Here is a 54,707-nt window from a genome sequence, read left to right as displayed (position 1 = left end):
CGGAATGGGTCGAAACCCGATCACTCGAGGGGCGCTTCGCTGCCGCCGGTGGTCGTTTCCTCCTCCATCCGGAGGGCCTCGGCCTCGCGGGCCTGCTCATCGGCGGTGACGAACTCGGGCGCCGATTCCAGGTCGGCCTTGGTGGCGCTGGTCACCAGGCGCGGGGCGCCGGCATCATCGCGCACCACGTCCAGGCTGGCCATTTCCACGGCCACGTCCTTTTCGCCCATCCCCAGGAAGCCGCCGACGCCGATCACGACGCCCTCGACCTCACCGCCGAGGGAGATGATCAGGTCGTTGATGTCGCCGACCTTCTCGTCGGCGCCATTGTAGACGGCGGCGCCCAGCAGGTCATCGGCCAGGATGGTGTCCTGGTCCTGCATGGTGATCTGGCCCTCGACCGGCTTGGCGGGCTCCTCGGCCTCGGCCATGTCGCTGGCCTCGCCCTCCATCGCCTCGCCTTCCATCGGGTCTTCGGCCATCGGATCTGCGGCCATGTCGCCACCCTCGGCGGCCTCGCTTTCGGGCATCAGGGCCGGCTCGCCCTCTTCGGCCGCGGGCATTTGCTCGGGCACTGCCGGGTCTTCGGCGGGTTGCTCGACGCTCTGGTCGCTGGTCTGGGCGATGGCCGTCACCGGCGCCACGACGGGGGCGGCCAGGGCGAGGGCGACAAGGGTTGCACGGCTGGTACTACGCATCAGAGAGGTCATGAGTTCTCCTCCTCAAGCTCATCCACGCAGGGTGCGGGGATCTCTGCCAGTCCAACGTGGCGCTGGCCCCGGCGTTCCCGCGGTGCCTCCCGCCCACTGGCGGGTTTCAGCGCGCTGCAATGCAGCGGCCGGGCGGGTTCCCTCCGATAGCCCCGGAACGGGACGATCGGCGGATCTGCGCGAGCTATGGGCGGATATGCGCGGAGGGCCTGTAAGCCGGATTCTGTTCCCCGGCCGAAGCCGGTTCGATGACCATTCATCTGGGACGCCGGTCACCCGGCGCCTCAAGCTGCCAACCCGAACCTCCGGGCCAAGGCGGCCCTGCGGTGGCGGCGGTTTCGGTTGCCCGACCTGCCCGCCCCGCGCGAGGTTCCTATTCGGCATTGCTCCCGGTGGGGCTTGCCATGCCGGTCCCGTTGCCGGTCCCGCGGTGCGCTCTTACCGCACCGTTTCACCCTTACCCTGCGTGCAGGGCGGTCTGTTCTCTGTGGCGCTGTCCCTGGGGTTGCCCCCGCCGGGCGTTACCCGGCACCGTTGCCTTGTGGAGTCCGGACTTTCCTCGGAGACGCCGTTACCAGCCTGCCCCCGCGGCCATCCGGCCCTCCGCGCGCCCTGCCCTTAGCGGGCGGCCCCGGCGCGGTCAATCACCCCGGCAACAGGCGGCCATTGCCCCCGCCCCCTCCATGCGTCATGATCCGGTCGGAAAAGGGGAAACTCATGCGCAAGTTCCTGGTCATCCTCGACGACAGCCGCGAATGCCTCAACGCCATGCGCTTTGCCGCCATGCGTGCCGCCAACTCGGGCGGCGGTGTCGCGATCCTGTCGATCATCCCCCCGGAGGAATTCAATCACTGGATGGGCGTGGCCGACATCATGCGGGCCGAGGCGCGCGAGCGGATCGAGGCGCATTTCAACGTCTTCGCCAAATGGATGCGCGACCGCCAGAAGATCGAGCCAGACCTGATCGTGCGCGAGGGCGAGGCCTATGAACAGATCCTGGCCCAGATCCGCGAAGACGAGGAGATCGGCGTGCTGGTGCTCGGCGCCTCCGCTGGCAAGGGCGGCCCCGGCCCCCTGGTCACCCAGATGAGCCGCAACGCCGGTTCCCTGCCCGTGCCCATCACCATCGTGCCCGAAGACCTGTCGAAGGACCGGCTGGAGGCCATCACCTGAACCCGGCAGCGCCGCGCGGGGCCCGGCCAAGGGCCCGCACCCCGTGCACAGCCGCACATCGCGGCTCGCCACCTTAGAACGGTTCCAATTCTTGACAGAACGGCCCCGAAGACGCATATCGGGGGCCAACCAGAGAAAGGTCCGCCGATGTTCATCCAGACCGAATCCACGCCGAACCCGGCGACGCTGAAATTCCTGCCCGGCCAGTCCGTCCTGGACGCCGGCACCGCCGACTTCCCCACGGCCGAAACGGCCGAGAAATCGCCGCTGGCGCGGCGCCTGTTCTCGATCGACGGCGTGACGGGCATCTTCTTCGGCACCGACTTCATCACCGTGACCAAACGTGACGGGCTGGAGTGGGACCACCTGAAGCCCGCCCTGCTGGGCGCGATCATGGAACACTACCAGTCGGGCGAGCCCGTGATGGGCGGCGCGGCCCAGGCCACCGCCCATGCCGAGCATGACGGCCCCGATGGCGAGATCGTCGGCCAGATCAAGGAGCTGCTGGACACCCGCGTGCGTCCTGCCGTGGCCCAGGATGGTGGCGACATCACCTTCCACGGCTTTGAACGCGGCGTCGTCTACCTGCACATGCAGGGCGCCTGCGCCGGCTGCCCCTCCTCGACCCTGACCCTGAAGATGGGGATCGAGAACCTGCTGCGGCATTACATCCCCGAGGTGACCGAGGTTCGGCCCGTTGCCGTCTGACGGCCCGCTGATCCTGTCCTTCGACACATCGGCCGCGCATTGCGCGGCCGCTTTGCTGTGCGGTGACCGGATCCTGGTGGAGCGGCGCGAGGAGATGACCCGCGGCCAGGCCGAACGGCTGGTGCCGCTGCTGGAAGAGCTGCTGGCCGAAGCCCGGCACGGCTGGGCCGATCTGTCGGCGCTGGCCGTGGGCGTCGGCCCCGGCAATTTCACCGGCATCCGCATCTCTGTCGCCCTGGCGCGCGGGTTGGCCCTGGGGCTGGACGTGCCGGTGATCGGCGTCACCGGCTTCGAGGTGCTGAGCGAGGGCGCGTCGCGCCCGGTGCTGGCCACCCTGCCCGCGCCTCGCGGACAGGTCTATGCCCAGCTGATCACCGACAGCGAGACCGGCGCACCGCAGCTCTGCCCCGCCGACGCCCTGCCCGATGAGCTGATGCCGCCCGGCACCGGCCTGCTGGGGGCCGCCCCCGGTGCGACCTCCGGGCCGGACAACCCTGCCCCGGCGATTGCCCGGATCGCAGCCGCCCGGCTGGCCGATGCGGCCTCCCGTGCCCTGCCTGCCCCGGCGCCCTTCTACCTGCGCCCTGCCGATGCGGCGCCGCCCCGCGATGCGCCGCCCCGGATCGTGCCGTGACCGACACCGCCACGCTGGCCCGCATCCATGCCGCCTGTTTCACCACCCCCCGTCCCTGGACCGCGCAGGAACTGGACCGGCTGATCGCCGATCCGGCCTGCTTCCTGGTCGCGGAACCGGGCGGCTTCCTGCTGGGCCGCACCACGCTGGACGAGGCGGAGATCCTGACGCTGGCCGTCGATCCCGCGCATCGGCGTCAGGGCCTGGGCCGCACGCTCGTTGCCGCCTTCGAGGAGACCGCCCGCGCCCGCGGCGCCACCATCGCCTTTCTCGAGGTGGCCGCCGACAACGCCCCCGCCATCGCCCTGTACCTCGGCGCGGGCTTCGTCCGCGCCGGACGCCGGCCACGCTATTACCGCGCCCCGGACGGAGAGATGAAAGACGCTGAAATCTTGCGCAAGGACCTAGGGTAAACTCGGGGGTATAGCAGGTTTCTCCTACCAAACGGTCAGAGAATGGTATTGACCAGTCTGACCCGCTCTGTCCTAAATCGGCCAGACCGAAACAATCTGCACAAAGCAGGGCCGCGATGCCGAAGACCGGCTGGACGGCCATAAACCGGGAGACCCCAATGACCCTGATGACCAAGATGTTCGGCGCTGCCGCGACCGGCCTGGCCCTGACCGCAACCGCTGCCGTCGCAGATCCCGCGCTGATCTACGACCTGGGCGGCAAGTTCGACAAATCCTTCAACGAAGCCGCCTTCGTCGGCGCCTCCCGCTGGGCGGCCGAAACCGGCGGCGAGTTCCGCGACATCGAGCTGACCTCGGAAGCACAGCGCGAGCAGGCCCTGCGCCGCTTCGCCGAACAGGGCTTCTCCCCGGTCATCACCACCGGCTTCGCCTTCTCGACCCCGATCGCCAATGTCGCAGCCGACTACCCCGACACCAAGTTCGTCACCATCGACGGCTATGTCGATCCGGAAGCGAACCCCAACGTCCTGTCCATCGGCTTCTCCGAGCATGAAGGCTCCTACCTGGTCGGCATGATCGCCGGCCTGACCACCGAGACGGACACCGTGTCCTTCGTCGGCGGCATGGACATCCCGCTGATCCGCAAGTTCGCCTGCGGCTACGCCCAGGGCGTGAAGGCCGTCAACGAAGGCGCCACGATCATCCCGAACATGGTCGGCACCGATCCCTCCGCCTGGGCCGACCCGGTGAAGGGCTCCGAGCTGGCACAGGCCCAGATCTCGCAGGGCTCCGACGTGGTCTTCGCCGCCGCTGGCGCCTCCGGCCTGGGTGTGCTGCAGACCGCGGCCGACCAGGGCATCTACGGCATCGGCGTGGACAGCAACCAGAACTACCTCTACCCCGGCTCGATCCTGACCTCGATGCTGAAACGCGTGGACAACGCCGTCTATGACGCGATGACCGCAGGGGACGACCTGGAAACCGGCGTCCAGACCAAGGACCTGTCGAACCGCGGCGTGGGCTTCGCGCTGGACGGCTACAACGAGATGCTGATCGACTTCGACACCCTGTCCGAAGTCTATGCCGCCGCCGCCGACATCGTCGCGGGCGAGATCTCGGTCCACGACTACTCCACCGACAACACCTGCCCGGCAGTGGAATTCTGATCGGGTCCGGCGGGGCTTTGCGGCCCCGCTCCACTTTGACAGGGGCCGCCCCCGCGCGGTCCCTGTTTCCTTTCACGGGACGCTGCACATGACAGAACCAGCCAACCGGCCCGCTCCGGACCCGGGCGCCCACCCGGCGATCGAGCTGAAGGGCATTTCCAAGGCCTTCGGCCCGGTCCAGGCCAACAAGGACATCTCCATCCGCGTCATGCCGGGCACGATCCACGGCATCATCGGCGAGAACGGCGCAGGCAAGTCGACGCTGATGTCGATCCTCTACGGCTTCTACAAGGCCGACGCGGGCGAGATCTTCATCAATGGCACGAAGACGACCATCAACGACAGCCAGGACGCCATCGCGGCCGGCATCGGCATGGTCTTCCAGCATTTCAAGCTGGTCGAGAATTTCTCGGTGGTCGAGAACATCATCCTCGGCGCCGAAGAGGGGGCCTCGCTGCAACCCTCGATCCGCAAGGCGCGCAAGTCGCTGCAAAGCCTGGCGGACGAGTACGAGATGCACGTCGACCCCGACGCCCTGATCGAACACCTCTCGGTCGGGCACCAGCAACGGGTGGAGATCCTGAAGGCGCTCTACCGCGAAGCCAACATCCTGATCCTGGACGAACCGACCGGCGTGCTGACTCCGGCCGAGGCCGATCACCTGTTCCGGATCCTCGACAACCTGCGGCGCGAGGGGAAGACGATCATCCTGATCACCCACAAGCTGCGCGAGATCATGGAGATCACCGACACCGTTTCGGTCATGCGCCGGGGCGAGATGACGGCCACGGTGAAGACCTCGGAAACCAACCCCGAGGAGCTGGCCGAGCTGATGGTGGGCCGCAAGGTCCTGCTGCGCGTCGACAAGAAACCGGCAACGCCTGGCGACGTGGTGCTGTCGGTGAAGGACCTGCGCGTGACCGATGCAAAGGGCGTCGAGCGTGTGAAGGGCATTTCCTTCGACATCCGCGCGGGCGAGATCCTCGGCCTGGCAGGCGTCGCGGGCAATGGCCAGTCGGAACTGATGCACGTCCTGGGCGGTATCATGGACGGCACCGGCGAGATCACCATGCTGGGCCAGCCCCTTCCCCTGTCGGGCAAGGGATCCGACGGCGCGGCGCGGCGCAAGGCCTCGATCGGCAACGTGCCCGAGGATCGCCAGCGTGAAGGCCTGATCATGGAATTCACCGCCTGGGAGAACACCGTCTTCGGCTATCACCGCGATCCGCAGTGGCAGTCGGGCGCGCTGATGAACAACGCGGCGATCCAGAGGGAGGCCGCGGGCAAGATGGAACGGTTCGACGTCCGCCCGCCGGATCCCAACCTGAAGGCCAAGAGCTTCTCCGGGGGCAACCAGCAGAAGATCGTGCTGGCCCGCGAGATCGAGAAATACCCGGACCTGCTGCTGGTCGGCCAGCCGACGCGCGGCGTCGACATCGGGGCAATCGAGTTCATCCACCAGGAAATCGTGCGCCTGCGCGACCAGGGCAAGGCGATCCTGCTGGTCTCGGTCGAACTGGACGAGATCATGTCGCTGTCCGACCGGATCGCCGTCATGTTCGACGGCCAGGTCATGGGCTTCCGCGACCCGTCGGAGACCGACGAACGCGAGCTGGGCCTCCTGATGGCCGGTATCTCGGGCGAGCCCGACAAGGATGATTTCAAGGCGGTCGAGGAGAACATCACCGCCGTCGAACAAGGAGAGGCGCCGCAAAATGGATAGGATGCCTGTCTGGGCCGACGTGGTCCTGATCCCGCTGATCTCGCTGCTGCTGGCCGCGGCCCTGTCGGCCGTGGCCATCTGGGCCATCGGCGAAAACCCCTGGGACGCCTTCGCGCTGATGGTGGACGGGGCGCTGATGCGCTCCTCCGGCTGGGGCTACACGCTGTATTACGCCACCAACTTCATCTTCTGCGGCCTGGCCGTGTCGGTGGCCTTCCACGCCAAGCTGTTCAACATCGGTGGCGAAGGCCAGGCGGTGATCGGGTCGTTGGGCGTGGCGCTGTGCTGTCTCTACATTCCCTGGCCGCACTGGACGATCGCCCTGCTGGGCTCGACGGTCTTCGCCGCGCTCTTCGGCGCGCTCTGGGCGCTGATCCCGGCCTACCTTCAGGCGGCGCGCGGCAGCCACATCGTGATCACCACGATCATGTTCAATTTCATCGCCGCCGCCCTCCTGAACTACGTCCTGGTCAACCACCTGCGCCCCGTGGGCGCGATGGAACCGGCCTCGGCCACCTTCCCGGAGGCCACGCATCTGCCCAACTTCCGCGACATCTTCGCGGGTGGCGAGGGCGTGCTGTTCCGCGGCTCGCCCGCCAACGTGACCTTCTTCGTCGCCCTGGCGGCCTGCCTGCTGGTCTGGCTGCTGATCTGGCGCACCAAGCTGGGCTACGAGATCCGCAGCCAGGGCTATTCTGAGTCGGGCGCCAAGTATGCCGGCATCTCGCCGTTCCGCATCATCATCGTGGCGATGCTGATCTCCGGCGGGCTGGCAGGCCTGATGGGTATCAACGTGACCCAGGGTGAGGCCGAACGGCTGATCCTCAACTCCGCCGAGGGCGCGGGCTTCATCGGCATCGCCGTGGCCCTGATGGGCCGCAACCACCCCTTCGGCGTGCTGCTGGCCTCGATCCTCTTCGGCTTCCTCTACCAGGGGGGCGCCGAACTGGCGATGTGGACCTCGATCCCGCGCGAGCTGATCGTGGTGATCCAGGCCCTGGTGATCCTGTTCACCGGCGCGCTGGACAACATGGTGCGCTGGCCGTTGGAGCGGGTCTTCATGGCGATGCGGCAGGAGGGCTGAGCGTGACTTTCCATCCTGCATTTCACGGCCTGGCCAGGCCCCACACCGACGCGGAGAGCTGACCCATGGACCTGATGACGATCCTCCAGATCCTCGATTCCACCGTCCGACTGGGCACGCCGCTGTTGCTGATGTGCTTGGCCGGGCTCTTTTCCGAACGCGCGGGCGTGGTCGACATCGGCCTCGAAGGCAAGGCGCTGGCCGCCGCCTTCTTCTCGGCCGCCTTCGCCTACTACTCCGGCTCCGTCTGGGTGGGCATGCTCGTCGGCATCGTCGCCGCGATCTGCTTCTCGCTGATCCACGGCGTCGCCTCGATCACCTTCCGCGGCAACCAGCTGATCTCCGGCGTGGCGCTGAACTTCCTCGCCTCCGGCCTGACGGTGCTGGTAGCGCAGACATGGTTCGCCCAAGGCGGCCGCACGCCGACGCTGGAGAACGCGAGGTTCAGCGGCATTCCCCTGCCCGGCGCCGAGGCGCTGCGCGACGTGCCGGTGCTGGGTCCGATCTATGCCGAGCTGATCTCGGGCCACTCGATCCTGGTCTACGTGGCCTTCCTGCTGGTGCCGCTGTCCTGGTGGGTCCTCTACCGAACTCGCTTCGGCCTGCGCCTGCGCGCCGTGGGGGAAAACCCGGCCGCCGTGGACACCGCCGGTATCTCGGTGGTGCGCCTGCGCTTTGCCGCGATCCTGATCGCGGGGGTCCTGTGCGGGCTGGCCGGCAGCTACCTGGCGACCGGTCTGCAGGCGGGCTTCACCCGCGAGATGACCGCCGGACGGGGCTATATCGCGCTGGCGGCGCTGATCTTCGCCAAGTGGCGCCCCTGGTACTGCCTGTCGGCGACAATGCTGTTCGGCCTGCTGCAGGCGGTGGCGCTGCGATATCAGAACATCGACCTGGGCGCCTTCGTGATCCCGGTGCAGTTCATGAACGCGCTGCCCTACATCCTGACCATCGTGATCCTGGCGGGCTTCGTCGGCGCGGCCATCCCACCGCGTGCCTCGGGCGATCCCTACGTCAAGGAACGATAGCACGCCCCGAGCGGGGCGCACCTGACCCAGGGTGCGCCCCGGCTCTCGCAGCGCCGCGACGCGCCGCATCCCTATCCCACAAATCAGATCCGCCCCCCGGCACCCCGGCAACACCCGGCCGCTGACACGAGCCGGGTGATTGCCCTCGCCCGCGCTTCGCGGCAAAGTCGAAGATGACCCCGCGCCGGGCCCTCGCCCGCCGCGGCCCTCCATTGCGGCACTGCGGCAATCGCGCTAGGAGACAGCATGCAGATCTACCTCCCCATTGCCGAGGTTTCCGTGAACATGTTCCTGCTTCTGGGGCTTGGGGGCATGGTGGGGGTCCTGTCGGGCATGTTCGGGGTCGGTGGCGGCTTCCTGATCACGCCGCTGCTGTTCTTCATCGGGATCCCGCCCACAGTCGCCGTGGCCACCTCCGCCAACCAGATCATCGCCTCCTCCGTCTCCGGCCTCTTTGCGCATCTGAAAAGGCGCAACGTGGACCTGCGCATGGGGATGCTGTTGCAGGGCGGCGGTGTCGTCGGGGCCGGGCTGGGCATGCTGCTGTTCAACTGGCTGAAACAGCTGGGCCATGTCGATCTGCTGGTGAACCTCTGTTATGTGGTCTTCCTCGGCGCCATCGGCTCTCTGATGTTCGTGGAAAGCCTGTCGGCGCTGCGCCGGGCGCGCGGCGGTGGCGGCGGTCCGGTGAAGAAGCGCAAGCAGCGCGGGCTGGTGCACACCCTGCCGATGAAGATGCGTTTCCGCACCTCGGGCCTCTACATCTCGGTCATCCCGCCCTTCCTGGTGGGGGCGGCCGTGGGCGTGCTGTCGGCAGTGATGGGCGTCGGCGGCGGCTTCATCATGGTGCCGGCGATGATCTACCTGCTGCACATGCCAACGAAGGTCGTGATCGGCACCTCGCTGTTCCAGATCATCCTGGTGGCCGGTGTTACCACCTTCCTGCACGCGGTCACCAACCATTCGGTCGATATCGCCCTGGCCCTGTTCCTGCTGATCGGTGGCGTGGTGGGCGCCCAGTTCGGCACCCGCATCGGGGCGAAGATGAAGGCCGAACAGCTGCGTATCCTGCTGGCCTTGCTGGTGCTGTCGGTCTGCTTCAAGCTGGGCCTCGACCTGGTGCTGCCCCCGGCCGAAGTCTACACGCTGACGGAGGTGCAGTGACCATGCGCCTGCCTCGCCTCTCTGCCCTTCGGGCTCTCCTGGCCGCCGCCCTGCTGGCCGCCCCCGTCGCCCTGCCCGCGCAGCAGGCGGAGGAGGTCCCCGCCCTGCCTGCACCCGAGGAACTGGTCCTGGGCCTGTCGCAGAACCGCGTGGCGATCACCGCCAATTTCGACGGCTCCGAGATCCTGATCTTCGGCGCCGTCAAACGCGACACCGCGCCGCTGGCGGAGCCGGCCGATGTCATCATCACCGTCGCCGGGCCGAACGAGCCGATCGCGGTGCAGCGCAAGGAACGCCGTGCCGGTATCTGGGTGAACGCCGACCAGGTGACGATCCGCCAGGCGCCCAGCTTCTACGCCGTGGCCACCTCCGCGCCCCTGGACGACATCCTGTCAGCCACCGAGGATCTGCGTCACCGCATCTCGATCCCCCGCGCCATCCGCTCGATCACCTCGGGCGACGAGGTGACGGACGAGGACGCCTTCGTCGAGGCACTGGTGCGGATCCGCCAGCGCGCCGGGCTCTACCAGATGCGCGAGGAAACCGTGGGCTTCGACCGGCAGACGCTGTTCCGGACCTCGGTGCCGCTGCCCTCGTCGCTGCCCACGGGCGTCTACAGCGTCGACGTCTACCTGGTGCGCGATGGGTCGGTCGCCTCGACCCATGAAACGGCGATCCGTGTGGGCAAGGTGGGGCTGGAACAATGGCTCTACGCGCTGTCGCGCGAACAGGGTGTGCTCTACGCGCTGCTGGCGATCTTCATCGCCATCTTCGCGGGCTGGGGCGCCTCGGAAATCTTCCGCCTTCTGCGCAACCAGTAACCGGATCGCCCAGGGCCGTTAGTCGGCATACGGGTCATCCGACAGCCGAAAATCTCTGGGGGGAGGCGTGGCCTGCCACGCCGGGGGGCAAAGCCCCCTCTGCCGTCCAACCGGGGCGAGGCGATCAGCCCTTGTTGCCCAGCTTCAGCGTGTGCTCGCGCAGCCAGGCCATGAACCCGCGGGGGTTCTTCTTCAGCTCTTCCATCTGCGCGTCGTCGATCACGTCACCGACGATCGGCGCCTGGGGCTTGTTCAGCGAATGCACGATCTCATGCAGCAGCAGACCCTGGCGCAGGGTGGCCGAGATGCGGTTGGCGACGTGATACCAGCGCGAATTGCCGCCGGTGAAATGGATCGGCACGACCTTGGCGCCGGAGCGGCGGATCATCTGCGCAGTGAAGACGTTCCATTCGGCCTCGATGGCCGGGCCAAACATGCTTTCCGAGGCTGCGACCACACCGGAAGGGAACAGCGCGACCAGCCCGCCTTCCTTCAGGTGCGCCATGGCCTTTGCGCGCATCTCGATCATCTTCTTCTGCGCTTCCGGGTCATGCGGAAAGGGCACCGGGATCATGTAGGACGAGGCGACCTCGTCGATGCCGGTCAGCACGGAGCGGGTCAGGATCTTGTAGTCGAGGCGGCGACGGCCGACCATCTCGGCCAGGATCATGCCGTCGACCATGCCGTGCGGGTGGTTCGCGACCACCACGACGGGGCCGTCGGCCGGGATCTTCGCCAGTTGCTCTTCGGGGGTGGTGACGGGGATGCCCATCACGTCCAGGCAGGCCTTCCAGAAGGCCTGGCCCTGCGGCGCGCCCTGACGCTCGAACTTGCGGATCAGCCGCAGGATCGTCAGCTTGCCGGTGAACCATTCCAGGGTGCGGATCGCATTGCGCTGGAAGGCATTGTCGAAGGTGTTGGAATAGGTCAGGGACCGTCGGTCATACTTGGTATAGTTGACCTGATCGGGCGCGCTCTGGTGCCCGCGAGCGACGTGATTTTCAGTCGAGTCTACCAAGGCAAGTCACCTGTCTTCGTCGTCCGCGTTCTGTCGTGTGGGTTATACGCGGCGGAACGGAATGTCCGTCTCTACATGTCTTCCCCGAAACGGTCCGCCACCAGCTTTTCCAGCGCATCGGCCAGTGCCACGGCATCGGGCCCGGAGGTTTCAACCTCAATAGAGCTTCCCTTGCCTGCTGCCAACATCAAAAGGCCCATGATGCTGTCGCCGCCAGTGGACATCCCGTCGCGGCTGACCTCGGCGGAGGCGTCGAAAGCCTCCACAACCTCGACGAACTTGGCCGAGGCCCGGGCATGCAGACCCTTCTCGTTCACGATCTCAAAATGTCGTGTGACGCTATCGCTCATCCCGGCCCCTCATTCGTCCCAAAACCCGATCGACCCTCAGGCGGACCCGGCGCTCAGATTGCGGCTGTCGATATACTTGCGCCCGGCTTCCGTGGCCACGCGCACCGCCTCCGGCAGCGTTTTATGCCGCGACTTGGCCAGCTTGATCAAGGCCGGAAGATTGACGCCGTAGAGGATCCGCCGATCATCGGGACGGCAGGCCATCAGCGACAGGTTGCTGGGCGATCCGCCGAACATGTCGGTCACCACCACGACGCCCTGCCCCTGGTCCACGGACTCGGCGGCGGAACAGATCTCCCGCTCCTTCGTGCCGCGGTCGCAATTGGCGTCTATGGAGATGGCAGAGATTCCCGGTTGCGGGCCGACCACATGCTCGACCGCAGCCTTGTATTCCCGTGCCAGCCCGCCATGGGCGACGATGACGATTCCGATCAAGGCCGGTCTTCCCTCGGGTATGCGCGCGGGGACCGCGCCGGGGGTCATCCTCCCCCCTCCGCAGTCCGGCGCCGTTCCTGTTCGCGATGCCTAATTGACACTTGCCAACCGGCCTCCGCAAGAGCCCGGCCCAGCCTTTCCGCCAAAGTGACGGAACGGTGCTGACCGCCGGTACAGCCGAAGCCGATGGCCAGGTGGGCCTTGCCCTCCTCTATATAGGCGGGCAGCAGCATCAGCGTAAGATCGGTCACCTTTTCGAGAAAAGGCGCGAAGCGCGGGTCGGAGGCGACGTAGGTCTGCACCGGCTCGCTGGTGCCGTCCAGCGCCCGCAGCGCCGGTTCCCAGTGCGGGTTGGCCAGGAAACGCACGTCGAAGACCATGTCCAGCCCGCGCGGCAGCCCGCGCTTGTAGCTGAAGGAATGCAGCGACACCGCCAGGCCTTGTCCGCCCTGGGGGGCGAAATGGCCGTCGACCTCGCCGCGCAGGTCATGCACCGTCATTTCCGAGGTGTCGATCAGGATGTCGGCCAGGGCGCGGATCGGCCCCAGCAGGTCCAGTTCCCGCGCGATGCCTTCCTCCGGCGTGCCCTCGGGCGCCATCGGATGACGCCGCCGGGTCTCGCTGAAGCGCCGCGACAGCACATCGGCCCGGCAATCCACGTAGAGCAGTTCCAGCGGCAGGCCGCGCAGCTGGCGCAGCCGGTCCAGCGCCTCGATCAGCGCCTCGGTGGAGAAGTCGCGGTTGCGGGTGTCCACGCCAAGCGCCAGCGGGCGCGACAGCGGCGGCCCGTCCAGCAGGCGCGGCAGAAGGGACAGGGGCAGGTTGTCGATCGCCTCGAACACCAGGTCCTCCAGCGCGCGGATCGCCGTCGACCGGCCCGCGCCGGCGGGGCCCGTCACGAGGACGAGGCGCGGGGATTGTCGGGGCTGTTCTTCGGCGGTGGCCATGGCTGCCGTCGGTCTCGGGTGGACGGGAGAACCCGCCTCGCGTGTCTACGCGCGACGTCCCTCCCGCAAATATTGCAGAATCGCCGCGGCGAATGCCGCGGTCCCAGTATTGTGAAGCAAGGTTAAGGAAACCCCCAGCAAATTCGTGCTGCGCTGCGGCGGCAACCGCTCTGTTTCCGGGCGGTCCAGGTCGATGACCAGCGCCAGCGGGCTGGGCCCGGCGGGGCTGGCGTTCAACAGGCCGACGCCGCGTGCCTCGATCATGCCCGACAAAGCCTCCGGCGCACGGGCAATCACGCGGGGGCCGTCGCAGGTCAGGATTACCCGGTCATCGGCCACCAGCCGCGCGCCGCGGGCCATCAACTCCAGCGCCAGGGAGGATTTTCCGGACCCCGACGCGCCCCGGATCAGCGCCGCGCGCCCGCCAACCACGACGCAGCTGGCATGGACGACCTGCGCCCCCTGCCCGCCCACGCTGTCGGTCGCGGACGCCATCTCAGATCGGCAGGCCGACGACGAAACGCGCGCCCAGCGGGTCGGAGGTAATGTCAGCATCGGTGGGGCGGATGTTCTCGGCCCAGATCACCCCGCCATGGGCCTCGACGATCTGCTTGGAGATCGCCAGACCAAGGCCGGAGTTGTTGCCGAAATCCGACGCCGGGCGGTGCGAGTAGAAGCGCTTGAAGATCTTCTGCAGCGACTGGTCGGGAATGCCCGGCCCGGTGTCCTCGACCACCACCAGCACGCGGTTTTCCCGGCGCCGGGCCCAGACCCGGATCGCGTCCCCCTCTTCGCAGAAACTGATCGCATTGGTGATGAGGTTGACGAAGACTTGCGCCAGACGCGCCTCCAGCCCGCTGAGGATCAGGGTCTCGTCCGGCAGGTCGGTGATGAAGTCGATCCCCTTGCCAGCGGCCTGTTCGCCCAGGTAGTCGGTCAGGCTGCCCAGCATGCGCAGCAGGTCGAACTCCTCTTCCTCTTCCTTCACCAGCTCCGAATCCAGCCGCGAGGCGTTGGAGATGTCGCTGACCAGCCGGTCGAGGCGGCGCACGTCATGTTCGATCACGTCCATCAGCTGTTCGCGCTGATCGTCGCGCTTGGCCACACGCAGGGTGCCCACGGCGCTGCGCAAGCTGGCCAGCGGGTTCTTGATCTCATGCGCCACATCGGCGGCGAATTGTTCGTTGGCGTCGATCCGGTCGTAAAGGGCGCTGACCATGCCGCGCAGGGCGCCGGACAGCCGCCCGATCTCGTCGGGACGTGCGGTCAGGTCGGGGATGCGCACGCGGCTGGGTTTCGGCCGGGTATTGCCCCGGTCGCCCCCCAGCTCGGCGGCGGCGGCCAGATCCGACAGCGGATTGGCAATGGTCGAGGCCAGCACGAGGCTGAGGCCCACGGAAACCAGCGTGGCGATGATGAACATCTGCAGCACGCGCTCGCGTTCCTGGCGGACCATGTCGTCGATCTCGCCCACCGATCCGGCCAGCGCCACGGCGCCCACCACCTGCCCCCCCGCCTCGATCGGCGACAGCGCGGTGTGGAACCGCCCCTCCGATCCGCGCGCGGTGGAGGTTTCGGCGGCGCCGATCCCGTGATCGGCCAGCAGGCGCTGCGCCTCCTGCTCGATGGCGACGGTGGGCTGGGGCACCCGACCGGAGGAGAAGACGGCGGTGATGCCGTTCCAGATCGCGGTCAGCGCATCGGTGACATAGGTGGGCCGTTCGGACTGCGACCGGGGGGCGGCGCCCGGTGCGGTGCCGGCCCGGCGCGCAACCAGCTCGCCGTCGTCGTCGAAGACCAGCAGGGTCAGGCCGCTGCGCAGATCCAGGGCGGTCAGCGTGCCCGGCACGTCGACGCCGCGCCGGGTCATCAGGTCGACCTCCGCCCCCGGGGCGATCTGCGCCTCGAAGACACTGGCCACCAGATCCGCCTCGCTGACCAGCGCGGCCTGGCGCTGTGCCAGCAGGCTGTCGCGCGACGAGTTGAGGTAGAGAACCCCCGCCACCAGCACGTTCAGCGCGATCAGGTTGAAGATGATGATCTTGCGCGTCAGCGGCGACGCCTTCAGCGCCAGCACCCCACGCTTCTCGCGGCGGGCGCGGAACTCCTCGTCCACGACCGTTCCCGGGGCCTCGAACTCCTCACCCAGCACAACGTCGCCGCGGCGCTTCTTCGCGCCGCCGCTGCCCCGCCGTGCCCTGGCCGTGTCGTCCTGCACGCTGATCCCTTCGGCAAGCGCCATGGGCCTGGCCCGTTACTCTTCGTTGTAGCGATAGCCGATGCCGTAGAGCGTCTCGATCGCCGAGAACTCGTCATCGGCCGAGCGCAGCTTCTTGCGCAGGCGCTTGATGTGGCTGTCGATGGTGCGGTCGTCGACATAGACCTGGTCGTCGTAGGCGACATCCATCAGCTGATCGCGGCTTTTGACGAAGCCGGGACGCTGTGCAAGGGCCTGCAGCAGCAGGAACTCGGTCACGGTCAGGGTCACGTCATGGCCCTTCCAGGTCACCGAATGGCGCAGCGGGTCCATGCGCAGGTGGCCGCGTTCCATCACCTTGGTGTCGTCGGTTTCGGCCACGACGTCGCCCGACTGGGCCTCCTGCCGGCGCAGCAGGGCGCGGATCCGGGCCACCAGCAGGCGCTGGCTGAAGGGTTTCTTGACGTAGTCGTCGGCACCCATGCGCAGGCCCAGCACCTCGTCGATCTCGTCATCCTTCGAGGTCAGGAAGATCACCGGCATGGTGGTCTTCTGACGCAGCCGCTGCAGCAGGTCCATGCCGTCCATGCGGGGCATCTTGATGTCCAGCACCGCCATGTCCGGCAGCGCCTTGTTGAAGGCCTCCAGCGCGGCCTGGCCGTCGGAATAGGTCTCTACCTCGAACCCCTCGGCCTCCAGCGTGATCGCCACGGAGGTCAGGATGTTCCGGTCGTCGTCCACGAGTGCGATCTTGGACATTCTGCTTCCCTTCTAAACTGCTCGCTCCGGTCCCGGCTGTCTGTCGCCCTATGCCGTCCCGTGATCGGGGCAACCGGGGCCCGCACCCTTCGGACCAGTCTGGGAGTCTCATTGACATGATTTTGCCGCAATACTCGCCCCTCCGGACCGATCAGGCAATCCTGAAACGCGAATCGTGCTTCGCACCAGGATTGGATTGTGGCGAAAATGTCTTATGCACGTCGGAATTTTCCGTTGCACGACAGAGACCTGCCACCCCGGTGGCCGGTTCCCGCGCTTGGTTGCGCTAAACGCGGTATGGTTGCGCTAACCTCCCGGAAGCGCCCTGTTCACATCCGAAGACGACATGCTAAGAGGCCGGTTATCGAGGCGTCCCGCCCCGGTTCCGCCGCCAGCCGCCCCATCGGGCGCGCGAACGGACGGCGACGGATGAGAGGACCGCCGCACCGACGCGGCTACAGGAGTGTTAAGATATGGCATTTGGACGGGTGAACCCGCACTTCCGGCTCGAAGATCAGGGGATCGAAGGGCTCGGCAATGTCTATTACAACCTTATGGAGCCCGCGCTGATCGAAGCCGCCCTGAAGAAGGGTGAAGGCACCCTTGGCAAGGGCGGCACCTTCCTCGTCACCACCGGCAAGTTCACCGGCCGGTCCCCCAAGGACAAGCACGTCGTGAAGACCCCCGACGTGGCCGACAAGATCTGGTGGGACAACAACGCCGAGATGTCGCCGGAGGCCTTTGATGTCCTCTACGCCGACATGGTCGAGCACATGAAGGGCAAGGATTACTACGTGCAGGACCTCGTCGGCGGCGCCGACCCGGCCTATGCGATCAACGTCCGCGTCGTTTCGGAACTGGCCTGGCACAACCTGTTCATCCGCCACCTGCTGCGTCGTCCCGACCGCGAGGCGCTGAACGACTACGTGTCCGATTTCACCATCATCAACTGCCCCAGCTTCTCGGCCGATCCCGAAAAGCACGGCTGCCGCAGCGAAACCGTCATCGCGCTGAACTTCGCCAAGAAGGTCATCCTGATCGGCGGCACCGAATATGCCGGCGAGAACAAGAAGTCGGTCTTCACCCTGCTGAACTACCTGCTACCCGAGAAGGGCGTCATGCCGATGCACTGCTCGGCCAACCACGCAAAGGGCAACCCCGTCGACACCGCCATCTTCTTCGGCCTGTCGGGCACCGGCAAGACCACCCTGTCCGCCGACCCGGCGCGCACCCTGATCGGGGATGACGAACACGGCTGGTCCGACCGTGGCACCTTCAACTTCGAGGGTGGCTGCTACGCCAAGACGATCAACCTGTCGAAAGAGGCGGAGCCAGAGATTTACGCCACCTGCTCGATGTTCGGCACGGTGATCGAGAACATGGTCTTCGATGAGGAGACCTTCGAGCTCGACTTCGAGGATTCCAGCCTCACCGAGAACATGCGCTGCGCCTACCCGCTGGAGGCGATCTCCAACGCGTCGGATACGGCCCTGGGCGGCCATCCGAAGAACATCATCCTGCTGACCTGCGACGCCTACGGCGTGCTGCCGCCGATCGCCCGGCTGACGCCGGCGCAGGCAATGTATCACTTCCTGTCGGGCTTCACCTCCAAGACCCCGGGCACCGAGCGCGGCGTCGTGGAACCGATCCCGACCTTCTCCACCTGCTTCGGCGCGCCCTTCATGCCCCGTCGCCCTGAGGAATACGGCAACCTGCTGCGCGAGAAGATCGCCAAGCACGGCGCCACCTGCTGGCTGGTCAACACCGGCTGGACCGGCGGCGGCTTCGGCACCGGCTCGCGCATGCCGATCCGCGCCACCCGTGCCCTGCTGACCGCCGCCCTGGACGGCTCGCTGAACGAGGCGGAGTTCCGCAAGGACGCCAACTTCGGCTTCGAGGTGCCGGTCTCGGTCTCCGGTGTGGCCGACGCCCTGCTGGACCCGCGCCAGACCTGGGACGACAAGGCCGCCTATGACGCCCAGGCCGCCAAGCTGGTCGGCATGTTCTCGGAAAACTTCGAGCAATACCTGCCCTATATCGACGACGACGTGAAAGCCGCCGCGATCGGCTGAGGCGGATGCAGATCCTCTCGCACATATCTTCGCAGCGCCCCGCCCGGTTGTCCGGCGGGGCGTCTGCACGTCGGGGATGGGCCGCGCTGCTGGCGGCCCTGCTGCTGGCCGGCCCCGCCGCCGCGCAGACCGATCCCGACATGATCGCGGACCCGCTGGAGATGGACGAGGCCGGGATCTACTGCCCCGCCGACCATGTCAGCAAGGAACCGGCGCCCAACACGGAATCGGGCTACATCCTGCTGACCGAGGGCAACCCCGAGCTGGCCCTGACCAGCCGCGTTGTGCCGGCCTACATCGGCATCTCCTTCGGCATCCGCATCCGGCTGGCGCCGGGAACGGAGCCCGGCCCCTACCTTTTCACCGTGCGCCACCCGCCCATTGGTCCCCGCCAGGTCACCGTCGAAAGCTGGGACCCGGCGCTGTCGGCCAACTGGGGCGTGCGCAGTTTCAACTTCGAGTTCGATCGCGAAATGGTGCCCGGCACCTGGACCTTCGAGGTCAGCCGCGGCGAGGACACCCTGCTGCGCCAGAGTTTCGAGGTGGTGCCCGCCATGCAGGCCCCTGCCGCCATCGACATCTGTTTCGGCAACAGCTTCGTCTCCTGACGGAGGCAGAGGCGGCGATGCCGCCTGCGGGGATATTTCAGGCAGGACGACGACGCGCGCGCCCTCACGGCACCGCTGTCATACAGCCATTGCACCCGGCGGGTGTGATTGGCTAGTGGCCCTGTTAGGGTCGCAACCAGACCCGACGATTCCGCCCGCATCCAGCCCGCATTCCAGAAGGACCCGACATGGCGCAATTCACACTCGGCTGGGAGGAATGGCTCTCTCTGCCCGGCCTCGGCCTGCCCGCGATCCGCGCCAAGGTGGACACCGGCGCCCGGACATCTGCCCTGCACGCCTTCGCCATCGAACCCTTCGGCCCGGCCGAGAAACCCATGGTGCGCTTCGCCATCCACCCCGACCCGTCCGACGAGTCATTGGAGATCATCTGCTCCGCGCCGCTGAAGGACCGCCGCGAGGTAACCTCGTCCAACGGCGAGACCGAGCTGCGCTTCGTCATCGAGACCGAGGTGACCATGGGCGATCGCAGCTGGCCGCTGGAGGTGACGCTGACCGATCGCGGCTCCATGGCCTACCGCATGCTGCTGGGACGGTCGGCCATCGCCGAGGACATGATCGTCTCGCCCGCACAGAGCTTCTGCCAGCCGGAGCTGTCCTTCGACAGCTACCGTGACACGCCCCGGCTGAAGAAGCACCGTCGCGCCCTGCGCCTGGCGATCCTGACGCGGGAACCGGGCAACTATTCCACGGGCCGCTTCATCGAGGCGGCAGAAGCCCGCGGCCATACGCTGGAGGTGATCGACACCTCGCGCTGCTACATGAACATCCGCGCCGTGGGGGGCGAAGTGCACTACGATGGCCGCCGCCTGCCTCACTACGACGCGGTGATCCCCCGCATCGGCGCCTCGATCACCAACTACGGCACCGCCGTCGTGCGCCAGTTTGAAAGCATGGGCACCTATTCCCTGGCGGGCTCCGAAGGCATCGCCATGTCCCGGGACAAGCTCTATGCCCACCAGGTCCTGGCCCGGCACCGCATCGGCATGCCCACCACGGCCTTCGCCCGCAGCCCCAAGGACTCGGGCAACCTGATCCAGCTCGTGGGCGGCGCGCCTCTGGTGCTGAAGCTGCTGGAATCGACGCAAGGCAAGGGCGTGGTTCTGGCTGAGACCAAGAAGGCCGCCGAGTCGGTGATCTCGGCCTTCCGCGGCCTGAAAGCCGACTTCCTGGTGCAGAGCTTCGTCAAGGAAGCCGCCGGAGAGGACATCCGTTGCCTGGTGGTCGGCGGCAAGGTGGTGGCCGCGATGCGCCGCCGGGGGGCGCCTGATGATTTCCGCTCGAACCTGCATCAGGGCGGCACGGCCGAGCCGGTGCGCATCACCCGCACCGAACGCGACACCGCCGTGCGCGCCGCCCGCGCGATGAAGCTGGACCTGGCGGGCGTGGACCTGTTGCGCGGCGAGGACGGCCCGAAGGTGTTGGAGGTGAACTCCTCCCCGGGCCTCGAAGGGATCGAGAAGGTTTCGCACAAGGACATCGCCTCGCTGGTCCTGCAGCACATCGAGGCCAAGGTCGCGCCCCGCAGCCCGCGCAGCAAACGCAAGACCTGAGGCCGCGCGCCGCCCCGGCCTGTCGACCTCCGCCGGGTCGGACACCTCAGGCCGGAGTATTTCCAGCTTCCGGACAGAGAAAGGGCGGCGTCACGCGCGGCGCCCCCTTTCACCTATACGATGGCTGGAAATACTCTGGGGGAGTCTCCGGCACGGAGACGGGGGCAAGGCCCCCTCTCCCCGTCACTTGCCGCAGCCGCGGCGGGGGAAAAGCCCCCTCCGCCGTCCATTTGCCGCGACGGCGGCGGGGCAACGCCCCCGGCGTCAGACCATCAGCGCGCGCCGCAACAGGTTCAGCCCCGCCACCAGCAACACCACCAGGGTCGCACGGCGGAAGGTGGCCTGGTCAATCCGATCATGCAGGCGCAGCCCGACCCACATGCCTGCCAGGGCCAGCGGCACTATCATCAACGAAAACGGCAGCGTCTCGGCGCGCAGCACGCCGGAGCCAAGGTGGGCAAAGAGCAGCGAGACCGCGCCCAGCCCGTAGATCACCCCCTGCACCTGGATCTGTTCGCGCTTGGGCGTCTCCAACGCCGTCAGGTAGGCCACCGTCGGCGGCCCCCAGACGCCCGAGAACCCGCCGATGAACCCCGCCACCAGCGCCACCGCCAGTTCCACCGCCCGTTTCGGCGGATGCGCCAGGCGCAGCTGGCGACCCATCAGCTGGGTCAGGGCAAAGAGGACGATGGGCCCGCCTATCATCAGCAGCATCACCCGCTCCGGCAGGACCGAGACCAACTGCGCCGAGATCAGCAGCGCCACCAGCGCCACGCCCAGAAAGACGCGGAACCGTTTCACCACCGCCCAGGCCGCCGCCGGCCCCAGGCGCAGGGCCTGCCAGCCGTTGGTGGCCAGCGTCGGCAGGATCAACCCGGCCAGCGCCCAGTCGGGGCCGACGATGCTGCCCAGGCCCGAGACCATGATCATCGGCATGGCGAACCCCACCATGCCCTTCACCAGCCCCGCCAACAGCGCCACCGCCACGATCGCCCCCCAGGCCCAGGGGCCGAGGGCGCCGGGCCCCATCATGCTCAAATCCATCATGCCGATTGCCTACACCCGCCGGGAACCCGGCGCGATGCAAAATCCGTGACGTAATTATAGATCCAAAAGAAGATGCTGTACGCAAACATATTGCGCTGCACCTGCAAAGGGATTAGGACGGGCAGCGAGACCAGTGACCTGGAGGAGGAGCTGCCCCCATGCCCCATGACGGACAGGACCCGAAGATGACCAAGACCGCCCTTCTGCCCGACCTGCTGCGCCTGACCGGCGCCGCCATCCCCCCGGCCGACTCCCTGCTGGCCGCCGCCCGCGACGCGGTGCGCGCCCGGGTGGTCGAGGGCGACCGTGTGTCCGCGCGCGCGGTGGAGGCCGAACAGACCGCCACGCACGGGCTGGCCTGGCTGGCCACCTATGTCGAGGCGCTGCGCCAGATGCAGACCTGGGCGGAAAAGCTGGACGCCAGGGGCGAGTTCGGAGAGCTGGAGGCGCTGATCCACCAGATCGCCTTCGGCGAATACCTCGGCCAGATCGCCGGCGGCATCCAGATGTCCCAGCAGGAGATCCTGCGCCTGCATGACATGGGTCTGCCGGCCAATGCCGCGACCGAGTTCACCGCCGGCGAGGTCGCCACGCTTATCGCCACCGGCAACACCCAGGCCGCCCGCACGCGCCTGGCGGAGCTGATCGTCGAGCGCCAGGGCGCCGGGATCTTCGGCGCCACCGGCCTCGACGAAGAGCTGGAGATGATCCGCGACCAGTTCCGCCGCTATGCCGCCGAAAAGGTCGCCCCCTTCGCCCATGAATGGCACCTGAAGGATGAGCTGATCCCGATGTCGGTGATCGAGGAACTGGCCGAGATGGGCGTCTTCGGCCTGACCATCCCGGAAAACCTTGGTGGCTTCGGGCTCAGCAAGGCCTCCATGGTGGTCGTCTCGGAAGAGCTGTCGCGCGGCTATATCGGTGTCGGCTCTCTCGGCACCCGGTCCGAGATCGCGGCGGAGCTGATCCTGTGTGGCGGCACGGATGAGCAGAAGAGCCACTGGCTGCCGAAGCTCGCCTCGGGGGAGATCCTGCCGACGGCGGTCTTCACCGAACCCAACACCGGATCCGACCTGGCCGCCCTGCGCACCCGCGCGGTGAAGGGCGCGGATGGCGACTACACGATCACCGGCAACAAGACCTGGATCACCCATGCCGCGCGCACCCATGTCATGACCGTGCTGGCGCGCACCGATCCCGACAGCACCGACCACCGCGGGCTGTCGATGTTCCTGGCGGAGAAGACCCCGGGCACCGACGACGCCCCCTTCCCCGATGCCGGCATCACCGGCGGCGAAATCGAGGTCCTGGGATATCGCGGCATGAAGGAATACGAGCTGGGCTTCGACGGCTTCCCGGTGAAGGGCGAGAACCTGCTGGGCGGCGAAGAAGGCAAGGGCTTCAAGCAGCTGATGCAGACCTTCGAATCCGCGCGCATCCAGACCGCGGCGCGGGCCATCGGCGTGGCGCAGGCGGCGCTGGACGAGGGCCTGCAATATGCCCTCGACCGCAAGGCCTTCGGCGGACCGCTGATCCAGTTCCCCCGCGTCTCGGGCAAGCTGGCCATGATGGCGGTGGAGATCATGGTGGCGCGTCAGCTGACCTATTTCGCCGCCTTCGAGAAGGACAACGACCGCCGCTGCGATCTGGAGGCGGGCATGGCCAAGCTTCTGGGCGCGCGGATTGCCTGGGGCTGTGCCGACAACGCGCTGCAGATCCACGGCGGCAACGGGTTCGCTCTGGAATACACCGCCTCGCGGCTTCTGTGTGACGCGCGGATCCTGTCGATCTTCGAAGGCGCGGCGGAGATCCAGGCCCAGGTCATCGCGCGGCGCCTGCTGGCCTGACGGTTTTCCTCCGGCCCGACCTCCCTCGGGGTCGGGCGGGACCCGCCTGGGGCGTCCGCCCAGTCGCCCCAGGCGGTTCTTTTTCGGGGGTATTTACCTCGAATCCCGCAGGCAATTCCCGTGACCGGGTGGGGGCTGGCCCGCTATGGCCGTCGGGCGGATCCGCCGCCCGGAGAAGGCCATGCCCGTCGAACCGCCCAACTTGCTGCCGCGTCTCCTGCTGGCCGGCTCCCTTCTCTGCCTCGCGGCCGGGGGGGCCTTGCTGCTGCTGGCGCGGGGCGTCCTGCCGCCTCTGTCGCTGGGGCAGGCCAATCCGGCGGATGCGGCGATCTATGAGTATCCCCGGGACAGCGCGCGCAACTGCGACCCGGCCGTTTTCATCGCCAGTCGCGACCCGGCGACGGAGGTGCTGACCGTGCGCAGCGGCCCGGGGCCGGACTATCGCACCCGCAACGCCCTGACCCATGGCGACACCTTCCTGGTCTTCGAGTATCGCGGCGACTGGGCCGGCATTGCCTATGGCCACAACCGCGAGGTCTGTGGCGCCCTGGAAAAGCGTGAGGTGCGCGCGACCCACCGCGGCTGGGTCCACGTGAGCGGAATCAGCTTTCTTCCCGGCCTGCCCGACTGACGCGAGCGAACGCCTGACGGTGCGGCAAACAGAACGGGCCGCCCCGAACGGAGCGGCCCGCGCCGGCCCGGGCCAGACGGCCCGGCGAGACGGAGGAGATCAGCCCGCCTGGCCGGCCGGCAGGATCACCCGGTCGATGACGTGGACGACGCCGTTCGACTGGTCGACGTCGGCGGTGGTCACGGTGGCGACGCGACCGTTCTCGTCCTTCAGCTTCACCATGCCGTCTTCGATGTAGGCCTCCAGGGTGCAGCCGCCGACGGTGGTCACGCTGTGCATGCCGCCGTCATCCTCGATCATGCCGACGATGTCGGTGGAGAAGGCCTCGGCGGCGACCACGTGGCAGGTCAGGATCTGCGTCAGCTGGTCCTTCGCCTCGGGCTGCAGCAACGCGTTCAGGCTGTCTTCCTTGATCATGCCGAAGGCATCATCAGTGGGCGCGAAGACGGTGAAGGGGCCCTCGCTCATCAGCGTGTCGACAAGGCCCGCGGCCTGCACGGCGGCGACCAGCGTGGTCAGGTTCGGCGCGGCCGAGGCGTTCTCGGCGATGGTCTTGTCGGCGAACATCTCGGCGCCGCCGACCATCGGGTTTTCGCCCGCCATGTGGTCATCGGCGAAGGCCGGAAGGGTCGCGGCACAGATCAGGGCGGTGCTGAGGGTCAGAATGCGTTTCATGGAATTTCCTCCGTTTGAGTGGCGCGCCGCCCCTCTCCTCCGGGGCAGCGTCACAGGAGTTACGGGGCGGATCGCAGGGTGGTTCTTTTTCCGATCCCCCGGATCCATCACCTGTGCGTGACCTGGGCGTGAGCGCGGCCCCGCCGGCGCCGTTGACAGCTTCGCGGCGAGGCGCCTAACTGCCCGCATGGATCCCAAACCCTGCATCATCTGCGTGGCCATCACCGGCTCGCTGCCCCGCAAGAGCGACAACCCCGCGGTGCCCGTCACCGTCGCGGAACAGATCGAATCCACCCATGAGGCCTTCGAGGCAGGCGCCACCATCGTCCACGCCCATGTGCGCAACGATGATGAAACGCCCTCCTCTGACCCGGAGAAATTCGCGGCGCTGAAGGAAGGGGTGGAAAAGCACTGCCCCGGCATGATCGTGCAGTTCTCCACCGGCGGACGGTCCGGCGCGGGCCAGACGCGGGGCGGGATGCTGCCGCTGAAACCCGACATGGCCTCGCTGTCCGTGGGATCCAACAACTTCCCCACCCGCGTCTACGAGAACCCACCGGATCTGGTCGACTGGCTGGCCGCGGAGATGAAGACCTACGGCATCCGCCCGGAGATCGAGGCCTTCGACCTCTCGCACATCCACCAGGCAGCGAAGATGTATGCCGACGGTCGACTGGAGAAATCGCCCTACGTGCAGTTCGTCATGGGGGTGAAGAACGCCATGCCGATCGACCGCGATGTCTTCGACTACTACCGCGCGACGATGAAGCGCCTTCTGCCCGACAGCGAATGGTGCGCCGCCGGGATCGGCGCCGGCCAGATCACGCTGAACGAATGGGTGGTGGAAACCGGCGGCCATGCCCGCTGCGGGCTGGAGGACAATATCCGCCTCGACAAGACCACCCTGGCCCCTTCGAACGCGGCCCTGGTGCAGCGGGTGACGGCGCTCTGCGAGAAATACGAGCGCCCCGTGGCGACCTGGCAGCAGGCACGCGAGATGCTGGACCTGCCCCTGCGGGCCTGAGCCTCGGGCACCGTCGGACAGGGCTGGCCCCTGTCACGGCGATGTCGCCACGCCCCCGGGGCACTTTCGGCAAATCGAATGTGAGGGGCGCCCCAACGGGACGCTCCACCGACCATGCGGCACCCCTGGCCTCCCACGGCCCAGGCCCGCAGCTACGCGCTTTGTGTCAGATCAGTCGGGCCGGCCCAGAAGAGCCACCGGCGCCTCTTCGTCCTGCTGGAAATCGACCGGCGCGGTGTCGCGGGCCGGGGTCGCGCGCTTGAACTCGTAGCGCATTTCACCCGCCGCCTCGGCAGAGGCCACGATCAGGCAGGTCGCCAGGAAACGGCTGCCCTCGAACAGGTCCACGTGGCCGCGCAGTTGCGGCACAAGTTCCCTTTCGACGGAGAATCCATCCTCCCAGCGCCGCAGCACGGGATAGCTCTGGCCGTCGGCCTCGATCCGCAGCCGAGACGCCTTGCGCGCCTTCAGCTTGCGCGCCTCTTCCAGCCCATCGGCCAGATCCTTGGGAAGAAATGTCGTCATGGTCAGCCCCGGCGTTCCTGTGCCCTACGCGCCATGACTTGGCACGGCGGGCATTGAGATCAAGTTAACCACGATGAAGATTGGGTGACAGAAAAAAGTCGCGCCGCCCGAAACTGGTCCGGCGACCGAGGCCGCAAGGTCGCAGTGTGCCGCGCAAGGCGCCGACCGCGTGTCAGGCGTCCTGAAGCTCTTCGGTGCCGTCCGCCTCTGCCGCCTCGTCCTCTGCGTCCTTCGACGCCTCGGCGCGCCCGCGCAGGCCTTTCCACAGCCCGATGGCCAAGGCAGCCCCCAGGGCGGCAGCGCCCAACCAGTGCCCGTGGCCCGCCACCTCGGCCAGGTGGCCCGGGTGGGCCGCCGCCGGCAGGGGCAGGATCATCAGCAGGGCGGCCTTGACCGCGCCGGGACGCACAGGGGGGAAACGGGACATGATCGGCTCCTTCTCGACGCCCGCAACGGGCGGGCTCGGCACCCCACGCCCGGGCGGGGCTGCCTTCTCTCTAGCCAAACGGTCCCCGGGGAGGCAATCCCCGCCCCTCGCCCGAGCGCGCCGAGCCGGCCATCTTCGACCCGCGTTGTGCAGGTCTGCACGATTTCTGCGCGACCATCGGGCTATACGGAACCCGCGCACCATCCTAGCTCTTGAACAAAGGAACCGGGCGTCCCTCGTCCGGCGAAACGGAAAGGAGCGCGGCCATGGGTTTGCTCATCGACGGCGAGTGGCAAGACAAGTGGTATGACACCGAAAGCACCGGCGGCAAGTTCGTCCGGTCCGAGGCGCAGTTCCGCAGCTGGGTCACCTCCGACGGCAGCGCCGGCCCCTCCGGCGAGGGCGGCTTCGAGGCTGAAAGCGGGCGCTACCACCTCTACGTCTCCTATGCCTGCCCCTGGGCGCACCGCACTCTGATCTTCCGTGCCCTGAAGGGTCTGGAGGATCATATCGGCGTTTCGGTCGTCCATCCAGAGATGCTGTCCGAAGGCTGGGAATTCCGTAGCGATTTCGACGGCGCGACCGGCGACGACCTGTTCGGGTTCGACTACCTGCGCGAAGTCTACCTGAAGGCGCAGCCCGGCCTGACCACGCGGGTCACCGTGCCGGTCCTGTGGGACAAGAAAACAGGCACCATCGTGTCGAACGAAAGTGCCGAGATCATCCGCATGCTGAACTCCGCCTTCGACGGCATCACCGGCGACACCCAGGACTTCTGGCCCGAAGAACTGCGCGAGCCGATCGAGGACATCAACGCCCGGATCTACGACACGGTGAACAACGGCGTCTACAAGGCCGGTTTCGCCACCTCGCAGGAAGCCTACGACGAGGCCGTGCGCCCGCTGTTCGACAGTCTGGAGTGGATCGAAAGCATCCTGACCGAGAACCGTTACCTGTTGGGAGATCGCGTGACCGAGGCCGACTGGCGCCTGTTCACCACGCTGATCCGCTTCGACAAGGTCTACCACACGCATTTCAAGTGCAACCTCAAGCGCATCGTCGACTACCCCGCGACCTGGGGCTACGTGAAGGAACTGTATCAGATGCCCGGTGTGGCGGAGACGGTGCATTTCGACCACATCACGCGGCACTACTACTACAGCCACGACAACATCAATCCGAACCGGATCGTGCCGATCACGCCGGACCTGGATCTGATGTCGCCCCACGGCCGCGAAGCACTGCCCGCCGCCTGATCTCCCAAGGCAGCATTCGCTGAGCGTCGCGGAGGGCGCGGCGCCTGCCCGCGCCGCGTCCCTTTCGTTACCGGGGGGCGCTGCCGTAGTGTTCGACCAGGGCCGCCAGGTCCGAAGGCGGCGCAGCCGAGTTGACCAGCGCGCAGGCATTAGTCGCATGCTGGAAGATCGACCCATCCGAGAAGAAGCTGGTGTTGGTGACGAAGATCACCTTGGCGTCAGGCTGGCGGTAGTTGGCCAGATCGGCAATCGCCAGGGCGGAGCCGCGCTCCAGCACCAGGTCCAGCACGATCACATCGAAAGGCACCCGTTGCAGGAAAGCAGCGGCCGCATCCTGCCCATGGGCAAGGCAGGTAGCCACCCCCAGGCGATCGAGATGGCGTTTCCACATCCAGCCCAGGTTCGGCTCGCTCTCGACGATGAGTGCGTGCACCTTGCCCTCCGGCCAATGTTCCAGTTCCTCCCGGGGATGCGGGCATTTGCCCATGATGTCGGTCACGCTGCCCACGCAGGCCCCTTCCTCGATGTCAGGCCGATCCCGGGCGGCGGCTGGGGTGCGGCAGTTTGTTGATCTACAAACGAGATATCCGCCTCAATCTTTAACAAAACCCTAACGACTAAAGCGCACCGCCTCATCTGCGCGAGGACCCGCGCAGCAGCCTCTGCCCCCTGCGCATGGCTCCGCCGACCCGGCGGAGGCGGAGAGCATTTGCATTTCCCGGACACTGTGATGAAAGGGGTTCAATCCGCCCAACCACAGGTGCACCATGCCCCGTCCCATCCTGCCCCACCACGCCCGCCCCGCGGACACCGACCGATGAGCGCCGCTCGTGACCACGGCGGTGATCTGGACGCCGCGCGCGCGGAGTTCGGCGGCAACCGCGACGACTGGCTTGACCTGTCGACCGGGATCAACCCCGAGCCCTACCCTCTGCCCGCCTTTACCGCCGCGGACTGGGCCGCGCTGCCCGACGCAGAGGCGCAGGCTGCGCTCATCGCCGCGGCCCGACAGTTCTGGTCCGTGCCCGACGAGGCCGCCGTTCTGGCGGTGCCCGGCGCCTCTGCCGCCATCGCGCAGATCCCCCGGCTGGCGCCCCCGGGCCGGGTGGAGATCCCGGGACCGACCTACAACGAACATGCCGCCGCCTTCGCCCGCCATCGCTGGCAGGTGACGCCGGGCGGGCCCGCGCGGGGGCTGGTTCTGGTCCATCCCAACAACCCGACGGGGCGGCTGCATCCGGCCCCGACCCCGCACGGGCTGACGGTGATCGATGAGAGCTTCTGCGATGTCACACCGGAGGACAGCCACGTCTCCCTCTGCCCCCGCACCGACCTGCTGGTGCTCAAAAGCTTCGGCAAGTTCTGGGGGCTGGCAGGCCTGCGCCTGGGCTTCGTCATCGGCGCGACCGGCCCCGTCGGGCGGCTGGCGGAAATGTTGGGGCCCTGGCCGGTCTCCGGCCCGGCGCTGCGCGCAGGCACCGTGGCCCTGTCCGATGCCACCTGGGCCGAGGCGACCCGCCTGCGCCTGGCCGGCGATGCGGCAAGGCTGGACAGCCTGATGCAGGCGGCAGGGGCAGAGCCCGCCGGAGGCACCGCCCTGTTCCGGCTCTACGAGGTGGAGAACGCCACCGCGATGCAAAGCCACCTGGCCCGGCATCGCATCTGGTCCCGGATCTTCCCCTATTCGACGCGCTGGATCCGCCTCGGCCTGCCGCCGCGGGACCGCTGGGGCCAGTTGGAGGCCGCCCTGGCATGAGCACCGCGCTGATGCTGACCCTCGCCCTGCTGCTGGACGCCCTGCTGGGTGAACCACGCTGGATCTGGTCGCGCCTGCCCCACCCGGCGGTGCTGGCCGGGCGGCTGATCGGCTGGGCCGACGCGCGGTTCAACCAAGGTGAGGGTCGACGGGTCAAAGGGACAACCCTGGTACTTGGGCTTGTCCTGCTGGGCTGGGCCCTCGGCGCCTCGATCGCCGCCTTCGGCTGGTTGCCCGAGGTGCTGGTGGCGGCAGTCCTGCTGGCGCAACGCTCGCTGGTGGACCACGTCCGCGCCGTCGCCACCGGGCTGCGGCAGGGCCTGCCGGAGGGGCGGCGCGCCGTGGCAATGATCGTCAGCCGCGACACGGCAGAGATGGCACCCGACGCCGTGGCCCGCTCGGCCATCGAAAGCGGCGCCGAAAACGCCTCGGACGGGGTGGTGGCGCCGGCCTTCTGGTTCATTGTCGCCGGCCTGCCCGGCCTGCTGATCTACAAGCTGATCAACACCGCCGATTCGATGATCGGCTACCGCACCCCGCGTCACGCGGCCTTCGGCTGGGCCGCGGCACGGGCCGACGACCTGCTGAACCTGATCCCGGCCCGGCTGACGGCCCTGGCCCTGGCCGCGCTGTCGGGCCAGCTGCGCGCCTGGCCCGCGATCCGCGCCGAGGCACGGCGCCACCGCTCGCCCAATGCCGGCTGGCCCGAAGCGACCATGGCCCGCGCCCTGGACGTCGCCCTGTCCGGCCCGCGTCGCTACGACGGCATGCTGCGGGACTATCCCTTCGTCCACCCTGAGGGGCGCCGCCATCCCGGCCCGGCAGAGATCAAGGCCACCTGCGCCTGGCTCTGGCGTCTCTGGGCCGCGCTGCTGGCCACAACAGCCCTGCTGGCGCTGCTCGCCGGCTGACGCGACGCGGCGACATAGGTCCTTCTGCCCATTGCCCGGGGGCGCTGCCCTGCTACCTTCCCGGACACCGATCACGAAAGGACCGCCCATGTTCCGCGCCGCCCCCCGCGCCCTGGCCCTCGCCCTGGCCGTTGCCACCGCCCCCCTGCCCGCCCTGGCGCAAAGCTGCGGCGGCAGTTTCGCCGGCTTCGTCGACGGGTTGCGCGAGGAGGCCGTGGCCCGCGGCCATGACCCGGCACTGGTGCAACGGTTCTTCGCCCCCGTCCGGCACGACCCCAACGTCATCGCCGCCGACCGCCGTCAGGGGGTGTTCCAGCTCGACTTCACCAGCTTCGCCCGCCGCCTGATCTCGCAGAACCGGATCCAGACCGGCCAGGCGAAGGAGGCGCAATGGGCCAGCGTCTTCGACCGGATTGAGCGCGAGATGGGCGTGCCGCGCGGCATCCTGCTGGCCTTCTGGGCCTTCGAGACCGACTTCGGCGGCTTCCAGGGGGATTTCAACACCGCCAACGCGCTGGTCACCCTGGCCCATGATTGCCGCCGGCCCGAGCTGTTCCGGCCCCAGGTCTTTGCCGCGCTGGAGCTCTACGCGCACGGCGACTTCGACCCGGCCACCACGACAGGCGCCTGGGCCGGCGAGATCGGCCAGGTGCAGATGCTGCCCCGCGACATTATCGAGAACGGCGTCGATGGCGACGGCGACGGCCATGTCCGGCTGAAGACCTCCGCCCCCGATGCCCTGATGTCGGGCGCGCAGATGCTGCGGTCGCTCGGCTGGGCGCCGAACCAGCCCTGGCTGCAGGAGGTGACGGTGCCCGACCGGATGGACTGGAGCCGTGCGGGGCTCGACACGACGCTGGCTCCGTCGGACTGGCAGGCCATGGGCGTGGCGCCGCGCGGGGGCCGCTGGCAGGCCGACCTGCCCGCCTCGCTGATCCTGCCGCAGGGCAAGGACGGGCCCGCCTTCCTCGCCTATCCGAACTTCTCGGTTCTCTTCGAGTGGAACCAGAGCTTCACCTACGTCCTGACGGCGGCCTATTTCGCCACCCGGCTGGAAGGCGCGCCGGTCTTCGACGCGGGCAACCCGGCGCCGGGGCTGGAAGGGCCGCAAATGGTCCGCCTGCAGGAGAAGCTGGCCGCGCGAGGCCATGACGTGGGCGAGATCGACGGGATTCTGGGCGCCGGCACCCGTGCCGCCGTGCGGGCCGTACAGGCGGAGATGGGCCTGCCGGTGGACGGCTGGCCGACGGCGGATCTGCTGAACCGGCTGTAAGGGGCCCGGCGCCTCGCCTTGGCGGCATCTGAAAGGGGAAGGGGGCTCTGCCCCCGTCTCCGTACCGGAGACTCCCCCGGAGTATTTCTGACGAAGTGAAGAAGAAGGACGGCGCCCCCGTGGCAGCCGGCCCCTGCAAACGGACGGTCGCGCCTGCAGGCAGGCTGACGTCCGGCACCCGGCAGGGCGCTGTCCCGCTTCTTCACCTTGTTGCAAATACTCCCGCCGGAGGCATCGCCCGACAGGGGATCCCCCAACTCCAGAGATCAGGCGACCAGTTGTTCGGCTTTCTTCAGGTCCACCGACACCAGCTGGCTGACGCCCTGTTCTTGCATGGTTACACCAAACAGGCGATCCATGCGCGCCATGGTCACCGCGTGGTGGGTGATGATCAGGAAGCGCGTCTCGGTCCGGCGGCACATCTCGTCCAGCAGGTCGCAGAAGCGGGTGACGTTGGCATCGTCCAGCGGTGCGTCGACCTCATCCAGCACGCAGATCGGTGCCGGGTTGGCGATGAAGACGGCGAAGATCAGCGCCATGGCAGTCAGGGTCTGTTCGCCCCCGGACAACAGCGACAGGGTCGACAGCTTCTTGCCCGGCGGCTGGCACATGATCTCCAGCCCGGCATCCAGCGGGTCGTCGCTTTCCACCAGTTCCAGGTTGGCTTCGCCGCCGTTGAACAGGTGACGGAAGAGGTTGGAGAAGTTGGCGTTCACCTGCTCAAAGGCGGTCAGCAGGCGTTCGCGCCCCTCGCGGTTCAGGCCCGCGATGCCGTTCCTGAGCTGGCGGATGGCCTCTTCGAGGTCGGCCTTCTCGCCCACCAGCGTGTCGTGTTCCTCGCGCACCTCCTTGGCGTCCTCCTCGGCACGCAGGTTTACCGCACCCAGCCCGTCGCGCTGGCGCTTCAGGCGGTTCACATCCGCCTCGATCCGGTCGGAGGGCGGCATGTCCTCGACGGCCATGTCGAGGCTTTCCAGGAGCTGCTTCGGCGTCACCTCCATCGCCTCGGCGATACGTTCGGCCGCCTGGGTCACCGCCTGGGCGGCGCTTTCGGCGTGGCCCTCGGCGCGGGCGCGGGCCTCGCGCGCCTCCGACGCGGTGCGTTCGGCGTCACGTTCGCCGGCCACGGCCTCGCGCAGGGCGCTTTCGGCCTCGGCCAGGACATCGGCGGCGGTGGCCCGGCGAGCCTCTGCCTCCTCGATGGCCTCGGTCAGCTCCTCGCGCTGCGCTTCCAGTTCCTCGGGTTCGGCGCGCGCCTCTTCCAGCTGCTCCTCGGCCTCGGCGCGGCGCTCATCCAGTTCGGCGATGCGGCGGTCGGCGCTTTCCAGGCGGTGACGCCAGCCCGAGACCTCCTTCTGCACCTCCTGCCGGCGTTTCGTGCGCGCCTCGCCCTCGCGGCGGATCTCGTCATGGGCGGCGCGGCGCGACATCATCGCCATGCGTGCCGCCTCCACCGCCATGCGGATCTGCTCGATCCCGGCGCGGGCCTCGTCGATATCGTCGAGGTCGGCCACCGCCGCCTCGGCTTCCTTCACCTGGGCGCGGGCCTCCAGCGCCTCTTCCTCGTGGCGGGTTACGGCCATGCGCAGGTTTTCCACCCGGCTGGCAGCCAGGCTGCGGTCGCTTTCGGCGCGCGACAGGGCCCGGCTGGCCTCGGCCAGCTGGCGGTCGGCCTCGGCGCGGGCTTGGCGCGCGGCCTTGTCGGCGGCCGTCAGCTGCGACAGCTGCTCGGCCAGGTCGGCGTGGGCCTCCCGCGCGGCCTCGGCGCGCTCTTCGGCCTCGGCCAGGTCACCGCGCAGCTCTTCCAGGCGGTTCATCTGTTCGAGGCGCAGGGCGGCGGCCGAGGGCGCATCCTCGGCGCCCGCCCGGTAGCCGTCCCACCGCCACAGGTCGCCTTCGGGGCTGACCAGGCGCTGGCCTGGTTTCAGCTGAGCCTGCAGGGCGGCGCCCTGCCCGGCGTCTACCACGCCGATCTGCGCCATGCGCCGATCCAGAACGCCGGGCATCAGCGCGTGGGCGGCCAGCGGCGCGGCGCCTTCGGGCAGCGGCTGTGGCGCGTCATACCCCGGCAGCTCGACCCAGCCCGACAGGTCCCCCGCGCCCACCACCGGCGCCCGCAGGTCATCGGCCAGGGCCGCGCCGAGCGCCTTCTCATAGCCCGGATCGACGCGCACGGCGTCCAGCAACTGCTTGCCTTCACCGGACTCGCGTTCGACCAGCCGCGCCAAGGCGCCGACCTCGGCCTGAAGGGCCTTGGCCTCGCCCTCGGCCGAGGACAGGGCCGCGCGGGCGTCGGACTCGCCTGACTGCGCCTCGGCGCGGGCGGCCTCGGCCTCGGCCAGGGTCTCCTCGGCGGTCTCGACCTGGGCGCGGGCCATCTCCTCGCGCTCCTCGGCGGCCTCGAAGGCCTCTTCGGCTGCCTCGGTCTTGCCGCGCGCCTCGGCCACGGCCTCGCGGGCGCGAGCCGCCTCGGTTTCGCTACGCTCGGCGCCCTTGCGGCTGTCGGCTAGCATGCGCTGCGCGGACTGGTGACGCGCGGCCAGGCGGGCCACGTCCTCGGTCAGGGTCGACAGGTCCGCCTCGCGGTCGGACAGCACGCTGGCGGCCTCGGTCGCCAGTTCCGCGGCCTCTGCCAGGCGCTCCTCATGGCCCTCATGCGCGCGGGCGATCTCGCGCGCCTCCCAGTCCAGCCGCTCGATCGTCTCGCCGGCGTCCTTGTTCAGCCCAGCCTCGCGCTCGCGGTCCCGGGACAGCTGTTCGATCCGGTTCTGCAGGGTCAGGATCGCCTGCATCGCGCGTTCCTTCTCGGCCCCCAGGCTGTCGCGCTGCACGGTCAGCCGTTGCAGCACCGCCGCCGCGATCGCCTCTTCCTCGCGTTTGGGGGGCAGCGCGTCTTCCAGCTCCTGCCGCTTCGCCGCCAGGTCGCGCGCGATGCGTTCCGCCTGCGACGCCCCGGTGGAGCGTTCGCGCAGCTCCGCCAGCGCGGCGTTGCGCGCCTCCTCGGCCTCCAGCCAGCGGCGGTAGAGCAGCATGCCTTCGGCCTGGCGCAGTTCCGCGCCGATGGCGCGATAGCGGGCCGCCTGGCGGGCCTGGCGTTCGAGCGAGCCAAGCTGCGTGGCCAGCTGTTCGATCACGTCATCGACGCGGGTCAGATTCTGTTCGGCGCCCTTCAGCTTCAGCTCGGCCTCATGCCGGCGCTGGTAGAGGCCGGAGATGCCCGCCGCCTCTTCCAGGATCCGCCGCCGCGCCTTGGGCTTGGCGTTGATCAGCTCGGAAATCTGCCCCTGCCGAACCAGCGCGGGCGAATGCGCGCCCGTCGAGGCATCGGCAAACAGCATCTGCACGTCCCGCGCCCGCACATCCTTGGAATTCGCCTTGTAGGCCGACCCCACGTCGCGGGTGATCCGGCGGATGATCTCGATCTGATCCTCCTCGTTGAAGCCCGCGGGCGCCAGACGGTCGGAGTTGTCGATATGCAGGCTGACCTCGGCGTAGTTCCGCGCCGGGCGCGTGGCGGCCCCGGCGAAGATCACGTCTTCCATCCCCCCGCCGCGCATGGCGGTCGGGCGGTTCTCGCCCATGACCCAGCGAAGCGCCTCCAGCAGGTTCGACTTGCCGCAGCCATTGGGCCCCACGACGCCGGTCAGGCCCTGATTGATGATCAGGTCCGTCGGGTCCACGAAGCTCTTGAAGCCGGTCAGTCTCAGTCTGGAGAAATGCAATGCGGCGCTCCCGCGCTTGGGCCTGGGGTGTCTGCTCTGGTGGCTGTCGGACCCTGCCGGGCCATACCGGGGTGATTCCGACCTGAAAGGGAATGGTGCGGAGCCACGGCACACGAGTCAACGGGAGGGCCGCAGCATCTGGGAGGGGATGGGCGGTTTTCCACAAGATATTGCGCAAATCCGCCCAATCAGCGCCGTCTGCCCCCCGCAGCGCGGCCCGGCGACGGCCCGGGCCGCGCGGGTGACGCTTGACCTCGGCTCCGGCGACGCCAGAATGCCCCTGCCGCCCGCCACAGAGGGCGCAGGCGACCGGCCCGTTCCCCCGGGCCTTCGGCCTTTTGCCCGGACGGGCTTCGGCAGGCAACCGGAGGGCGCGTGCTGACGTTCGGACGGGGCATGGCGCCCACGACCATGTCCACCCCACGCCGCGGCGGCGCAAGTTTCGACGGAGTGACCAGATGACGACCCTTCATATCGCCCCCGCCTCGCCCCTGGCGCCCGAGGCCTCGGCCCTGCTCGACGCCTCCCAGGCGCTGATGCAGCAGCTCTACACGCCGGAGGAAAACAACTTCCTCAGCCATGAGGCGCTTTGCGATCCATCGGTGCGCTTTTTCACCGCCGCCGACGGCGCGGAAACGCTGGGCTGCGCGGCCCTTCAGATCAAGGAAGGCTATGGGGAGGTCAAAAGCTTCTACGTCACCGAGGCGGCCCGGGGGCGGGGCGTGGGCACGGCCCTTCTGCGCCGGATCGAGGAGACGGCGCTGGCGGAGGGGCTGACCGAACTGAAGTTGGAGACCGGCGACGCCCTGGCCGCCGCCTGTCGCCTCTACGAGGCCAATGGCTTCACCCGCTGCGGGGTCTTCGGCGACTATGAGGACAACGGCGTCTCGGTCTTCATGACCAAGACCCTTGTCCCGGTCGTGGCCTGAACCATGACCCCGCTGCGCCTCAGCCCCTCGGACAACCTGGCGCCGGTGCTGGCGCTGTTGCGCGACAGCTTTGCCACCATGGACGGGCGGATCGACCCGCCGTCGTCGCTGACCCGCATGGGGGTGGCAGAGCTGACGGCGGAGGCCACCCGGGCCGAACTGTGGATCCTGCCGCCCGACAGCGCCCCCGCCGCCTGCATGCTGGTGACGCCACGGGGCGATCATCTCTACCTCGGCAAGCTGGCCGTGGCGCCCGCGCGGCGCGGTGAAGGGCTGGCCCGGCAGATGATCGGCCAGGCGGAAACCCGGGCGCTGGCCCATGGGTTGCGTGAGATCCGCCTGCAGACCCGGGTGGAGCTGGTAGAGAACCACGCGACCTTCACCCGGCTGGGCTTCGTCGAGGTTGGTCGCACCGCCCACCCGGGCTTTGACCGCCCGACCAGCGTGACTTTCGCCCGGCGCCTCTAGATCCGCGTACAGTCGAGCACCAGGGCAAGCTCCTGCCCCCCCAACTGGCGCCAGCTTTCCACGATCTCGCAGTCTTCGGGCGGCAGCTTGTTGCGGTCGACGGCGGCTGCCTGGCCCGCCTCCCCGCCGCAGTCGAGGATCCCGAGGATGATCACCGCGTCGCCGCGGATCTCGGTCACGCGACAGCCGGTGACCAGCGCCATGGCCTGCGCCGCGCGGGGCCCGACCGGTCCGAGGCGGGGCGCATAGCGCGGGTTGCGGCGCACGGCCTCAGCCAGGCGCCCGCGCCGGCGCACGTCGAAGGTATCCGGGCCGATCAGCACGCGCACCCTTGGGCTGTGGCGAAAATGCGGATCGGGCATGCCGCAGCCCGACAGCAGCAGCAGACAGGAAAGGGACAGCAGAACCACACGCATGGGGCGCAGCCTCCCTCGGCCCTGGTTAACGCCTACTTAAGGTCCGCGAACACCGCGTGAGGGTTGCGCGGCCGCGCCGCTGGTCATAATTTCTGACCAATCCAAGCGAGGCCGCCCCATGCCCTTCCAGCCCATCCCGCCCGAGAAACGCGCCGACGCGGTGACCCGGCAGATCGAACTGCTGATCCTGCGCGGCATCCTGCGCCCGGGCGAACGCCTGCCGGCGGAGCGCGAGCTGGCCGAACGGCTGGAGGTGTCGCGCCCCTCGCTGCGCGAGGCGCTGGCAGACCTGCAAGCGCGCGGTCTGCTGGAAGCCCGCGCCGGCTCCGGCGTCTACGTGGCCGACGTCCTCGGCGCGGCCTTCTCCCCCGCTCTCGTGGCTCTGTTCCAGCGCCATGGCGAAGCCGTGCTGGACTACATCTCCTTCCGCCGTGACCTCGAAGGCCAGGCCGCCGAACGCGCCGCCCGCGCGGGTCTGCCCGCCGAACTGGCCCTGGTCGAGGCGACCTTTGCCAAGATGGAGGCGGCGCATGGCAAGGTGGACGCCGCAGAGGAGGCACGGCTGGATGCGGCCTTTCACATGGCGATCCTGGAGGCCTCGCACAACATCGTTCTGCTGCACATGATGCGGTCGATGCTGGACCTGCTGCGCTCGGGCGTCTTCTACAACCGGGACATCATGTTCGACGGCATGGCGGCGGCGGAGCGGCTGCTTGACCAGCACCGGGCGATCAACGACGCGATCCAGGCGCGGGATCCGGCCGCGGCCCGCGCCGCTGTCGAGGCGCACCTGGATTTCGTCCGGGCCGCCTACCAGGCGCGACTGGATGCCGCCCGGCGCGAGGAGATCGCGCAGATGCGGCTGGACCGGGAAACCTCCCGCAGCTGACCGGTCTGTGGGCCGGGCCGCCAAGGGGGCTCTGCCCCCGCCGCGCGCCGGGCGCGCGCCTCCCCCGGAGTATTTCCAGCCAGTGTATGAGGACGGTGTCACCGCGAGGTGGCCGGCCTTTGCGCAACCGATTGCTGTACAAAGCAAAACCCCCGGCACGTTGCCGGGGGTCTGCAAACTGTCAGCGAAGAGAGGCGGCTCAGTTGAGGCGCGCCTTGGCCTCTTCGATGGACTTTTCGGTCAGCTCGGCGGCCTTGGCGTCGGTCATCTGCTTGGCGATGACCTCCCGCGCGGCGGAAACCGCTGCGGCGATCGCCGTGTCGCGGACATCCTTCACGGCCGAGGCCTCTGCCGAGGCGATCTGCTCTTCGGCGGCGGCCAAGCGGCGGGTGATCGAGGCCTGCAGGTCCACCTTCGCCTGTTCGGCGGCGGCGGCGGCTTCGGACTTGGCGCTTTCGACGATGCGATCCGCCTGGGCCTGCACTTCCTTCTGCTTGCGCTCGTAGGAAGCCAGCAGCGCCTGGGCGTCTTCGCGCAGGGCCTTGGCCTCTTCCAGCTCCGACTTGATGCCATCGGCCCGCTTGTCCAGCAGACCGACGATCAGGCCGGGAACCTTGAAGTAGACCAGCACCGCAACGAAGACGATGAAGGCGATCAACACGATGAAATCGGTGTTGCCGAGCGAGAAGAACGGGCCGGTGGCCGCGAAGGCCGGGGTGGCCGCAAAACTCAGAGCGGCGGGAAGGGCGAGTTTCTTCATCGGGCTCATCCTTTCAGACGCTCGGAAACGGCGCCCTCGATCTCGTCGTCCTTGGGCGTGAAGCCCAAGGCGGCGACCAGCTCGGCGGCGGTATCCTTGGCGACGGTCTCCGCGGCCTCGGCAGCGCCGGCGCGGATCTCGTCGATGGCCTTGGCGCTTTCGGCGGCCTTGGCGGCGATCTCTTCATCGGCCTTAGCGGTAGCGGCCTTCAGCTCCTCGTTGATCTCGGCCTTGGTGGCCTCGACGATACGAGAGGCTTCGGCGCGGGCATCGGCGAGGGCCTTGTCGTAGGCGGCTTCCGCCTCCTTGGCCTTCTGCTTCAGCTCTTCCGCGGCGGCGATGTCATTGGCGATCGTTCCCGCCCGGTCCGCCAGAACCGCCCCGACGCGCGGCAGCGCGATCTTGGTGAGGATCAGGTAGATCACGACGAGCGTGACGATCAGCCAGAAAATCTGGTTGCCCCAGGTCGAGAAATCGAGCTGCGGCATGCCTGCGGATTCGGCTGCGTGGGCAGCGCCTTCCACGGCGTCGTGCGTTTCGGTCGCCATCTCTGCGAACTCCCGGGAACTGGATCTGTAGTCAAGTTACCACGGGTGAGCCCGAGGGGCCCACCCGCGCGTAAGGATCTGTTCCGGCAGTCTTAGACGGCGAACATCAGCAGCAGAGCGACGAGGAACGAGAAGATCCCCAGGGCTTCTGCGAAGGCCATGCCGATGAACAGCGTGGCGGTCTGCGAGGCAGCGGCGGAGGGGTTGCGGAGCGCGCCGGACAGGAAGTTGCCTGCCACGTTGCCCACACCCATGGCTGCGCCGCCCATGCCGATGGCGGTCAGACCAACACCGATGTACTTGCCCAGTTCTGCGATATCGCCTTCCATCTCGTTTTCTCCTTACGTTGGAATTGGCTGGATTGGATCGCACGGCAGGCGGACCTGCCCTGCGGATGTTCTAAACTCAGTGAGCCGGATGCAGCGCGTCCTTGAGGTACACGCAGGTCAGGATCGTGAAGACATAGGCCTGGATGAAGCCCACCAGGATCTCCAGCCCGTACATGCCGACGATGGCAATGATGGCAACGGGCGAGACCGCGGCGATGGCTGCGAAGCCGGCGAAGACCTTGATGACGGCGTGGCCGGCCATCATGTTGCCCGCCAGACGAATGGAGTGGCTGACCGGGCGGACGAAGTAGGAAATCACCTCGATCAGGGCCAGCAGCGGGCGGACGGCGGCGGGCGCCGAGGAGACCCAGAAGAGGCCCAGGAACTGCGCGCCGTGCAGGACGAAGCCCACGATGGTCACGGTCAGGAAGACGGCCAGCGCCAGCACGATCGTCACCGCAAAGTGCGACGTCGGCGTGAAGGACATCGGCAGCAGACCCAGCAGGTTCGAGAAGACGATGAACATGAACAGCGTGAAGACATAGGGGAAGAACTTCACCGCGTCCTTGCCGGTCACGTCCTCGATCATCTTGTAGACGAAGCCGTAGGCCATTTCCGCGATCGACTGGCCGCGCGACGGGATACGCTTGGCGCCCGAGGTCGCGAGGACCATCAGCGCCAGGATCGCCAGGACGGAGATGCCCATCCACAGGGTCACGTTGGTGATCGTGTACCAATGCACCTCAGAGCCGCCGAACAGCGGCTTCACGATGAACTGGTCCATCGGGTGGAAGACCAGGCTGGAACCTTCTTCTGCACCGTGCGCTGCTTCAGTCGCCATGCTTATCCCTCGTCATCGTCACCGGACGTCTTGCCGGTCGGTTGTTCCTGCAGCTCCTGCGCGGAGCGGAGCATTGTCTTGACCCCGGCTATGAAGCCCAGGAGAGTGAAGGTGATCATCAAAAGGGGCGCCGTGCCGATCAGCCAGTCGAGCCCGTATCCGATGCCGAAGCCAAGCAAGAGCCCGGCCACGAGTTCCGTCACCATCCTCCAGCCCACCTGGGCTGCGGAGTAATGATCCTGTCCGTGCGAGGCCTTTTGCTTGCCGCCCTTGGCCGCAGCGATCCGGGCTTCGAGATCCGAAAGGCGCGTCCGGTGATCCGGGTCAGACATGGCAGAGAAATCCCCGCTTTGGTTGCTGGTTTGCTAAGCGGCGGAGGGGTCCGAGTCAACGCCTCGTGATCAGGCGGCGCACCAAGCGTTAAGCCGTTGAATTCTAGTATTTTTGACGAGATGAATAGAGGAAGATTCAAGGAACTGGCCGGCATTGGCGGCCAAAAGGGGCTGAAAGGGCATTCTCAACCCTTCGGTTGAACATGGATTTTGGAGGCTTTTGCGGGTGTTTTGCCGGGTCAGGCGGGCGCCTGACGCTCAACTTGCAGGTTGAGCTTTGGCGTTGACCGGCGCCCGGGCGCGGCGTACCCCGAGGCCATGGCCCCTTCCCTCGACACCATCTTTGCGGCGCTTTCGGATCCGACCCGTCGGGCGATCCTGACCATGTTGCTGGAAGACGACATGGCCGTCACCGACGTGGCCGAGCCTTTCGAGATGTCCCTGGCGGCGATTTCGAAGCACCTGGTGATCCTGGCCAATGCCGGGCTGATCGCCCAGGAGAAACGCGGGCGGGTGAAGTGGTGCAAGCTGCAACCCGATGCCCTGCGCGAGGCCTCGGTCTGGATGCAGGGCTTCGGCCAGTTCGAGGCGATCAACCTCGATGCCTTCGAGCGCTTCCTGGAAACGGAACTGGCGCCCGCCGCCCTGCCAGGCCCCGATGAGGATGCGGGCGAGGAGGCCCCGGGCCGCTAGTCCTTCAGCAGGATCAGCAGCGCCACCACCGTCAGGCCGACGCCGCCCAGGATCATCACCGGCGGCAGGCCGCGGCCCAGCATCGCCTCCCACAGGATCACCCAGCTGGGCGTCAGGTAGGTATAGGCCATGACCTTTGCCGAGGGCAGGCGGAAGGAGGCGAATTGCAGCAGCACCCCGGTCACGGCGGAGGCGAAGACGCCCACGTAGAGCAGCGTGATCCAGACGATCGGCGGCAGTGACAGCCAGTCGGTCGCCAGGATCGACGGGTAGGCCCAGATCGCCAGAAGCCCCGCCCCTGCCAGCAGCGTGCCGAAGGTGAAGGCCACCGCCGGCTCGCCCCGGTTCAGCCTGGCCACCAGCGGCGTGTAGAGCCCATGGGCCACGCAGCCCAGGAAATAGATCTGTTCGCCCCGTCCTAGGTGGAAGCCCAGCAGGGCCCCGGGATCGCCGCGGAAGATCACCCAGACCGCCCCCAGGGCGCCGATGGTCAGCGCCAGCGCCATGCGCCCGGTCATCACCTGCCGCAGCAGCAGCCAGCCGAAGCCCGCCGACAGCAGCGGCACCAGGGTAAAGACCGCCGAGGTGGAGACCGGCTCGGCCGTCTTCAGCCCCTCGAACATCAGAGCAAAGTAAGCGCCGAAGAGGCCGCCGAGCAGGAGGTAGCGCCAGGGCGCCCGGAACTGCGCCAGATGCAGGCCCGGCCCCGCCAGGGCCACGCCACCCACGACCCCGGCCGCCAGCAGCAGCCGCACCGCGGTCAGCGCGGCGGGATTCACATGGGGGGCGGCCATGCCGGCCAGGGGAAAGCTGCCCGCGACAATGGCCGAGAAGGCCAGCATCGCCAGGTGCCCCTTCCGCCGTTCGGCGGCCGAGCCCCGCAAATCTGCGTGGGTCATTCGACCTCGTCCCGCAGGTGCTCCGTATGGTCCTTGAGGTATTTCAGGAAGGCCTGGACCTTGGTCGTGCGGTGCAGGTCCATGTGGGTGACCAGCCACAGCCGGCTTTCCCATTCCTCCAGCGGCGGGTGCACCTCCACAAGGTCGCCGCCGTCGGTGCTTTCATAGGTGCCGAGGAAGCCCAGGCCAACGCCCGACAGGACCGCCTGGCGCACCGCGCGGGTGTCGCCGGAGCGGAAGACCACCTGGTGCGCGGGCACGGTTTCGCGCATCCACTGCGCGAAGGGCGCGCGGCTGGCCTGATCGTCGAGACCGACGAAGCGATGCCCCGCCATCCGGTTGGGGATGTCCGGCATGCCGTAGCGGTCGATATACTCGCGGCTGCCGTAGATCGCGGATTTCAGTGTCAGGAAGGGCTGCACGACGTTGTCGGGCTGCTGCGGCGGACTGCCCGCGCGGATCGCCACATGGGCCTCGCCGTATTCCAGCCGGAACAGACGCATCGAGGTCAGGTAGCGCAGCTGCACGTCGGGGTATTCCGCCTGGAAGCCCGCCAGGATCGGCACCAGCAACTGGCTGAGCCCGCCGATGGTGGTTACCACCAGCTCGCCCGAGACCTCGTTGCCGCGCCCCTTGATCCGGGCCGACAGCTGGCTGAACTGATCGTCGGTGGCCTGGGCCACGCGCAACAGATCCTGCCCCGCCTCGGTCGCGGTGTAGCCCCGGGTGTGGCGCTGGAACAGCTTCACCCCCAGGCGCTTCTCCAGCGCGTCGATATGGCGGATCACCGTGGCGTGGTGCACCCCCAGAACCTCGGCGGCGCCGGACACGGTGCCCAGGCGGGCAACCTGGTACGCGGTGCGGATTTCATCCCAATTGTCCATGCGGCCACCTCGAAAACTCATGTGCGCAAGAAAACTATGCCGCCAGACAGATCGGTTTCCGTGCGGAAATGCAATGGCAAAACGTCATGCCGCCGCGGTTTGACCTACCGCAAGGTAAATCGCCGCGACTCTGTTATAGTGCAGTCTTCCCCGCAGGCGCCTTCCCTGTCTCTGCGGGAACGAAGGGAGGAATGAACCATGTTTGCCTTTTACCCGGCCTTCACCCCCGCCCAGGCTGCCGCCTACAGCTGGATGGCAGGTGTCACCTTCTGGATGACCGCGATGGAAATGAACGCGGCGCTGCTGAAGGGGATCCATGCCTCCGACCTGGGCAAGCCCGGCAAGCACCCCTATCACAGCACGCCGGTGTGACCTTCGCCGGGCGGCCCCCGCCGCCCGGCCCGCGTCTTGCCCTGCGGGGCCGTCACAGGCCGCTCCTGTTGACTCCCCCCACCCTGCGGCGTAAACCGCGCGACAATATCCCGGAGTCTAAGTTGATTCCGGTCCCATCGCCTTATGCGGGGATCGCCACCAGTCAGCGCGTTGCGCCCACTGGTGCGCTCGGACTTTGTGCCGACCTCGCCGGGCCGCATGGTTGAGCTTGTCACCTCCCCCACCCATCTGGGGGGTAATTCAGTCAGAGGCCATTGGAGGGCCGGGGCATGTTTGAAAATCTATCCGAACGCCTCTCCGGCGTCTTCGATCGTCTGACCAAGGCCGGCAGCCTGTCGGAGGACGACGTCAAGACCGCCCTGCGGGAAGTGCGCGTCGCCCTGCTGGAGGCGGACGTGTCGCTGCCTGTCGCGCGGCAGTTCATCAAGGCGGTGGAGAAGAAGGCCACCGGCGCCGCGGTCACCAAGTCGGTGACCCCCGGCCAGCAGGTCGTGAAGATCGTCCATGACGAACTGATCGCCGTGCTGGCGGGCGAGAACGGCGAGCCCGGCAAGCTGAAGATCGACAACCCGCCCGCGCCGATCCTGATGGTCGGCCTGCAGGGCGGCGGCAAGACCACCACCACCGCCAAGCTCGCGAAGCGCCTGAAGGAGCGTGAGCACAAGAAGGTGCTGATGGCCTCGCTCGACGTGAACCGCCCGGCGGCCATGGAACAGCTGGCGATCCTCGGCACCCAGATCGGTGTCGACACCCTGCCCATCGTCAAGGGCGAGGACCCGGTGGCGATCGCCAAGCGCGCCAAGACCCAGGCGGGCCTGGGTGGCTATGACGTCTACATGCTGGACACCGCCGGCCGCCTGTCCATCGACGAAGAACTGATGGCCCAGGTCGAGGCCGTCCGTGACGTGGCCAACCCGCGCGAGACGCTGCTGGTGGTCGACGGCCTGACCGGCCAGGACGCCGTGCACACCGCCGAGAACTTCGACGAACGCATCGGTATCACCGGCGTCGTGCTGACCCGGATGGACGGCGACGGCCGCGGCGGTGCCGCCCTTTCGATGCGCGCCATCACCGGCAAGCCCATCAAGTTCGTCGGCCTCGGCGAGAAGATGGAGGCGCTGGAAACCTTCGAGCCCGAGCGTATCGCGGGCCGCATCCTGGGCATGGGCGACATCGTCGCCCTGGTGGAGAAGGCGCAGGAAACGCTGGAGGCCGAGCAGGCCGAACGCATGATGAAGCGTTTCTCCAAGGGTCAGTTCAACATGAACGACCTGAAGATGCAGCTTGAGCAGATGATCAAGATGGGCGGCATGGACGGCCTGATGGGCATGATGCCGGGCATGAAGAAGATGGCCAAGCAGGTCGAGGCCTCGGGCATGGACGACAAGGTCCTGACCCGGCAGATCGCCCTGATCCAGTCGATGACCAAGAAGGAACGCGCCAACCCGCAGATCCTTCAGGCCAGCCGCAAGAAACGCATCGCCGCCGGTGCGGGCATGGAAGTGTCCGACCTGAACAAGCTTCTGAAGATGCACCGCCAGATGGCGGACATGATGAAGAAGATGGGCAAGATGGGCAAAGGCGGCATGATGAAACAGGCCATGAAGCAGATGATGGGCAAGGGCGGCGGCATGCCCGAGGGCATGGATCCCTCGCAGATGGACCCCAAGCAGCTGGAAGAGGCCGCAAAGGCCATGGGCGGCGGCAAGGGCCTCGGCGGCATGGGCGGTCTCGGTGGCATGGGCGGCATGGGCGGCGGTATGCCCGGCGGCCTCTCCGGCTTCGGCAAGAAGAAGTGAGGTGAGCGGCGCGCTCCTCATATCCGGCGACATCTTCGCGTCGCTTTTCGTCGCCCCGCACCGGGCGGCCCGGCAGGCGCGTCTGCGCCCCGCCACCCATGACCCGCGCGCCACCGCCACCCGCAAGCATCCGCAACTGGACGCAATACCAGCGGATCAGGCGGCCGCCTACGACAAGACCCCCCGGACCCCGGACCACGACCGGGAGGACGCCGCATGATCGCCGTCGCCCCCGCCCGCTGGCCCGAACTGCAGACCGAGCGCCTGCGCCTGGTCTGCCCGGCCTCGCCCGAATTCGATGCCACCGCCGCCTACCTGATGCCCGGCGCCCGGCGCTTCGTCGATCAGCATCCCGACGAGGAAGCCGCCTGGTGGTCGATCGCCACGATCATCGGCCACTGGCACCTGCGCGGCTACGGCCATTTCGCCGTCTGCGAACGCGACACCGGCCTGCAGGTCGGCCTGGTCGGCCCCTGGTATCCGCGCGGCTGGCCGGAGCCGGAACTGTCCTGGCAGCTGCTGGATGGCGCCGAGGGCAAGGGCTATGCCACCGAGGCGGCGCGCGCCGTGCTCAACTGGCTGTTCCAGGATAAGGGCTGGGCATCCTGCATCAGCCTGGTGGACCCGGAAAACGACCGCTCGGTCGCCATGGTCGAACGGCTGGGCGCCCGCGCCGAGGGCATGTTCCATCACCGCATGGCCGGCGAGATGCGCATCTGGCGCCACCTGCCGCGCACCGTCGCGGGCCGCAAGCTGCTGGAGGGGATCTGACATGACGACGCACCTGGCCCCGATCCCCACGCTTCACACCCCCCGGCTGACCTTGCGCGCCCCCGGTGCCCGGGACGCCGAGGCGCTGATGGCTTTCTACGCCTCCGACCGCGCGCGTTTCGTCGGTGGGCCGAAGGATCGCGCCCAGGCCTGGCGCCAGCTGGGCACCGAAATCGGCCATTGGGTCATGCACGGCTACGGCCGCTGGATGGTCGACGTGACCGAAACCGGTGAAACCGTCGGCATGGTCGGCCTTTGGAACCCCGAAGGCTGGCCCGAGCCGGAAATCGGCTGGGACCTGTTCGAGGGGGCCGAGGGCCGCGGCTATGCCACCGAGGCCGCCGAGGCGGCCCGCGCGCATGCCTATGACGTGCTGGGCTGGACCACCGCGATCTCGCTGGTGGACCCGGAAAACCACGGCTCTGCCGCCGTGGCCCGCCGCCTGGGCGCCGCCCCCGATGGCACCTTCACCATGGGCGACCACGAGGTGGTGATCTACCGCCATCCCGGCCCCGACGCGCTGTCGGAAGGCGGGGCGGAGGCTTACGCATGACCGCGCTTGCCACCTGTGCCACCCAACTGCCGATCCCCGTGATCGAGACCGAGCGGCTGGTCCTGCGCGGACCCGAGCCGCAGGATTTCGACGTGATCGAGACCTTCCTGGCCGATGCCGACCGCTCGCAGTACATCGGCGGCCCCGTGACCGACCGCGACCAGGTCTGGCGCGGCTTCCTGTCCACGATCGGCCACTGGATGTGGCGCGGCTACGGCATGTGGACCCTGGCCGAGAAGGCCAGCGGCGCAACCGTGGGCCGCGTCGGCCTCATCAACCACCTGCAGTGGGACGAGCCGGAAATCGGCTGGCATGTCTTCGCGGGCTTCGAGGGCAAGGGCTACGCCCATGAAGCCGCCCTGGCCGCCCGCCAGCACGCCGCCGATCATTTCGGGCTGGATCGCCTGATCTCCTACATCGACCCGGCAAATGCCCGGTCGCGCGCCCTGGCCGAACGGCTGGGCGCCGTGGTCGAACGCGAACGCCACGAGTTCTATGGCACCACCGTGCTGGTCTACCGCCACCCCGCCGTGGCGAAGGAGGCCGCATGAGTTTCCAGATCCCCGTCATCGAAACCGAACGGCTGGTGCTGCGCGGGCCCGAACCGCAGGACTACCCGAATTTCAAGCATGCCTTCAGCTCCTACCGCTCGCGCTTCATCGGCGGGCCGCTGAATGCCTATGACACCTGGATGCTCTACGCCGCCGAGATCGGCCATTGGCAGATCCGCGGCTATGGCATGTGGATGATCCACGACCGTGCCACCGACAAGACCCTGGGCATGGCCGGCGGCTGGAAACCCGCCTCCTGGCCGGAGCCGGAGCTGGCCTGGATCATCTGGCCCGAGACCGCCGGCAAGGGCTATGCGCTGGAAGCGACCCATGCGGCGCGGCGCCACTTCTACGACCAGCTGGGGTGGGAGGGCGCGGTGTCCTACGTGGACCCCAAGAACCTCGCCTCGATCCGGCTCTGCGAACGGCTTGGCGCCAAGCGCGACACGGAGGCGGCCACGGTGGACGGCAACGAACACTGCTATCGCCACCCTTCGCCCGCCGCGCTGAACAACAGCCAGATCTCCGACGGGATCGAGCTGGAAATCCGGTCCTACATGGACCCGCTTTTCAAACCGAAAGGATACGCCCTTGACTGATGATGTCACGGCCCGCGCGGCCGAGGTGCTCAAAGGCCACCGGGCCTCGATCGACCGCCTGGATGCGATCCTCGTCTACACCCTGGGGGAGCGGTTCAAGCACACCCAGGCCGTGGGGAAACTGAAGGCCGAACATGACCTTCCCCCCTCGGACCCCAATCGCGAGGCCGTACAGATCGCACGCCTCGAAGAGCTCGCGAAGGAAGCGGACCTCGATCCCGAATTCGCGAAGAAATTCCTGAATTTCATCATTCAGGAGGTGATCCGGCATCACCGGCAGCACCAGGGCTGAACGGCCCAGACCGGACCGGCAGGCCCCGCGCCCGCGGCCCGGAAAGACCCGGCGGAAAACCCGCCATCCGAACCCGGCGGCCCCGGCCGCCCCTCTCATCCGGCGCCTCGCGCCGCCAACCCCTCCGGCGCCCCGCGCCGAACCGCCATTTGAAGGAGAAAACCAATGGCCATGAAGATCCGTCTCGCCCGTGGTGGCTCGAAGAAGCGCCCCCACTATTCCGTCGTCGCCGCCGACTCGCGCATGCCGCGTGACGGCCGCTTCATCGAGAAGCTGGGTACCTACAACCCGCTCCTGCCCAAGGACAGCGAAGACCGCGTCAAGCTGAACATGGAGCGCGTGCAGTACTGGCTGGACCACGGCGCCCAGCCGACCGACCGCGTGTCCCGCTTCCTGGAAGCCGCCGGCGTCCTGGAGAAGAAAGAGCGTGCCAACCCCAAGAAGGGCACCCCGGGCAAGGCCGCGCAGGAACGCGCCGCCGCCAAGGCAGAGAAAGAAGCCGCCGCTTCCGAGGAAGCCGCAGCCGAGTGATCGGTCTGTGCGCGGGTCACGGACCCGCGCAACAGCTTCGGGGCCGGTGCCATCATGGCGCCGGCCCTTTTCTTTTCCGCCTTGTCACGGGCCGGCGAGGCCCCGCCCAGGGCAGGTCTTTTTCCGCCGCTGCCATTTTTCCGTCGTGATTGCGCCCTAGCTCTGCGGGCAGACGCGGCCCCCCGGGGGCCCGCCATTGCCGCTGCGGACCCTGGAATGATCTTTCGTCTCTTTCGCCTGCCCATCCTTCTCGGCCTCGCCTTCCTGGCCGGCATCGTCTACGAACGCGACCGAGTGGCGCAGGAGTGCCAGGCCAATCCGGATCTTCTCGCGGAGCGCCTGTGCTAGTATCCTGCCCGGCACCACGCGCCGCGGCCTCGTGCCACGGCCCCTGCCAAGGTAAGACACGCGCATGACGACAGACCAAGAGCCCCAGAGCAACGCCGCCCCCGACCTGATCTGCCTCGGTGCCATCGCCGGCGCCTACGGCGTGCGCGGCGAGGTGCGGCTGAAAAGCTTCTGCGCCGAGCCGGAGGCGATCGCCGACTACACCCCGCTGACCTCCGAGGATGGCCGCCAGAGCTATGCCGTCACCCTGACCCGGCCGATCAAGAACGGCTTCGCCGCCCGCCTGCCGGGGGTGGAGACGAAGGAGGAGGCGGATGCGCTGAAGGGGCTGCGCCTGTTCGCGCCGCGCGACCGCCTGCCGGCCCTGCCCGATGACGAGTTCTACCACGCCGACCTGATCGGCCTGACCGTGGTCGACACCGGCGGCACCGAGCTGGGCAAGGTGCGCGCGGTGATGGACCACGGCGCCGGCGACCTGCTGGAGATCGCGGCCCCGGGCGCCTCGGCCACCGTGCTGCTGCCCTTCACCCGAGAGGCGGTGCCGACCGTCGATCTGGACGCGCGCCGCATCGTCGCGGATCCGCCCGAGGGGCTTTTCTGACCCGCGCTTGCGCCCGGCTCCGCTGTCGCGCCGTGAGTATTTCCGGCCATCGTATGGGAGGGGCGCGGCGCGGGTGCGGCGCCCGCCCGCTTGATCCCCGCCGCCCCGCCGCCTAGAGACGGGCGGAACTGGAGAGAGTGCCGATGACCCTGAAATCCCATGGCCGCAAGAGCATCAGCGCGACCCTGAAGCCGCGCAGCCTGATGGACGAACCCGAAACCCTGGCGGGTGTCTGGACGGCGCAGGTCATCACCCTGCTGCCCCAGGCCTTTCCGGGTCTTCTGGGCGAAAGCCTGACCGGCAAGGCCCTGAAGGACGGGCTGTGGCAGTTGCAGACGGTGAACCTGCGCGAACACGGGCTGGGCAAGCATCGCAACGTCGATGACACGCCGGCCGGCGGCGGCGCGGGCATGGTCCTGCGCGCCGACGTGATGGAAAGCGCCATCGCCGAGGCCCGGCCCCGCGCGCGCGGCCACCATCCGCTGGTCTACCTCTCCCCCCGCGGACGCCGTTTCGATCAGCAGATGGCCCGCGACTGGGCGCGCGGCGACGGGGTGACCCTGATCTGCGGCCGCTTCGAGGGGCTGGACGAGCGCGTGATCGAACATTTCGGCATCCAGGAGGTCTCGCTGGGCGATTTCGTCATGACCGGGGGCGAGCCCGCGGCCCTGGCCATGCTGGACGCCACCGTGCGCCTGCTGCCGGGCGTGCTGGGCAATGCCGCCTCCACCGAGGAGGAGAGTTTCTCCGAGGGGCTGCTGGAGCATCCGCAGTACACCCGCCCGCCGGAATGGCAGGGCCGCGAGATCCCCGAGGTCATCATGTCCGGCCACCACGGCGAGATCGCCAAGTGGCGCCGCCGCATGGCGGAGGAGATCACCCGCGCCCGCCGCCCCGATCTCTGGGCTGCCACGCGCGAGGCACTGCTGGACGATGCGGTGCGCCAGGTGCGCGACGCCGAGAGCCTGGCCGCCTTCCTCGACGCCGAGGCGCCGGAGTTGCAGGGGCTGGCCGAGGCCCTGCGCAACCGTGGCACCGAGGCGCCCCTGCCCGCCGATCCCTACCGCGCCCTGGCGCAGCTGGTGCGGCAAAGCCGCGGCTGACACCGCCGCGCGCGGCGAGGTGTTTGGCACTTCCTTCCGCCCCTGCTAGCTTTCGCGGCAACAGGAAAGGAAGCCCCATGATCAACGTCCTCTTCGCCGCGACCCAAGCCCGCTGGAGCGAATACGAGGCCCCCCTCACCGCCGCCTTTGCCGACCGCGCCCTGGCCGTCGACCTGCGTACCGATTTCGCCCCCGACGCCTTCGCGCCGGAGGAGGTCGATTACATCATCTACGCGCCCAATTCCGACGTGCAGGACTTCACCCCCTACACCCGCTGCAAGGCCGTGCTGAACCTCTGGGCCGGGGTGGAGGCCATCGTCGGCAACCAGACCCTGACCCAGCCGCTGTGCCGCATGGTCGACCACGGGCTGACCCGGGGCATGGTGGAATGGGTGACGGGCCACGCCCTGCGCCACCACCTGCACATCGACCATTTCCTGGCCCACCAGGACGGCGACTGGGAGGGGGCGAAACTGATCCCGCCGCTGGCCGAGGAACGCCCCGTCACCGTGCTCGGCCTGGGCGAGCTGGGCACCGCCTGCGCGCAGTCGCTGGCACAGATGGGGTTCCCGGTGACCGGCTGGTCGCGCACGCAGAAGGACATCGAGGGGCTGACCTGCCTGTCAGGCATCGACGGTCTGGCAAAGGCGCTCTCCACCGCGCAGATCCTGGTGCTGCTGCTGCCGCTGACGGAGGAAACGACGGATCTTCTGGACGCCACCCGCCTGGAACAGCTGCCCGAGGGCGCGGTGATCCTGAATCCCGGGCGCGGGCCGCTGATCGTCGATGACGCGCTGCTGGCCGCGCTGGACAGAGGGCATCTGCGCCATGCCACGCTGGATGTCTTCCGCGAGGAGCCGCTGCCCGCCGCGCATCCCTTCTGGTCGCACCCGAAGGTCACGGTCTGCCCGCATATCGCCTCGGAAACCCGGCCCCTGACCGCCTCGCGCATCATCGCCGACAACGTGGCCCGCGGCGAGGCCGGGCAGGACTTCCTCTTCGAGGTCGACCGCAGCCAGGGCTACTGAGGCCGGTTCCGGGACCGGCGGCGACCGTCACGTCCGTCCTCAAGCACGAAGGGGCGGCCCCTTACGGCGCCGCCCCTCCCATCCGATAGCCGGAAATACTCCGGCGCCAGGCCAGCCCTACAGCCCGGCGTAGATTCCGGCGATCTTCTCGATGGCCGCCTCGGGCGCCATTTCCTCGCTTTCGCCGGTGCGGCGCGAGGTGACCTCGACCACACCGTTCTTCAGCCCGCGCGGGCCGACGGTGATCCGCCAGGGCAGGCCGATCAGGTCCATGGTGGCGAACTTGCCGCCGGCGCGTTCGTCGCGGTCATCGTAGAGCGGCTCCAGCCCCTTGGCTTCAAGGGCCTTGTAGAGGCTATCGCAGGCCGCGTCGGCCTCCGCATCGCCGGTCTTCAGGTTGACGATGCCAACGTGGAAGGGCGTGACGCCCTCGGGCCAGATGATGCCCTTGTCGTCGTGGTTGGCCTCGATGATCGCACCGATCAGGCGGCTGACGCCGATCCCGTGGGAGCCCATGTGCACCGGCACCTGCTTGCCATCGGGACCCTGCACCGTGGCGCCCATGGCCTCGGAATACTTGGTGCCGAAGTAGAAGATCTGGCCGACCTCGATGCCGCGCGCCACGCGGCGGCGATCCTCGGGGACCTCGGCGAAGACCGCCTCGTCATGGGTCTCGTCGGTGCGGGCATAGCGGGAGGTGAATTCCTGCATCACCGCCTCGCACTGTTCATGCGAATCGTAGTCGATCTGGCGGTCGCCGAAAGTCAGCTCGGTGATCTCGCTGTCGTAGAAGACCTCCGACTCGCCCGTTTCCGCCAGTACCAGGAACTCGTGCGTGTTCTCGCCGCCGATCGGGCCACTATCGGCGCGCATCGGGATCGCCTGCAGGCCCATGCGTTCATAGGTGCGCAGGTAGCTGACCAGGTGGCGGTTGTAGGCGTGCAGCGCATCTTCCTTGGTCAGGTCGAAGTTGTAGCCATCCTTCATGTAGAATTCGCGGCCCCGCATCACGCCGAAGCGCGGGCGGATCTCGTCGCGGAACTTCCACTGGATCTGGTACAGCGTCAGCGGCAGATCCTTGTAGGAGCGGACGTAGCTGCGGAAGATGTCGGTGATCGCTTCCTCGTTGGTCGGACCATAGAGCATGTCGCGGTCCTGACGGTCGCGGATGCGCAGCATCTCGGGGCCGTAGGCATCGTAACGCCCCGATTCCTTCCACAGGTCGGCCGATTGCAGCGTCGGCATCTGCAGCGGGATGTGCCCGGCCTTCTGCTGTTCCTCGTGGACGATATTCTCCAGCTTGCGCAGGATCTTGAAGCCCATGGGGAGCCAGTAGTAGATGCCCGCGCTGGCCTGCTTGATCATGCCGGCCCGCAGCATCAGGCGGTGGCTGGCGATCTGCGCCTCGGCGGGAGTCTCCTTCAGAACGGGCAGGAAATAGCGGGACAGACGCATTGTGGCCTCTCTGGTTGGGTCGCGCCATGGTGTATTGAATGCCGTCCGCCCGGGCAATGCCCTATCCCGCCGATCGGCGGTCGATCGGGCCGATCAGTGCTTGAAAAATACCCCCTGCAGGGTGAGATAAGGGCGTGACCCACCCGGAGGAAGACCTTGGCCCTGCCCGTGCGCAAACAGATGAAGTACTGGGGCGTCGCCGCAGCGGTGTTCCTCCTGGCCATGTGGTGGCTGGGGGATGTCATCATGCCCTTCCTGCTGGGCATGGCCATTGCCTATTTCCTTGATCCTGTCGCCGACCGGCTGGAAAGCTGGGGCACCTCGCGCGCGGCGGCCACCGCGATCATCACCCTGGGCGCATTGCTGATCTTCATCCTGGGCGCCCTGCTGGTGCTGCCGGTGGCGATCAACCAGGCGCTGGACCTGTTCGACACGGCGCCGCAGCTGTTCCAGAACCTGCAACGGTTCCTGACCGAACGCTTTCCCGACCTGACCGAGGAAGGCTCCGTCCTGCGCCAGTCGCTGTCGGCCGTGGGCGAGACGATCCAGTCGAAGGGCGGCGAGCTGCTGAACACCGCGCTCAGCTCCGTGGGCTCGCTGATCTCCATCGTGACGCTCTTCGTGATCGTGCCGGTGGTGGCCTTCTACCTGCTCTACGACTGGGACAACATGGTGGCCGAGGTCGACAGCCTGCTGCCGCGTGAACATGCCGACACGATCCGCGGCCTGGCCCGCGACATCGACCGGTCGATGGCCGGGTTCATCCGCGGCATGGGGTCGGTCTGCCTGATCCTGGGCACCTACTACGCCGGGGCGCTGATGCTCGCGGGGCTGAACTTCGGCCTGGTGATCGGGGTCGTGGCGGGGCTGCTGACCTTCATCCCCTACGTGGGTGCGCTAACCGGCGGTGTCCTGGCCATCGGGCTGGCTCTGTTCCAGTTCTGGGGCGACTGGCTGTCCATCGGGCTGGTCACCGGCATCTTCGTGCTGGGCCAGGTGATCGAGGGCAATTTCCTGACG

The 54,707-nt window shown here is 68.0% G+C and carries 60 protein-coding genes, 1 other RNA gene and 1 pseudogene (1 of these 62 only partly in view); 38 read left to right on the top strand and 24 right to left on the bottom strand.

Annotated features, from left to right (window positions below; translation table 11 throughout):
- Positions 1-20: 20 nt before the first annotated feature.
- Complete coding sequence (locus LC066_RS16310) at positions 21-698, bottom strand: PRC-barrel domain-containing protein (protein WP_224901166.1); 678 nt, start codon at positions 696-698, stop codon at positions 21-23.
- Between the two features lie 208 nt (positions 699-906).
- Positions 907-1,317: RNase P RNA component class A (gene rnpB / locus LC066_RS16305), an RNA gene on the bottom strand.
- A 110-nt stretch (positions 1,318-1,427) separates the two neighbouring features.
- Between rnpB and LC066_RS16300 the strand changes: the two genes are divergently transcribed.
- The 10 genes from LC066_RS16300 (at position 1,428) to LC066_RS16255 (ending at position 10,624) form a co-directional block, all read left to right on the top strand.
- Entirely contained in the window at positions 1,428-1,883 is a 456-nt protein-coding gene (locus LC066_RS16300; RefSeq protein WP_157792176.1) for a universal stress protein, read from the top strand.
- Between the two features lie 147 nt (positions 1,884-2,030).
- Positions 2,031-2,591, top strand: coding sequence for a NifU family protein (locus LC066_RS16295; protein WP_222480057.1), 561 nt, complete (start codon positions 2,031-2,033; stop codon positions 2,589-2,591).
- Positions 2,581-3,225 carry a tRNA (adenosine(37)-N6)-threonylcarbamoyltransferase complex dimerization subunit type 1 TsaB gene (tsaB, locus tag LC066_RS16290; protein ID WP_224901162.1) on the top strand — a complete coding sequence of 215 codons (645 nt, stop codon included), beginning with the start codon at positions 2,581-2,583 and terminating at the stop codon, positions 3,223-3,225. Before LC066_RS16295 ends, tsaB begins: the two co-directional genes overlap by 11 nt.
- A complete protein-coding gene (gene rimI / locus LC066_RS16285) occupies positions 3,222-3,638 on the top strand; it encodes a ribosomal protein S18-alanine N-acetyltransferase (RefSeq protein ID WP_224901159.1) in 417 nt (138 codons plus the stop codon). Before tsaB ends, rimI begins: the two co-directional genes overlap by 4 nt.
- Before the next feature lie 158 nt (positions 3,639-3,796).
- On the top strand, positions 3,797-4,804 hold the full coding sequence (locus LC066_RS16280) for a BMP family lipoprotein (RefSeq protein ID WP_224901156.1): 1,008 nt from the start codon (positions 3,797-3,799) through the stop codon (positions 4,802-4,804).
- Positions 4,805-4,892: 88 nt separating this feature from the next.
- On the top strand, positions 4,893-6,527 hold the full coding sequence (locus LC066_RS16275; RefSeq protein ID WP_224901153.1) for an ABC transporter ATP-binding protein: 1,635 nt from the start codon (positions 4,893-4,895) through the stop codon (positions 6,525-6,527).
- On the top strand, positions 6,520-7,611 hold the full coding sequence (locus tag LC066_RS16270; RefSeq protein WP_224901150.1) for an ABC transporter permease: 1,092 nt from the start codon (positions 6,520-6,522) through the stop codon (positions 7,609-7,611). The genes LC066_RS16275 and LC066_RS16270 overlap by 8 nt, the downstream gene beginning before the upstream one ends.
- Before the next feature lie 65 nt (positions 7,612-7,676).
- On the top strand, positions 7,677-8,639 hold the full coding sequence (locus LC066_RS16265) for an ABC transporter permease (RefSeq protein ID WP_224901146.1): 963 nt from the start codon (positions 7,677-7,679) through the stop codon (positions 8,637-8,639).
- A 246-nt stretch (positions 8,640-8,885) separates the two neighbouring features.
- On the top strand, positions 8,886-9,803 hold the full coding sequence (locus LC066_RS16260) for a sulfite exporter TauE/SafE family protein (protein ID WP_224901143.1): 918 nt from the start codon (positions 8,886-8,888) through the stop codon (positions 9,801-9,803).
- Positions 9,804-9,805: 2 nt separating this feature from the next.
- Positions 9,806-10,624 (top strand): TIGR02186 family protein, encoded by an 819-nt coding sequence (locus LC066_RS16255; protein WP_224901140.1) that lies wholly within the window; start codon positions 9,806-9,808, stop codon positions 10,622-10,624.
- Between the two features lie 124 nt (positions 10,625-10,748).
- Here LC066_RS16255 and LC066_RS16250 read toward each other — a convergent pair whose 3' ends face one another.
- The 7 genes from LC066_RS16250 to LC066_RS16220 all read right to left on the bottom strand — a co-directional run bounded on the left by LC066_RS16250 (position 10,749) and on the right by LC066_RS16220 (position 16,330).
- Positions 10,749-11,642: a lysophospholipid acyltransferase family protein gene (locus LC066_RS16250; protein ID WP_222480043.1), complete on the bottom strand. Its 894-nt coding sequence runs from the start codon at positions 11,640-11,642 to the stop codon at positions 10,749-10,751.
- Positions 11,643-11,713: 71 nt separating this feature from the next.
- On the bottom strand, positions 11,714-11,992 hold the full coding sequence (locus LC066_RS16245) for an HPr family phosphocarrier protein (RefSeq protein ID WP_222480041.1): 279 nt from the start codon (positions 11,990-11,992) through the stop codon (positions 11,714-11,716).
- A 36-nt stretch (positions 11,993-12,028) separates the two neighbouring features.
- Complete coding sequence (locus LC066_RS16240; RefSeq protein WP_085889441.1) at positions 12,029-12,427, bottom strand: PTS sugar transporter subunit IIA; 399 nt, start codon at positions 12,425-12,427, stop codon at positions 12,029-12,031.
- A 44-nt stretch (positions 12,428-12,471) separates the two neighbouring features.
- Positions 12,472-13,374, bottom strand: coding sequence for an RNase adapter RapZ (gene rapZ / locus LC066_RS16235; protein ID WP_224901137.1), 903 nt, complete (start codon positions 13,372-13,374; stop codon positions 12,472-12,474).
- A gap of 45 nt (positions 13,375-13,419) precedes the next feature.
- Positions 13,420-13,869, bottom strand: a complete 450-nt coding sequence (locus LC066_RS16230; protein WP_224901134.1) for an HPr kinase/phosphorylase — start codon at positions 13,867-13,869, stop codon at positions 13,420-13,422.
- 1 nt (position 13,870) lies between these two features.
- Positions 13,871-15,616, bottom strand: coding sequence for a sensor histidine kinase (locus LC066_RS16225; protein WP_224901131.1), 1,746 nt, complete (start codon positions 15,614-15,616; stop codon positions 13,871-13,873).
- Between the two features lie 12 nt (positions 15,617-15,628).
- On the bottom strand, positions 15,629-16,330 hold the full coding sequence (locus LC066_RS16220) for a response regulator transcription factor (protein ID WP_222480033.1): 702 nt from the start codon (positions 16,328-16,330) through the stop codon (positions 15,629-15,631).
- A gap of 473 nt (positions 16,331-16,803) precedes the next feature.
- Here LC066_RS16220 and LC066_RS16215 point away from each other — a divergent pair, with 473 nt between their 5' ends.
- From LC066_RS16215 to rimK, 3 genes are all read left to right on the top strand, one after another.
- Positions 16,804-18,402, top strand: a complete 1,599-nt coding sequence (locus LC066_RS16215; protein ID WP_224901128.1) for a phosphoenolpyruvate carboxykinase — start codon at positions 16,804-16,806, stop codon at positions 18,400-18,402.
- A gap of 5 nt (positions 18,403-18,407) precedes the next feature.
- Positions 18,408-19,010: a DUF3859 domain-containing protein gene (locus LC066_RS16210; RefSeq protein WP_224901126.1), complete on the top strand. Its 603-nt coding sequence runs from the start codon at positions 18,408-18,410 to the stop codon at positions 19,008-19,010.
- Between the two features lie 188 nt (positions 19,011-19,198).
- Positions 19,199-20,581 (top strand): 30S ribosomal protein S6--L-glutamate ligase, encoded by a 1,383-nt coding sequence (rimK, locus tag LC066_RS16205; RefSeq protein ID WP_224901124.1) that lies wholly within the window; start codon positions 19,199-19,201, stop codon positions 20,579-20,581.
- 264 nt (positions 20,582-20,845) lie between these two features.
- Here rimK and LC066_RS16200 read toward each other — a convergent pair whose 3' ends face one another.
- Positions 20,846-21,625, bottom strand: coding sequence for a sulfite exporter TauE/SafE family protein (locus LC066_RS16200; protein ID WP_412103254.1), 780 nt, complete (start codon positions 21,623-21,625; stop codon positions 20,846-20,848).
- A gap of 161 nt (positions 21,626-21,786) precedes the next feature.
- On the opposite strand from LC066_RS16200, the gene LC066_RS16195 reads away from it, so the two are divergent.
- Both LC066_RS16195 and LC066_RS16190 read left to right on the top strand, forming a co-directional pair.
- Positions 21,787-23,475 (top strand): acyl-CoA dehydrogenase family protein, encoded by a 1,689-nt coding sequence (locus LC066_RS16195; RefSeq protein ID WP_224901122.1) that lies wholly within the window; start codon positions 21,787-21,789, stop codon positions 23,473-23,475.
- Between the two features lie 181 nt (positions 23,476-23,656).
- Complete coding sequence (locus tag LC066_RS16190) at positions 23,657-24,106, top strand: hypothetical protein (protein WP_224901120.1); 450 nt, start codon at positions 23,657-23,659, stop codon at positions 24,104-24,106.
- 99 nt (positions 24,107-24,205) lie between these two features.
- Here the strand turns inward: LC066_RS16190 and LC066_RS16185 are convergent, their stop codons facing one another.
- Positions 24,206-24,781, bottom strand: a complete 576-nt coding sequence (locus tag LC066_RS16185; protein ID WP_224901118.1) for a fasciclin domain-containing protein — start codon at positions 24,779-24,781, stop codon at positions 24,206-24,208.
- Between the two features lie 187 nt (positions 24,782-24,968).
- Here LC066_RS16185 and LC066_RS16180 point away from each other — a divergent pair, with 187 nt between their 5' ends.
- Complete coding sequence (locus tag LC066_RS16180) at positions 24,969-25,805, top strand: 3-keto-5-aminohexanoate cleavage protein (RefSeq protein WP_224901116.1); 837 nt, start codon at positions 24,969-24,971, stop codon at positions 25,803-25,805.
- A gap of 171 nt (positions 25,806-25,976) precedes the next feature.
- On the opposite strand, the gene LC066_RS16175 is transcribed toward LC066_RS16180, so the two are convergent.
- Both LC066_RS16175 and LC066_RS16170 read right to left on the bottom strand, forming a co-directional pair.
- Positions 25,977-26,330: a hypothetical protein gene (locus LC066_RS16175; RefSeq protein WP_222480016.1), complete on the bottom strand. Its 354-nt coding sequence runs from the start codon at positions 26,328-26,330 to the stop codon at positions 25,977-25,979.
- A 172-nt stretch (positions 26,331-26,502) separates the two neighbouring features.
- On the bottom strand, positions 26,503-26,757 hold the full coding sequence (locus LC066_RS16170; protein ID WP_412103250.1) for a DUF6732 family protein: 255 nt from the start codon (positions 26,755-26,757) through the stop codon (positions 26,503-26,505).
- Positions 26,758-27,023: 266 nt separating this feature from the next.
- On the opposite strand from LC066_RS16170, the gene LC066_RS16165 reads away from it, so the two are divergent.
- A complete protein-coding gene (locus LC066_RS16165) occupies positions 27,024-28,013 on the top strand; it encodes a glutathione S-transferase family protein (protein WP_224901114.1) in 990 nt (329 codons plus the stop codon).
- A 67-nt stretch (positions 28,014-28,080) separates the two neighbouring features.
- On the opposite strand, the gene LC066_RS16160 is transcribed toward LC066_RS16165, so the two are convergent.
- On the bottom strand, positions 28,081-28,446 hold the full coding sequence (locus LC066_RS16160; RefSeq protein ID WP_100148495.1) for a response regulator: 366 nt from the start codon (positions 28,444-28,446) through the stop codon (positions 28,081-28,083).
- A gap of 384 nt (positions 28,447-28,830) precedes the next feature.
- On the opposite strand from LC066_RS16160, the gene LC066_RS16155 reads away from it, so the two are divergent.
- The 3 genes from LC066_RS16155 to LC066_RS16145 all read left to right on the top strand — a co-directional run bounded on the left by LC066_RS16155 (position 28,831) and on the right by LC066_RS16145 (position 31,953).
- Positions 28,831-29,769 carry a threonine-phosphate decarboxylase gene (locus LC066_RS16155; protein ID WP_224901111.1) on the top strand — a complete coding sequence of 313 codons (939 nt, stop codon included), beginning with the start codon at positions 28,831-28,833 and terminating at the stop codon, positions 29,767-29,769.
- The gene (gene cbiB / locus LC066_RS16150) at positions 29,766-30,680 is read left to right on the top strand and encodes an adenosylcobinamide-phosphate synthase CbiB (protein ID WP_224901108.1); all 915 of its coding nucleotides are present in this window, start codon (positions 29,766-29,768) and stop codon (positions 30,678-30,680) included. Before LC066_RS16155 ends, cbiB begins: the two co-directional genes overlap by 4 nt.
- Before the next feature lie 88 nt (positions 30,681-30,768).
- The gene (locus tag LC066_RS16145; protein ID WP_224901105.1) at positions 30,769-31,953 is read left to right on the top strand and encodes a lytic murein transglycosylase; all 1,185 of its coding nucleotides are present in this window, start codon (positions 30,769-30,771) and stop codon (positions 31,951-31,953) included.
- Positions 31,954-32,219: 266 nt separating this feature from the next.
- Here LC066_RS16145 and LC066_RS16140 read toward each other — a convergent pair whose 3' ends face one another.
- Entirely contained in the window at positions 32,220-35,675 is a 3,456-nt protein-coding gene (locus LC066_RS16140; RefSeq protein WP_224901103.1) for a chromosome segregation SMC family protein, read from the bottom strand.
- Between the two features lie 458 nt (positions 35,676-36,133).
- Here LC066_RS16140 and LC066_RS16135 point away from each other — a divergent pair, with 458 nt between their 5' ends.
- Together LC066_RS16135 and LC066_RS16130 are read left to right on the top strand one after the other, a co-directional pair.
- Entirely contained in the window at positions 36,134-36,604 is a 471-nt protein-coding gene (locus LC066_RS16135; RefSeq protein WP_224901099.1) for a GNAT family N-acetyltransferase, read from the top strand.
- A 3-nt stretch (positions 36,605-36,607) separates the two neighbouring features.
- On the top strand, positions 36,608-37,072 hold the full coding sequence (locus LC066_RS16130) for a GNAT family N-acetyltransferase (RefSeq protein ID WP_224901095.1): 465 nt from the start codon (positions 36,608-36,610) through the stop codon (positions 37,070-37,072).
- Here the strand turns inward: LC066_RS16130 and LC066_RS16125 are convergent.
- Positions 37,069-37,488: a hypothetical protein gene (locus LC066_RS16125; RefSeq protein ID WP_224901092.1), complete on the bottom strand. Its 420-nt coding sequence runs from the start codon at positions 37,486-37,488 to the stop codon at positions 37,069-37,071. The two genes, LC066_RS16130 and LC066_RS16125, sit on opposite strands and share 4 nt — an antisense overlap.
- Positions 37,489-37,606: 118 nt before the next feature.
- On the opposite strand from LC066_RS16125, the gene LC066_RS16120 reads away from it, so the two are divergent.
- Positions 37,607-38,377, top strand: coding sequence for a FadR/GntR family transcriptional regulator (locus LC066_RS16120; protein WP_224901090.1), 771 nt, complete (start codon positions 37,607-37,609; stop codon positions 38,375-38,377).
- Between the two features lie 199 nt (positions 38,378-38,576).
- On the opposite strand, the gene LC066_RS16115 is transcribed toward LC066_RS16120, so the two are convergent.
- The 5 genes from LC066_RS16115 to LC066_RS16095 form a co-directional block, all read right to left on the bottom strand.
- The gene (locus LC066_RS16115) at positions 38,577-39,137 is read right to left on the bottom strand and encodes a F0F1 ATP synthase subunit B (RefSeq protein WP_224901087.1); all 561 of its coding nucleotides are present in this window, start codon (positions 39,135-39,137) and stop codon (positions 38,577-38,579) included.
- A 5-nt stretch (positions 39,138-39,142) separates the two neighbouring features.
- Complete coding sequence (locus LC066_RS16110) at positions 39,143-39,685, bottom strand: F0F1 ATP synthase subunit B' (protein ID WP_085889418.1); 543 nt, start codon at positions 39,683-39,685, stop codon at positions 39,143-39,145.
- A gap of 92 nt (positions 39,686-39,777) precedes the next feature.
- On the bottom strand, positions 39,778-40,014 hold the full coding sequence (locus tag LC066_RS16105; RefSeq protein ID WP_010142019.1) for a F0F1 ATP synthase subunit C: 237 nt from the start codon (positions 40,012-40,014) through the stop codon (positions 39,778-39,780).
- A 76-nt stretch (positions 40,015-40,090) separates the two neighbouring features.
- Positions 40,091-40,855, bottom strand: a complete 765-nt coding sequence (locus tag LC066_RS16100; protein ID WP_224901084.1) for a F0F1 ATP synthase subunit A — start codon at positions 40,853-40,855, stop codon at positions 40,091-40,093.
- 2 nt (positions 40,856-40,857) lie between these two features.
- Positions 40,858-41,187, bottom strand: coding sequence for an AtpZ/AtpI family protein (locus LC066_RS16095; RefSeq protein WP_222479988.1), 330 nt, complete (start codon positions 41,185-41,187; stop codon positions 40,858-40,860).
- A 318-nt stretch (positions 41,188-41,505) separates the two neighbouring features.
- Here LC066_RS16095 and LC066_RS16090 point away from each other — a divergent pair, with 318 nt between their 5' ends.
- Positions 41,506-41,880, top strand: a complete 375-nt coding sequence (locus LC066_RS16090; RefSeq protein WP_222479986.1) for an ArsR/SmtB family transcription factor — start codon at positions 41,506-41,508, stop codon at positions 41,878-41,880.
- Here the strand turns inward: LC066_RS16090 and LC066_RS16085 are convergent.
- A complete protein-coding gene (locus tag LC066_RS16085) occupies positions 41,877-42,779 on the bottom strand; it encodes a DMT family transporter (RefSeq protein ID WP_224901081.1) in 903 nt (300 codons plus the stop codon). The two genes, LC066_RS16090 and LC066_RS16085, sit on opposite strands and share 4 nt — an antisense overlap.
- Positions 42,776-43,663, bottom strand: a complete 888-nt coding sequence (locus LC066_RS16080; protein WP_222479982.1) for a LysR family transcriptional regulator — start codon at positions 43,661-43,663, stop codon at positions 42,776-42,778. Before LC066_RS16080 ends, LC066_RS16085 begins: the two co-directional genes overlap by 4 nt.
- A gap of 198 nt (positions 43,664-43,861) precedes the next feature.
- On the opposite strand from LC066_RS16080, the gene LC066_RS16075 reads away from it, so the two are divergent.
- From LC066_RS16075 to LC066_RS16020, 13 genes and pseudogenes are all read left to right on the top strand, one after another.
- On the top strand, positions 43,862-44,035 hold the full coding sequence (locus tag LC066_RS16075) for a hypothetical protein (protein ID WP_222479980.1): 174 nt from the start codon (positions 43,862-43,864) through the stop codon (positions 44,033-44,035).
- Positions 44,036-44,325: 290 nt separating this feature from the next.
- Complete coding sequence (gene ffh / locus LC066_RS16070; protein ID WP_224901077.1) at positions 44,326-45,855, top strand: signal recognition particle protein; 1,530 nt, start codon at positions 44,326-44,328, stop codon at positions 45,853-45,855.
- Position 45,856: 1 nt separating this feature from the next.
- Entirely contained in the window at positions 45,857-46,075 is a 219-nt protein-coding gene (locus LC066_RS16065) for a hypothetical protein (RefSeq protein ID WP_224901074.1), read from the top strand.
- Positions 46,072-46,626 carry a GNAT family N-acetyltransferase gene (locus LC066_RS16060; protein WP_224901072.1) on the top strand — a complete coding sequence of 185 codons (555 nt, stop codon included), beginning with the start codon at positions 46,072-46,074 and terminating at the stop codon, positions 46,624-46,626. Before LC066_RS16065 ends, LC066_RS16060 begins: the two co-directional genes overlap by 4 nt.
- A gap of 1 nt (position 46,627) precedes the next feature.
- The gene (locus tag LC066_RS16055; protein WP_224901069.1) at positions 46,628-47,179 is read left to right on the top strand and encodes a GNAT family N-acetyltransferase; all 552 of its coding nucleotides are present in this window, start codon (positions 46,628-46,630) and stop codon (positions 47,177-47,179) included.
- Positions 47,176-47,730 (top strand): GNAT family N-acetyltransferase, encoded by a 555-nt coding sequence (locus LC066_RS16050; RefSeq protein WP_224901065.1) that lies wholly within the window; start codon positions 47,176-47,178, stop codon positions 47,728-47,730. Before LC066_RS16055 ends, LC066_RS16050 begins: the two co-directional genes overlap by 4 nt.
- Positions 47,727-48,329 (top strand): GNAT family N-acetyltransferase, encoded by a 603-nt coding sequence (locus tag LC066_RS16045; RefSeq protein ID WP_224901062.1) that lies wholly within the window; start codon positions 47,727-47,729, stop codon positions 48,327-48,329. Before LC066_RS16050 ends, LC066_RS16045 begins: the two co-directional genes overlap by 4 nt.
- On the top strand, positions 48,322-48,621 hold the full coding sequence (locus tag LC066_RS16040; RefSeq protein ID WP_222479966.1) for a chorismate mutase: 300 nt from the start codon (positions 48,322-48,324) through the stop codon (positions 48,619-48,621). Before LC066_RS16045 ends, LC066_RS16040 begins: the two co-directional genes overlap by 8 nt.
- Before the next feature lie 165 nt (positions 48,622-48,786).
- Positions 48,787-49,152, top strand: a complete 366-nt coding sequence (gene rpsP / locus LC066_RS16035; protein WP_222479964.1) for a 30S ribosomal protein S16 — start codon at positions 48,787-48,789, stop codon at positions 49,150-49,152.
- 216 nt (positions 49,153-49,368) lie between these two features.
- Positions 49,369-49,500, top strand: coding sequence for a hypothetical protein (locus tag LC066_RS21475; protein WP_263625143.1), 132 nt, complete (start codon positions 49,369-49,371; stop codon positions 49,498-49,500).
- Positions 49,501-49,564: 64 nt separating this feature from the next.
- Positions 49,565-50,101 carry a ribosome maturation factor RimM gene (gene rimM, locus LC066_RS16030; protein ID WP_224901060.1) on the top strand — a complete coding sequence of 179 codons (537 nt, stop codon included), beginning with the start codon at positions 49,565-49,567 and terminating at the stop codon, positions 50,099-50,101.
- A 143-nt stretch (positions 50,102-50,244) separates the two neighbouring features.
- Positions 50,245-51,012 (top strand): annotated as a pseudogene (gene trmD / locus LC066_RS16025) (tRNA (guanosine(37)-N1)-methyltransferase TrmD); the annotation flags it as partial.
- Positions 51,013-51,281: 269 nt separating this feature from the next.
- Positions 51,282-52,232 (top strand): 2-hydroxyacid dehydrogenase, encoded by a 951-nt coding sequence (locus LC066_RS16020; RefSeq protein WP_224901058.1) that lies wholly within the window; start codon positions 51,282-51,284, stop codon positions 52,230-52,232.
- A gap of 117 nt (positions 52,233-52,349) precedes the next feature.
- On the opposite strand, the gene proS is transcribed toward LC066_RS16020, so the two are convergent.
- Positions 52,350-53,687: a proline--tRNA ligase gene (proS, locus tag LC066_RS16015; RefSeq protein ID WP_224901056.1), complete on the bottom strand. Its 1,338-nt coding sequence runs from the start codon at positions 53,685-53,687 to the stop codon at positions 52,350-52,352.
- A gap of 156 nt (positions 53,688-53,843) precedes the next feature.
- Here proS and LC066_RS16010 point away from each other — a divergent pair, with 156 nt between their 5' ends.
- A protein-coding gene (locus tag LC066_RS16010; RefSeq protein WP_224901055.1) for an AI-2E family transporter crosses the window boundary here: on the top strand, positions 53,844-54,707 show its 5' portion. Its footprint extends 234 nt past the window's final position; only the first 864 of its 1,098 coding nucleotides appear in the window; the start codon lies at positions 53,844-53,846; its stop codon lies beyond the right edge, outside the window.

This window comes from Pseudooceanicola marinus, from assembly GCF_020177265.1.
Classification (GTDB): domain Bacteria; phylum Pseudomonadota; class Alphaproteobacteria; order Rhodobacterales; family Rhodobacteraceae; genus Pseudooceanicola; species Pseudooceanicola marinus_A.
Note: the sequence above shows the minus strand (reverse complement) of the source record. Positions and strands in the feature narration are given on the sequence as shown.

Coding starts and splice junctions, on each gene's coding strand:
- rimK (WP_224901124.1), top strand. CDS start 19,199: ATGGCGCAATTCACACTCGGCTGGGAGGAATGGCTCTCTCTGCCCGGC.
- LC066_RS16245 (WP_222480041.1), bottom strand. CDS start 11,992: ATGAGCGATAGCGTCACACGACATTTTGAGATCGTGAACGAGAAGGGT.
- LC066_RS16060 (WP_224901072.1), top strand. CDS start 46,072: ATGATCGCCGTCGCCCCCGCCCGCTGGCCCGAACTGCAGACCGAGCGC.
- LC066_RS16105 (WP_010142019.1), bottom strand. CDS start 40,014: ATGGAAGGCGATATCGCAGAACTGGGCAAGTACATCGGTGTTGGTCTG.
- LC066_RS16135 (WP_224901099.1), top strand. CDS start 36,134: ATGACGACCCTTCATATCGCCCCCGCCTCGCCCCTGGCGCCCGAGGCC.
- LC066_RS16220 (WP_222480033.1), bottom strand. CDS start 16,330: ATGTCCAAGATCGCACTCGTGGACGACGACCGGAACATCCTGACCTCC.
- LC066_RS16055 (WP_224901069.1), top strand. CDS start 46,628: ATGACGACGCACCTGGCCCCGATCCCCACGCTTCACACCCCCCGGCTG.
- LC066_RS16225 (WP_224901131.1), bottom strand. CDS start 15,616: ATGGCGCTTGCCGAAGGGATCAGCGTGCAGGACGACACGGCCAGGGCA.
- LC066_RS16075 (WP_222479980.1), top strand. CDS start 43,862: ATGTTTGCCTTTTACCCGGCCTTCACCCCCGCCCAGGCTGCCGCCTAC.
- LC066_RS16185 (WP_224901118.1), bottom strand. CDS start 24,781: ATGAAACGCATTCTGACCCTCAGCACCGCCCTGATCTGTGCCGCGACC.
- LC066_RS16190 (WP_224901120.1), top strand. CDS start 23,657: ATGCCCGTCGAACCGCCCAACTTGCTGCCGCGTCTCCTGCTGGCCGGC.
- LC066_RS16155 (WP_224901111.1), top strand. CDS start 28,831: ATGAGCGCCGCTCGTGACCACGGCGGTGATCTGGACGCCGCGCGCGCG.
- LC066_RS16270 (WP_224901150.1), top strand. CDS start 6,520: ATGGATAGGATGCCTGTCTGGGCCGACGTGGTCCTGATCCCGCTGATC.
- LC066_RS16085 (WP_224901081.1), bottom strand. CDS start 42,779: ATGACCCACGCAGATTTGCGGGGCTCGGCCGCCGAACGGCGGAAGGGG.
- LC066_RS16260 (WP_224901143.1), top strand. CDS start 8,886: ATGCAGATCTACCTCCCCATTGCCGAGGTTTCCGTGAACATGTTCCTG.
- LC066_RS16170 (WP_412103250.1), bottom strand. CDS start 26,757: ATGTCCCGTTTCCCCCCTGTGCGTCCCGGCGCGGTCAAGGCCGCCCTG.
- LC066_RS16020 (WP_224901058.1), top strand. CDS start 51,282: ATGATCAACGTCCTCTTCGCCGCGACCCAAGCCCGCTGGAGCGAATAC.
- LC066_RS16145 (WP_224901105.1), top strand. CDS start 30,769: ATGTTCCGCGCCGCCCCCCGCGCCCTGGCCCTCGCCCTGGCCGTTGCC.
- rimM (WP_224901060.1), top strand. CDS start 49,565: ATGACGACAGACCAAGAGCCCCAGAGCAACGCCGCCCCCGACCTGATC.
- LC066_RS16090 (WP_222479986.1), top strand. CDS start 41,506: ATGGCCCCTTCCCTCGACACCATCTTTGCGGCGCTTTCGGATCCGACC.
- LC066_RS16195 (WP_224901122.1), top strand. CDS start 21,787: ATGCCCCATGACGGACAGGACCCGAAGATGACCAAGACCGCCCTTCTG.
- cbiB (WP_224901108.1), top strand. CDS start 29,766: ATGAGCACCGCGCTGATGCTGACCCTCGCCCTGCTGCTGGACGCCCTG.
- LC066_RS16045 (WP_224901062.1), top strand. CDS start 47,727: ATGAGTTTCCAGATCCCCGTCATCGAAACCGAACGGCTGGTGCTGCGC.
- LC066_RS16265 (WP_224901146.1), top strand. CDS start 7,677: ATGGACCTGATGACGATCCTCCAGATCCTCGATTCCACCGTCCGACTG.
- LC066_RS16310 (WP_224901166.1), bottom strand. CDS start 698: ATGCGTAGTACCAGCCGTGCAACCCTTGTCGCCCTCGCCCTGGCCGCC.
- rpsP (WP_222479964.1), top strand. CDS start 48,787: ATGGCCATGAAGATCCGTCTCGCCCGTGGTGGCTCGAAGAAGCGCCCC.
- LC066_RS16080 (WP_222479982.1), bottom strand. CDS start 43,663: ATGGACAATTGGGATGAAATCCGCACCGCGTACCAGGTTGCCCGCCTG.
- LC066_RS16115 (WP_224901087.1), bottom strand. CDS start 39,137: ATGAAGAAACTCGCCCTTCCCGCCGCTCTGAGTTTTGCGGCCACCCCG.
- ffh (WP_224901077.1), top strand. CDS start 44,326: ATGTTTGAAAATCTATCCGAACGCCTCTCCGGCGTCTTCGATCGTCTG.
- LC066_RS16050 (WP_224901065.1), top strand. CDS start 47,176: ATGACCGCGCTTGCCACCTGTGCCACCCAACTGCCGATCCCCGTGATC.
- LC066_RS16180 (WP_224901116.1), top strand. CDS start 24,969: ATGGATCCCAAACCCTGCATCATCTGCGTGGCCATCACCGGCTCGCTG.
- LC066_RS16255 (WP_224901140.1), top strand. CDS start 9,806: ATGCGCCTGCCTCGCCTCTCTGCCCTTCGGGCTCTCCTGGCCGCCGCC.
- LC066_RS16230 (WP_224901134.1), bottom strand. CDS start 13,869: ATGGCGTCCGCGACCGACAGCGTGGGCGGGCAGGGGGCGCAGGTCGTC.
- LC066_RS16110 (WP_085889418.1), bottom strand. CDS start 39,685: ATGGCGACCGAAACGCACGACGCCGTGGAAGGCGCTGCCCACGCAGCC.
- LC066_RS16120 (WP_224901090.1), top strand. CDS start 37,607: ATGCCCTTCCAGCCCATCCCGCCCGAGAAACGCGCCGACGCGGTGACC.
- LC066_RS16275 (WP_224901153.1), top strand. CDS start 4,893: ATGACAGAACCAGCCAACCGGCCCGCTCCGGACCCGGGCGCCCACCCG.
- LC066_RS16295 (WP_222480057.1), top strand. CDS start 2,031: ATGTTCATCCAGACCGAATCCACGCCGAACCCGGCGACGCTGAAATTC.
- rapZ (WP_224901137.1), bottom strand. CDS start 13,374: ATGGCCACCGCCGAAGAACAGCCCCGACAATCCCCGCGCCTCGTCCTC.
- LC066_RS16165 (WP_224901114.1), top strand. CDS start 27,024: ATGGGTTTGCTCATCGACGGCGAGTGGCAAGACAAGTGGTATGACACC.
- LC066_RS16300 (WP_157792176.1), top strand. CDS start 1,428: ATGCGCAAGTTCCTGGTCATCCTCGACGACAGCCGCGAATGCCTCAAC.
- proS (WP_224901056.1), bottom strand. CDS start 53,687: ATGCGTCTGTCCCGCTATTTCCTGCCCGTTCTGAAGGAGACTCCCGCC.
- LC066_RS16130 (WP_224901095.1), top strand. CDS start 36,608: ATGACCCCGCTGCGCCTCAGCCCCTCGGACAACCTGGCGCCGGTGCTG.
- LC066_RS16100 (WP_224901084.1), bottom strand. CDS start 40,855: ATGGCGACTGAAGCAGCGCACGGTGCAGAAGAAGGTTCCAGCCTGGTC.
- LC066_RS16210 (WP_224901126.1), top strand. CDS start 18,408: ATGCAGATCCTCTCGCACATATCTTCGCAGCGCCCCGCCCGGTTGTCC.
- LC066_RS16095 (WP_222479988.1), bottom strand. CDS start 41,187: ATGTCTGACCCGGATCACCGGACGCGCCTTTCGGATCTCGAAGCCCGG.
- LC066_RS21475 (WP_263625143.1), top strand. CDS start 49,369: ATGATCTTTCGTCTCTTTCGCCTGCCCATCCTTCTCGGCCTCGCCTTC.
- LC066_RS16280 (WP_224901156.1), top strand. CDS start 3,797: ATGACCCTGATGACCAAGATGTTCGGCGCTGCCGCGACCGGCCTGGCC.
- LC066_RS16125 (WP_224901092.1), bottom strand. CDS start 37,488: ATGCGTGTGGTTCTGCTGTCCCTTTCCTGTCTGCTGCTGCTGTCGGGC.
- LC066_RS16215 (WP_224901128.1), top strand. CDS start 16,804: ATGGCATTTGGACGGGTGAACCCGCACTTCCGGCTCGAAGATCAGGGG.
- LC066_RS16200 (WP_412103254.1), bottom strand. CDS start 21,625: ATGGATTTGAGCATGATGGGGCCCGGCGCCCTCGGCCCCTGGGCCTGG.
- LC066_RS16175 (WP_222480016.1), bottom strand. CDS start 26,330: ATGACGACATTTCTTCCCAAGGATCTGGCCGATGGGCTGGAAGAGGCG.